The organism is Flavobacterium sp. 140616W15, from assembly GCF_003668995.1.
Classification (GTDB): domain Bacteria; phylum Bacteroidota; class Bacteroidia; order Flavobacteriales; family Flavobacteriaceae; genus Flavobacterium.
In genome coordinates this window covers 4,267,680-4,325,350 of record NZ_CP033068.1, presented here as the reverse complement: position 1 = coordinate 4,325,350, position 57,671 = coordinate 4,267,680, and the positions used below count along the sequence as shown (strand labels likewise).

52 protein-coding genes and 3 pseudogenes (2 of these 55 cut by a window edge) are annotated in these 57,671 nt (G+C 31.4%); 32 read left to right on the top strand and 23 right to left on the bottom strand.

Features of this window, described 5'->3' with window-relative positions; translation table 11 throughout:
* Both EAG11_RS18920 and EAG11_RS18915 read left to right on the top strand, forming a co-directional pair.
* A protein-coding gene (locus tag EAG11_RS18920; RefSeq protein WP_129540545.1) for a BatD family protein crosses the window boundary here: on the top strand, nucleotides 1–180 show its final stretch. Its footprint begins 1,575 nt before the window's first position; the window shows 180 of its 1,755 coding nt (coding positions 1,576–1,755); its start codon lies off the left edge, out of view; the stop codon is at nucleotides 178–180.
* Between the two features lie 91 nt (nucleotides 181–271).
* The gene (locus EAG11_RS18915; protein ID WP_129540544.1) at nucleotides 272–1,021 is read left to right on the top strand and encodes a tetratricopeptide repeat protein; all 750 of its coding nucleotides are present in this window, start codon (nucleotides 272–274) and stop codon (nucleotides 1,019–1,021) included.
* A 349-nt stretch (nucleotides 1,022–1,370) separates the two neighbouring features.
* On the opposite strand, the gene EAG11_RS18910 is transcribed toward EAG11_RS18915, so the two are convergent.
* Both EAG11_RS18910 and EAG11_RS18905 read right to left on the bottom strand, forming a co-directional pair.
* The gene (locus EAG11_RS18910) at nucleotides 1,371–1,940 is read right to left on the bottom strand and encodes a 5-formyltetrahydrofolate cyclo-ligase (protein WP_164998761.1); all 570 of its coding nucleotides are present in this window, start codon (nucleotides 1,938–1,940) and stop codon (nucleotides 1,371–1,373) included.
* On the bottom strand, nucleotides 1,927–2,907 hold the full coding sequence (locus EAG11_RS18905; protein WP_129540543.1) for a succinylglutamate desuccinylase/aspartoacylase family protein: 981 nt from the start codon (nucleotides 2,905–2,907) through the stop codon (nucleotides 1,927–1,929). The genes EAG11_RS18910 and EAG11_RS18905 overlap by 14 nt, the downstream gene beginning before the upstream one ends.
* A gap of 125 nt (nucleotides 2,908–3,032) precedes the next feature.
* On the opposite strand from EAG11_RS18905, the gene uvrC reads away from it, so the two are divergent.
* From uvrC to EAG11_RS18830, 15 genes and pseudogenes are all read left to right on the top strand, one after another.
* A complete protein-coding gene (gene uvrC, locus EAG11_RS18900) occupies nucleotides 3,033–4,835 on the top strand; it encodes an excinuclease ABC subunit UvrC (RefSeq protein ID WP_129540542.1) in 1,803 nt (600 codons plus the stop codon).
* A 4-nt stretch (nucleotides 4,836–4,839) separates the two neighbouring features.
* On the top strand, nucleotides 4,840–5,340 hold the full coding sequence (locus EAG11_RS18895; protein WP_129540541.1) for a hypothetical protein: 501 nt from the start codon (nucleotides 4,840–4,842) through the stop codon (nucleotides 5,338–5,340).
* Nucleotides 5,341–5,413: 73 nt separating this feature from the next.
* Nucleotides 5,414–7,795 carry a patatin-like phospholipase family protein gene (locus tag EAG11_RS18890; protein WP_129540540.1) on the top strand — a complete coding sequence of 794 codons (2,382 nt, stop codon included), beginning with the start codon at nucleotides 5,414–5,416 and terminating at the stop codon, nucleotides 7,793–7,795.
* A 252-nt stretch (nucleotides 7,796–8,047) separates the two neighbouring features.
* A complete protein-coding gene (locus EAG11_RS18885; protein ID WP_129540539.1) occupies nucleotides 8,048–9,205 on the top strand; it encodes a homogentisate 1,2-dioxygenase in 1,158 nt (385 codons plus the stop codon).
* A 137-nt stretch (nucleotides 9,206–9,342) separates the two neighbouring features.
* Nucleotides 9,343–9,714: a four helix bundle protein gene (locus tag EAG11_RS18880; protein WP_129540538.1), complete on the top strand. Its 372-nt coding sequence runs from the start codon at nucleotides 9,343–9,345 to the stop codon at nucleotides 9,712–9,714.
* Between the two features lie 83 nt (nucleotides 9,715–9,797).
* Nucleotides 9,798–10,958: a 4-hydroxyphenylpyruvate dioxygenase gene (gene hppD / locus EAG11_RS18875; RefSeq protein ID WP_129541135.1), complete on the top strand. Its 1,161-nt coding sequence runs from the start codon at nucleotides 9,798–9,800 to the stop codon at nucleotides 10,956–10,958.
* A 293-nt stretch (nucleotides 10,959–11,251) separates the two neighbouring features.
* Nucleotides 11,252–12,019, top strand: a complete 768-nt coding sequence (locus EAG11_RS18870; RefSeq protein ID WP_129540537.1) for a DUF3108 domain-containing protein — start codon at nucleotides 11,252–11,254, stop codon at nucleotides 12,017–12,019.
* Nucleotides 12,019–12,960 (top strand): tryptophan 2,3-dioxygenase family protein, encoded by a 942-nt coding sequence (locus tag EAG11_RS18865; protein ID WP_164998739.1) that lies wholly within the window; start codon nucleotides 12,019–12,021, stop codon nucleotides 12,958–12,960. The genes EAG11_RS18870 and EAG11_RS18865 overlap by 1 nt, the downstream gene beginning before the upstream one ends.
* A gap of 20 nt (nucleotides 12,961–12,980) precedes the next feature.
* The gene (locus EAG11_RS18860) at nucleotides 12,981–14,201 is read left to right on the top strand and encodes a peptidoglycan DD-metalloendopeptidase family protein (RefSeq protein WP_129540536.1); all 1,221 of its coding nucleotides are present in this window, start codon (nucleotides 12,981–12,983) and stop codon (nucleotides 14,199–14,201) included.
* Nucleotides 14,202–14,237: 36 nt separating this feature from the next.
* On the top strand, nucleotides 14,238–14,858 hold the full coding sequence (locus EAG11_RS18855) for a hypothetical protein (protein ID WP_129540535.1): 621 nt from the start codon (nucleotides 14,238–14,240) through the stop codon (nucleotides 14,856–14,858).
* A 45-nt stretch (nucleotides 14,859–14,903) separates the two neighbouring features.
* Nucleotides 14,904–15,236, top strand: a complete 333-nt coding sequence (locus EAG11_RS18850; protein WP_129540534.1) for a hypothetical protein — start codon at nucleotides 14,904–14,906, stop codon at nucleotides 15,234–15,236.
* A gap of 118 nt (nucleotides 15,237–15,354) precedes the next feature.
* Nucleotides 15,355–17,028, top strand: a complete 1,674-nt coding sequence (gene pgi / locus EAG11_RS18845; protein ID WP_129540533.1) for a glucose-6-phosphate isomerase — start codon at nucleotides 15,355–15,357, stop codon at nucleotides 17,026–17,028.
* Between the two features lie 291 nt (nucleotides 17,029–17,319).
* On the top strand, nucleotides 17,320–20,166 hold the full coding sequence (locus tag EAG11_RS18840) for a TonB-dependent receptor (RefSeq protein ID WP_129540532.1): 2,847 nt from the start codon (nucleotides 17,320–17,322) through the stop codon (nucleotides 20,164–20,166).
* Nucleotides 20,167–20,270: 104 nt separating this feature from the next.
* A complete protein-coding gene (locus EAG11_RS18835; RefSeq protein WP_129540531.1) occupies nucleotides 20,271–20,693 on the top strand; it encodes a hypothetical protein in 423 nt (140 codons plus the stop codon).
* A gap of 82 nt (nucleotides 20,694–20,775) precedes the next feature.
* A pseudogene (locus tag EAG11_RS18830) lies at nucleotides 20,776–21,284 on the top strand (septal ring lytic transglycosylase RlpA family protein).
* Here EAG11_RS18830 and EAG11_RS18825 read toward each other — a convergent pair.
* Nucleotides 21,277–21,732: a DinB family protein gene (locus EAG11_RS18825; protein ID WP_129540530.1), complete on the bottom strand. Its 456-nt coding sequence runs from the start codon at nucleotides 21,730–21,732 to the stop codon at nucleotides 21,277–21,279. The pseudogene EAG11_RS18830 and the gene EAG11_RS18825 overlap by 8 nt on opposite strands.
* 73 nt (nucleotides 21,733–21,805) lie before the next feature.
* Here EAG11_RS18825 and EAG11_RS18820 point away from each other — a divergent pair, with 73 nt between their 5' ends.
* From EAG11_RS18820 to nadD, 5 genes are all read left to right on the top strand, one after another.
* Nucleotides 21,806–22,159 (top strand): arsenate reductase family protein, encoded by a 354-nt coding sequence (locus EAG11_RS18820; protein WP_129540529.1) that lies wholly within the window; start codon nucleotides 21,806–21,808, stop codon nucleotides 22,157–22,159.
* Between the two features lie 57 nt (nucleotides 22,160–22,216).
* Nucleotides 22,217–23,077 (top strand): YicC/YloC family endoribonuclease, encoded by an 861-nt coding sequence (locus tag EAG11_RS18815; RefSeq protein WP_129540528.1) that lies wholly within the window; start codon nucleotides 22,217–22,219, stop codon nucleotides 23,075–23,077.
* A 70-nt stretch (nucleotides 23,078–23,147) separates the two neighbouring features.
* Complete coding sequence (gene gmk / locus EAG11_RS18810; RefSeq protein WP_129540527.1) at nucleotides 23,148–23,723, top strand: guanylate kinase; 576 nt, start codon at nucleotides 23,148–23,150, stop codon at nucleotides 23,721–23,723.
* 62 nt (nucleotides 23,724–23,785) lie between these two features.
* Nucleotides 23,786–24,208, top strand: a complete 423-nt coding sequence (locus tag EAG11_RS18805; protein ID WP_129540526.1) for a DoxX family protein — start codon at nucleotides 23,786–23,788, stop codon at nucleotides 24,206–24,208.
* Between the two features lie 116 nt (nucleotides 24,209–24,324).
* Entirely contained in the window at nucleotides 24,325–24,906 is a 582-nt protein-coding gene (gene nadD, locus EAG11_RS18800) for a nicotinate (nicotinamide) nucleotide adenylyltransferase (protein ID WP_129540525.1), read from the top strand.
* A gap of 254 nt (nucleotides 24,907–25,160) precedes the next feature.
* On the opposite strand, the gene EAG11_RS18795 is transcribed toward nadD, so the two are convergent.
* The 7 genes from EAG11_RS18795 to EAG11_RS18765 all read right to left on the bottom strand — a co-directional run bounded on the left by EAG11_RS18795 (nucleotide 25,161) and on the right by EAG11_RS18765 (nucleotide 31,069).
* On the bottom strand, nucleotides 25,161–26,630 hold the full coding sequence (locus EAG11_RS18795) for a nicotinate phosphoribosyltransferase (protein WP_129540524.1): 1,470 nt from the start codon (nucleotides 26,628–26,630) through the stop codon (nucleotides 25,161–25,163).
* A 24-nt stretch (nucleotides 26,631–26,654) separates the two neighbouring features.
* A complete protein-coding gene (locus tag EAG11_RS18790) occupies nucleotides 26,655–27,383 on the bottom strand; it encodes a metallophosphoesterase family protein (RefSeq protein WP_129540523.1) in 729 nt (242 codons plus the stop codon).
* A gap of 2 nt (nucleotides 27,384–27,385) precedes the next feature.
* On the bottom strand, nucleotides 27,386–27,928 hold the full coding sequence (locus tag EAG11_RS18785; protein ID WP_129540522.1) for an RNA 2'-phosphotransferase: 543 nt from the start codon (nucleotides 27,926–27,928) through the stop codon (nucleotides 27,386–27,388).
* A gap of 22 nt (nucleotides 27,929–27,950) precedes the next feature.
* On the bottom strand, nucleotides 27,951–28,487 hold the full coding sequence (locus tag EAG11_RS18780; RefSeq protein WP_129540521.1) for an NADAR family protein: 537 nt from the start codon (nucleotides 28,485–28,487) through the stop codon (nucleotides 27,951–27,953).
* On the bottom strand, nucleotides 28,484–29,317 hold the full coding sequence (gene prs, locus EAG11_RS18775; RefSeq protein ID WP_129540520.1) for a ribose-phosphate diphosphokinase: 834 nt from the start codon (nucleotides 29,315–29,317) through the stop codon (nucleotides 28,484–28,486). Before prs ends, EAG11_RS18780 begins: the two co-directional genes overlap by 4 nt.
* Nucleotides 29,318–29,391: 74 nt before the next feature.
* Nucleotides 29,392–30,084 (bottom strand): NUDIX domain-containing protein, encoded by a 693-nt coding sequence (locus EAG11_RS18770; RefSeq protein ID WP_129540519.1) that lies wholly within the window; start codon nucleotides 30,082–30,084, stop codon nucleotides 29,392–29,394.
* 88 nt (nucleotides 30,085–30,172) lie between these two features.
* Nucleotides 30,173–31,069, bottom strand: coding sequence for a LysR family transcriptional regulator (locus EAG11_RS18765; RefSeq protein WP_129540518.1), 897 nt, complete (start codon nucleotides 31,067–31,069; stop codon nucleotides 30,173–30,175).
* Between the two features lie 87 nt (nucleotides 31,070–31,156).
* On the opposite strand from EAG11_RS18765, the gene EAG11_RS18760 reads away from it, so the two are divergent.
* The 3 genes and pseudogenes from EAG11_RS18760 to EAG11_RS18750 all read left to right on the top strand — a co-directional run bounded on the left by EAG11_RS18760 (nucleotide 31,157) and on the right by EAG11_RS18750 (nucleotide 34,444).
* Nucleotides 31,157–31,924, top strand: coding sequence for a type 1 glutamine amidotransferase domain-containing protein (locus tag EAG11_RS18760; RefSeq protein WP_164998738.1), 768 nt, complete (start codon nucleotides 31,157–31,159; stop codon nucleotides 31,922–31,924).
* A 90-nt stretch (nucleotides 31,925–32,014) separates the two neighbouring features.
* Nucleotides 32,015–33,171, top strand: a pseudogene (locus EAG11_RS18755) (iron-containing alcohol dehydrogenase).
* Between the two features lie 277 nt (nucleotides 33,172–33,448).
* On the top strand, nucleotides 33,449–34,444 hold the full coding sequence (locus EAG11_RS18750) for an NAD(P)H-dependent glycerol-3-phosphate dehydrogenase (protein WP_129540517.1): 996 nt from the start codon (nucleotides 33,449–33,451) through the stop codon (nucleotides 34,442–34,444).
* A gap of 133 nt (nucleotides 34,445–34,577) precedes the next feature.
* On the opposite strand, the gene EAG11_RS18745 is transcribed toward EAG11_RS18750, so the two are convergent.
* The 3 genes and pseudogenes from EAG11_RS18745 to EAG11_RS18735 all read right to left on the bottom strand — a co-directional run bounded on the left by EAG11_RS18745 (nucleotide 34,578) and on the right by EAG11_RS18735 (nucleotide 36,645).
* Entirely contained in the window at nucleotides 34,578–34,985 is a 408-nt protein-coding gene (locus EAG11_RS18745) for a hypothetical protein (RefSeq protein WP_129540516.1), read from the bottom strand.
* A 78-nt stretch (nucleotides 34,986–35,063) separates the two neighbouring features.
* Nucleotides 35,064–36,082: pseudogene (gene pheS / locus EAG11_RS18740) on the bottom strand (phenylalanine--tRNA ligase subunit alpha).
* Nucleotides 36,083–36,288: 206 nt separating this feature from the next.
* The gene (locus tag EAG11_RS18735) at nucleotides 36,289–36,645 is read right to left on the bottom strand and encodes a hypothetical protein (RefSeq protein WP_129540515.1); all 357 of its coding nucleotides are present in this window, start codon (nucleotides 36,643–36,645) and stop codon (nucleotides 36,289–36,291) included.
* Nucleotides 36,646–36,811: 166 nt separating this feature from the next.
* Here EAG11_RS18735 and EAG11_RS18730 point away from each other — a divergent pair, with 166 nt between their 5' ends.
* From EAG11_RS18730 to EAG11_RS18720, 3 genes are all read left to right on the top strand, one after another.
* Nucleotides 36,812–37,345, top strand: coding sequence for a CvpA family protein (locus tag EAG11_RS18730; protein WP_129540514.1), 534 nt, complete (start codon nucleotides 36,812–36,814; stop codon nucleotides 37,343–37,345).
* A gap of 252 nt (nucleotides 37,346–37,597) precedes the next feature.
* Nucleotides 37,598–39,394: a translation elongation factor 4 gene (lepA, locus tag EAG11_RS18725; protein ID WP_129540513.1), complete on the top strand. Its 1,797-nt coding sequence runs from the start codon at nucleotides 37,598–37,600 to the stop codon at nucleotides 39,392–39,394.
* Between the two features lie 149 nt (nucleotides 39,395–39,543).
* Entirely contained in the window at nucleotides 39,544–40,515 is a 972-nt protein-coding gene (locus tag EAG11_RS18720) for a YafY family protein (protein WP_129540512.1), read from the top strand.
* Between the two features lie 36 nt (nucleotides 40,516–40,551).
* Here the strand turns inward: EAG11_RS18720 and EAG11_RS18715 are convergent, their stop codons facing one another.
* Nucleotides 40,552–41,031 (bottom strand): DinB family protein, encoded by a 480-nt coding sequence (locus tag EAG11_RS18715; RefSeq protein WP_129540511.1) that lies wholly within the window; start codon nucleotides 41,029–41,031, stop codon nucleotides 40,552–40,554.
* A gap of 197 nt (nucleotides 41,032–41,228) precedes the next feature.
* On the opposite strand from EAG11_RS18715, the gene thiL reads away from it, so the two are divergent.
* On the top strand, nucleotides 41,229–42,275 hold the full coding sequence (gene thiL, locus EAG11_RS18710) for a thiamine-phosphate kinase (protein ID WP_129540510.1): 1,047 nt from the start codon (nucleotides 41,229–41,231) through the stop codon (nucleotides 42,273–42,275).
* A 66-nt stretch (nucleotides 42,276–42,341) separates the two neighbouring features.
* On the opposite strand, the gene EAG11_RS18705 is transcribed toward thiL, so the two are convergent.
* The 5 genes from EAG11_RS18705 to EAG11_RS18685 all read right to left on the bottom strand — a co-directional run bounded on the left by EAG11_RS18705 (nucleotide 42,342) and on the right by EAG11_RS18685 (nucleotide 48,308).
* Nucleotides 42,342–43,034, bottom strand: coding sequence for a response regulator (locus EAG11_RS18705; RefSeq protein WP_129540509.1), 693 nt, complete (start codon nucleotides 43,032–43,034; stop codon nucleotides 42,342–42,344).
* Entirely contained in the window at nucleotides 43,024–45,081 is a 2,058-nt protein-coding gene (locus tag EAG11_RS18700) for an ATP-binding protein (RefSeq protein ID WP_371414609.1), read from the bottom strand. The genes EAG11_RS18705 and EAG11_RS18700 overlap by 11 nt, the downstream gene beginning before the upstream one ends.
* A gap of 96 nt (nucleotides 45,082–45,177) precedes the next feature.
* On the bottom strand, nucleotides 45,178–45,423 hold the full coding sequence (locus EAG11_RS18695) for a hypothetical protein (protein ID WP_129540507.1): 246 nt from the start codon (nucleotides 45,421–45,423) through the stop codon (nucleotides 45,178–45,180).
* 175 nt (nucleotides 45,424–45,598) lie between these two features.
* Entirely contained in the window at nucleotides 45,599–46,414 is an 816-nt protein-coding gene (locus EAG11_RS18690; protein ID WP_129540506.1) for a LytTR family DNA-binding domain-containing protein, read from the bottom strand.
* Between the two features lie 352 nt (nucleotides 46,415–46,766).
* Complete coding sequence (locus tag EAG11_RS18685; protein WP_129540505.1) at nucleotides 46,767–48,308, bottom strand: glycine--tRNA ligase; 1,542 nt, start codon at nucleotides 48,306–48,308, stop codon at nucleotides 46,767–46,769.
* A 161-nt stretch (nucleotides 48,309–48,469) separates the two neighbouring features.
* Here EAG11_RS18685 and EAG11_RS18680 point away from each other — a divergent pair, with 161 nt between their 5' ends.
* Entirely contained in the window at nucleotides 48,470–49,090 is a 621-nt protein-coding gene (locus tag EAG11_RS18680; RefSeq protein WP_129540504.1) for a ComF family protein, read from the top strand.
* A 117-nt stretch (nucleotides 49,091–49,207) separates the two neighbouring features.
* Here the strand turns inward: EAG11_RS18680 and EAG11_RS18675 are convergent, their stop codons facing one another.
* The 3 genes from EAG11_RS18675 to EAG11_RS21865 form a co-directional block, all read right to left on the bottom strand.
* Nucleotides 49,208–50,368 (bottom strand): hypothetical protein, encoded by a 1,161-nt coding sequence (locus EAG11_RS18675; protein WP_129540503.1) that lies wholly within the window; start codon nucleotides 50,366–50,368, stop codon nucleotides 49,208–49,210.
* Complete coding sequence (gene lanM, locus EAG11_RS18670) at nucleotides 50,358–53,339, bottom strand: type 2 lanthipeptide synthetase LanM (RefSeq protein WP_164998736.1); 2,982 nt, start codon at nucleotides 53,337–53,339, stop codon at nucleotides 50,358–50,360. The genes EAG11_RS18675 and lanM overlap by 11 nt, the downstream gene beginning before the upstream one ends.
* Nucleotides 53,340–53,430: 91 nt before the next feature.
* Nucleotides 53,431–53,607: a hypothetical protein gene (locus tag EAG11_RS21865; protein ID WP_164998735.1), complete on the bottom strand. Its 177-nt coding sequence runs from the start codon at nucleotides 53,605–53,607 to the stop codon at nucleotides 53,431–53,433.
* A gap of 205 nt (nucleotides 53,608–53,812) precedes the next feature.
* On the opposite strand from EAG11_RS21865, the gene EAG11_RS18665 reads away from it, so the two are divergent.
* The gene (locus EAG11_RS18665; RefSeq protein WP_129540501.1) at nucleotides 53,813–54,148 is read left to right on the top strand and encodes a helix-turn-helix domain-containing protein; all 336 of its coding nucleotides are present in this window, start codon (nucleotides 53,813–53,815) and stop codon (nucleotides 54,146–54,148) included.
* 22 nt (nucleotides 54,149–54,170) lie between these two features.
* Here the strand turns inward: EAG11_RS18665 and EAG11_RS18660 are convergent, their stop codons facing one another.
* The gene (locus EAG11_RS18660) at nucleotides 54,171–56,840 is read right to left on the bottom strand and encodes a reprolysin-like metallopeptidase (RefSeq protein WP_129540500.1); all 2,670 of its coding nucleotides are present in this window, start codon (nucleotides 56,838–56,840) and stop codon (nucleotides 54,171–54,173) included.
* A 185-nt stretch (nucleotides 56,841–57,025) separates the two neighbouring features.
* On the opposite strand from EAG11_RS18660, the gene EAG11_RS18655 reads away from it, so the two are divergent.
* Nucleotides 57,026–57,671, top strand: partial view of a bifunctional riboflavin kinase/FAD synthetase gene (locus EAG11_RS18655; RefSeq protein ID WP_129540499.1) — the 5' portion only. Its footprint extends 284 nt past the window's final position; the window shows 646 of its 930 coding nt (coding positions 1–646); it begins with the start codon at nucleotides 57,026–57,028; the stop codon falls past the right edge of the window.

The following is a 57,671-nucleotide window of genomic DNA, read 5'->3' as shown; positions in this document are numbered from 1 at the left end:
GATAATATCAAAGAGCTTTTATTATCTAGAAATGCAAATCCAGCATCAGTTCAAAATTTTATTGACCTAACAGAAAACTGCGAATTTGCACGATATGCACCTGCATCTAGCGCTTCTATTCAGCAAGATTTTGATAAAGCAGTATTGATAATTTCAGAATTAGAAAAACAAATTGTTTAATGATTTTTAACCTACAAGTACGCTAAAAATTACTTTAGCTTACGCTGAATCAATGTTCACTGAGTTAAAATTCTTATTACATATCACTAAAATGAAAAATATTCTTTTATATCTATTCTTATTATTGTCTCAGCTTTTCTTTGCTCAAAATAGCTTTGAAAAAGGAAATGCTTTGTACCAAAAAGGGCAATACGAACAAGCAGTTCAAGAATATGAAAATATCATAAAAACAGAAAAACAACAATCGGCTGAATTATATTATAATTTAGGTAATTGCTATTACAAACTTAATAAAGTAGCCCCTGCAATATACAATTATGAAAAAGCTCTGGCTCTAAATCCTAATCATCCAGAGGCTTTAAACAATTTAAAATTTGCCAAGAAACTAACTATCGACGAAATAAAAGAAGTTCCTAAAGTTGGTTTTGCAAAACTCATTCGAAACTTTACAGGAATATATCATTACAATACCTGGGCATGGATCTCTGTAGCGATGGCTTCAGCATTTTTGCTTTGCTTTATTGGATATTATTTCTCCCAACGTACTCTTGCTAAAAGAGTGTATTTTATTGGTATGTTTTTAATATTACTAGCTTTACTTGTAACCTTAACAGCAGGATTTCTGGAAAAAAGTCATTTTGATAATGAAAGACCTGCTATCGTATTTGCAGAAATTGCCGAAGTACGTAGTGAGCCTCAAAAAGCAGGCTCCCCTATTATCACACTTCATGAAGGAGCAAAAGTCTACGTGAAACAGTCATTACAAAACTGGAAAAAAATAGAATTAACTGATGGAACCGAAGGCTGGATAGAATCCTCAGCTGTTAAAGAAGTAAAATAGTTTTTTAACCTATTAGTTAAATAAAAAATATAAGGCTTTCAAAAATAAGACTCTTCAGGAGTCTTATTTTTTTATTTAACCAGACACAATCCTGCCTTTTTTTGATGTAAAGAAACTCAAATGATATCAAACAGAGAATTTTAAAGCTTTGCGGTAGAAACCCAAACCAAGAAAACTTTGCGAACCTTAATTCAACACAAACAAAATCTAAATTTCTTTGCGGATCTTTGCGGTAAAAAACCCAAACCAAGAATCTTTGCGAATCTTAATTCAGTACAAACCAAATCCTATTTCTTGGCGGATCTTGGCGGTAAAAGTCCCAAACTGAAAAACTTTTCAATAAAGAAACCTAGAACTTATAAATTTTCTTAGGCGTGATACAATAATCCAATTTTACATCCCCTTCAAAAACATCTATAATTTCAGTTTCAGCTTCAAAGAAAGACAATCCTATCTTTATAGTTTCTGGCTTACATTCAGATAGAAATTTATCATAAAATCCTTTTCCATATCCTACTCTATTTCCAAAAACATCAAATGCTAAGAGAGGAACAAAGACAACATCAATTTTACTTGATGGGACTTCTAAACCATCTACAGGTTCAGGGATATTATACTCGTTCTTTTTTATTTTAGTATTATCAGTAAGCAAAAAATGAGTCATCTTTCTAGTTTCAAAGTCACTTTTAGAAATTACAACTTCTTTGTCTTTCCCTGCAAGCAAGTGCAAGATAAACTCAGTATTTACTTCATTATGTTCAACTATTGGCAAAAAAACATGAAAATAGGTTTTCTCCCAGATTGGTAACGAAAGAATACTATTAGCAATCACCAAGCTCAATTCATCAATATCAGTTTCAGAGAGCTGTTTTCTCAAATCTTTTTTCTGTAAGCGCAATTCTTTTTTAGTCATCATCATCATCGAGGTTTGTTTTGGACATATGATAAATAGCATCACCTTCGTACACAATTGGCGAATGGTTTGCATTAATAATATAACCATCATGAGGTGCTTTTACCTTTCGTTCAAACTTACCAAATGGATCGGTAATAATTGCTAAAATAGTCCCTTTTTTAACAAACTTGCCAATTGTATCGTAGTCATGCAGTAATCCAGAACATTTAGCTCGCAACCATACTGATTTTTCAATATAAATAGAAGGTTTTTCCGGAGGATCAACAACATGTCCTACATCTAACATTCCTAAATGAGTCAGTAAGCGCTTAACTCCATCAATTCCTATATTGGCAATATCATGATTGATATCCAATGATTTTCCTCCTTCAAAAAGTAGCATTTTTACTTTTAATTTTTCGCTTATACTTCTAAAAGAACCCGAAATATTTTTAGAATATAAAGTAAAAGGGGCGCTAAACACATCCGCTAAAATTTTCAAATCAGCATTATTTTCAGAAAGCCTAATCTGAGGTGCATTAAAACGACTTGCACCTCCAGCATGAAAATCGACAGCATAATCAACAATTGGCAAAACATCATTAACAATATGGAATGCAAATCGGCTTGCCAAAGATCCTTTTTTACTTCCAGGAAAAACACGGTTTAAGTCACGTCCATCAGGAAATTCACGCGCCTTATTTACAAAGCCGTACATATTTATAACTGGAATACAAATAATGGTTCCTTTTTTAGGACGATTTATTTTCTTGCTAATTATCTGGCGAACAATTTCGACACCATTTATTTCGTCACCATGAATTCCTGCCGAAAAAAGTACCACAGGCCCTTCAACCTTAGAACGTCTTACAATAACAGGAATATTAAGTTTAGTAGTAGTGTGCAATCTGGCAATTTCAACATTGATGGTTTTACTCTCACCTGGCAAAATCGATTCTCCAAAAATCACCAATGGTTTACTATTTCTCATATTCAATAATAAAAGCTAAATATAGAGATTATTATTTTGAATTCGTAAATTTGAAGTTAATTCAACATCATGCCTATGAAAATTATTTCTAAGGCACATTGTTTGAGCTTTAGAAATAAAACAGAATGCAAAAAACACCTCTCGAACTCCAAATTCAAACTTTACCAGACAATCCTGGCGTGTATCAATATTATGATAAAGATGGAAAAATATTATATGTAGGTAAAGCTAAAAATTTAAAGAAAAGAGTTTCTTCCTATTTTAATAAAATTCATGATACTGCCAAGACCAATGTTTTGGTGAAGAAAATTGCCACTATAAAACACATTGTAGTACCTACAGAAACAGATGCACTTTTATTAGAAAACAATCTTATAAAAACCTTACAGCCACGTTACAATGTTTTATTGCGTGATGACAAAAGCTACCCTTGGATTTGTATAAAAAAAGAACCTTTTTCTCGAATATTTTCTACACGCAGAATGGTCAAAGATGGTTCTGAATATTTTGGCCCCTATACCAGCTTTAAAACTGTACATACAATTTTGGACCTTATAAAAGAGCTATATCCTCTTAGAACCTGCAATTACGATTTGAGTCAGTCTAATATCAATAGCGGAAAATTCAAAGTCTGTTTAGAGTTTCATATTGGAAATTGCAAAGGTCCCTGTGAAGGATTAGAAACACTAGAAGATTACCAAAAACAAGTTGATGCAATTCGTGAAATCCTAAAAGGAAACTTCAAAGAAAGCATGAAAGATTTTAAACGTCTTATGACCCAATTGGCACAAGATTTACGTTTTGAAGAAGCGCAAAAAATAAAAGAGAAAATAGAAGTTCTCGAAAATTATCAATCACGATCAACTATTATAAATCCGAAAATCACCAACATTGATGTATTTTCGATAATTTCGGATGAAAGTGCTGCATACGTCAATTTTCTTCAAATTTCGCATGGTTCAATTATTCGTTCCCATACTTTAGAAATCAAAAAGAAACTAGACGAAACTGATGCTGAATTACTTGAACTGGCAATAATCGAACTTCGTGAACGATTTCAATTACTTTCAAAAGAGATAATTGTACCTTTTGAAGTCGATTTAGGAGAAAATATTAAAGTTACAGTTCCACAATTGGGTGATAAAAAACAAATTCTCGATTTATCAATTAGGAATGCCAAATTTTACCGCATAGAACAACTAAAGCAATTACAAATTGTAGATCCAGACCGTCATACCAAACGTATTATGGCACAAATGCAAAAAGATTTACGCCTACCTGTTGAGCCACGTCATATAGAATGTTTTGACAACTCCAACATACAAGGAACAAACCCTGTTGCTGCCTGTGTGGTTTTTAAAGATGGAAAACCAAGCAAAAAAGATTACCGCCACTTTAATGTAAAAACTGTTGAAGGTCCAGATGACTTTGCATCTATGACAGAGATTGTCTATCGTCGCTATAAAAGACTATTGGAAGAGAACGAGCCACTACCGCAATTAATAATTATTGATGGAGGAAAAGGGCAATTATCAGCTGCTTTAAAAAGTATCGACGAGCTTGGTTTACGAGGTAAAATTACAATAATAGGTATTGCTAAACGTCTTGAGGAGCTTTTTTACCCTGGAGATTCTGTACCATTATATCTAGATAAAAGATCTGAGACATTAAAGATAATTCAACAATTACGAAACGAAGCGCACCGATTCGGAATTACATTTCACCGTGACAAACGTAGCAAAGCAGCATTAAATTCATCTATCGAAAGTATTCCTGGAATTGGCGAAAAAACCATGCTGACCTTAATACAACATTTTAAAAGTGTAAAACGATTAAAATTGGTTTCAGAAAAAGAAATATCAGCTGTTGTAGGCCCATCTAAAGCAAAAAAGATAACAACATTTTACAAGAACACAACCCAAGAATAAGATCATGAGAATAGCACTTCTAAGTATTATTATATTGCTTTCATGCCACTGTTACAGTCAAAAGAACCTTGAATTTTACCAAAAAGATAAAACGCTAATAAAAATAAAAGCAATAAATGATTTTGAAAAATTAGAAATCACTAATTCAGAGAATAACAAAATACAAGTTATAGATAGTATCGAAACATCTATAACAGGCAAAGAAATGCATCTGGTGAATGAAGATTACAATTTTGATGGCTACCAAGATTTTGCTTATTATCATCTAGATGATGGAATGGGAGTTTATACAATACATCAACTTTTCATATATAACTCTGTAAACAAACAATTTAACAAATTAAAAATCCCAACAGATTACAATCCTAAATGCGATGAATTTTGCGACATCCAACTAAATAAAAAAGAAAAAACGTTTCAATCGAGTTGTCGAGGTGGTGCACGATGGCATACTGATGTATGGAAATTTGACAAAAACAAAAACCTAATTTTATTAAAGAAATAATAGTATTAAAACAAAAATGACACATAAAGTTCAATAATATTTCCGACTTTTACAAAACAAACCAGCTATTTCTATGAGCCTCACCCAGCTGTCCACTACAAACCGATTAAAAAGCTTTTTTTCTATTACAAAAAAAAGAGCTTCTAGGGTCGCTCTTATTTTGCAAGAAAAAACAGCTTTTATATACTCGCAATTTTCCATTCCTATCTGGAGCTTAAAAAAATTGGCTCTATTGTTATTATTTGGATTTACACAACACACATTTGCTCAAGACAAACTTGTTCAAGATACCCTAAAGAAAACGAAAGATGATCCTTCATATCGTCCAAAAATAGGATTAGTGTTAAGTGGTGGAGGCGCCAAAGGATTTGCACACATTGGTGTTTTAAAAGTACTGGAAGAAGCTGGAGTAAAAATAGATTTTATAGGCGGTACCAGCATGGGGTCAATAATCGGTGGTTTATACGCATCAGGATATAACGCCGCCCAGATTGATTCTATTTTCAAAAGAACCAATTTTGATGATTTAATAAATGATTACATCCCAAGATCATCTAAAAACTTTTACGAAAAAAGAAACGATGAGTTATATGCTGTAATTTTACCATTCAGTAATTTTAAAATTGGTATTCCCGAAGCCCTTTCCAAAGGAATGTACAACTATAATTTACTAAGCAGTCTTACTCGAAACGTAAGGCACATTCGAGATTTCAATAAATTACCTACTCCTTTTTTATGTATTGGAACCAACATTGAAACTGGTGAAGAAATATTGCTAAACAAAGGTAATTTAGCTCAAGCTATGATTGCAAGTGCGGCATTTCCTTCCTTATTTTCACCTGTAGAAATAGATGGAAAACTTATTGTAGACGGAGGAGTTGTAAATAATTATCCAATAAAAGAAGTTCGAAATTTAGGAGCGGATATTATCATAGGAGTCGATGTACAAGATGACTTATTAGACCGACACAAACTAAAAGATGCTACTCGTATTTTGGTACAAATTACCAATCTTCAATCTATCGATAAGATGAAGAGAAAAGTAAAAAACACCGATATTTATATCAAACCAGATATTAAAGAATATGGCGTAATCTCGTTTGATAAAGGAGAGCAAATTATCCGCAGAGGAGAAGATGCTACATTCTCGGTTTATGAAAAAATTAAAGCATTAGTTGAAAAACAAGGCTATTATAAAAAACCTGCATTAAAAGTAGCTTCAGACACACTAAAAATAAAAAACATAAACAACAATCATTTAGACAATTATACTGAAGAATACATAACAAGTAAACTACGTTTTAAAGCTGGTTCAAAAATAACCTATGCAGATCTAATAAAAGGAGTCAACAACATTAATGCTACTCAAAACTTTAGCGCCATCTCCTATTCATTAGATTCTAACGATTCTCGCGACGACTTAAATTTAGTTTTAAAAGAAAATCCAACAAAAACATATTTAAAATTTGGCTTACACTACGATGGCTTGTATAAAAGTGCAATACTAGTAAATCTAACACATAAAAAAACACTCTTTAAAAACGACATTACTTCATTAGATGTAATTTTAGGAGATAATTTTAGATATAATCTAGATTATTATATCGAGAATGGTTTTAATATTAGTTTTGGATTCAAATCAAGATTAACCCAATTTAATCGAAACATATCGAGTGAATTAAGCAATCCACTTAATAAAAACATAGATCCAAACTTAGTTAATGTTGATTTTCTTGATATTACGAATGAGGCTTATTTTCAAAGTATTTTTGTTCAGAAGTTTTTAATAGGAGGAGGAGTCGAATACAAATATTTAAAAATAAATTCTAATACATCTGTCAGTACAGATCCTAATATCGACAAAAGTAGCTACTTTAGTTTATTCGGATATATGAATTACGACAATTTCGACAATAAAGACTTCCCTAAAAGAGGGTGGGGTTTTTCGGGTAATATTCAATCTTATTTATTCTCTTCAAATTACACACAAGCATTTGAACCCTTCTCTACTGCAAAAGCCGAAATTGGCATAGCAAAAACCATATTTAATAGAGCTACAGTTGTGCTTAAAGCCAATGCAGGGCTAACTTTTGGTCAAACAAGTGTACCTTTTTTTAATTATCTATTAGGAGGATATGGCTATCAAAAATTAGATAATTTTAATTATTTCTACGGATATGACTTTTTAAGTGTTTCTGGGAATAGCCTTATAAAAACTGACATAACATTTGATTATGAGATTTTCAAAAAAAATCATATTAATTTCGCTGCAAACTTTGCAAACCTTGGTGACAATATTTTTGAAGGTGTCGAATGGATATCAGTACCCAAATACACCGGTTATGCCGTAGGTTACGGACTAGAAACAATGTTAGGCCCTATAGAAGTAAAATATTCTTGGTCACCAGAAAATACAAAAGGCTACACTTGGTTTAAAATAGGTTTTGTATTCTAATTCAGATTTTAGAAATAATTTGTGTTATAAATAATATAATGTGTAATTTTTATTAATATAAATTACGATATTTGTCATAATGAAAACAAAATGGACAGGTTTATTAGAACATCTTCAATTCCTCATCAAGAGAAATCCTGAGTAATGGTTTCGAATTGGGGTAATTGGTCAATTAGAAAATAAACTAATTATCTGTTCACACAATTCACATTTTCTAATTATCTAATTTACAAGTTATCTAATTGAAAAGCCATGCCATTATATCATAAATTAGGAAGTTTTCCTCAAAAAAGACACACCCAGTTCGAAAAACCAAACGGCGAACTTTATTATGAACAGTTATTTGGAACCGAAGGTTTCCACGGACACTCATCATTATCCTATCATGTTCACAGACCAACACAAGTAAAGGAAATTTTAAACTCTTACTCTGTTGAACCAAAAATTGCAATTGGAAAAAATATAAAGTCATTGCTTTTTAAAGGTTTTGAATTAAAGCCAGAAAATGATTTTCTTGACAGTCGCAAAGCTATGTTAGTTAACAAAGACTGCATTATAGGCTTAGCAGCTCCAAAAGAATCACTTAGAAAATATTACTACAAAAATGCCGATGCCGATGAAATGATTTTCATCCATAAAGGAAAAGGAAAATTAAGAACCATGCTAGGGAATATCCCTTTTGAATATGGAGATTATTTAATCATTCCCCGAGGTATTATTTACCAAATAGAATTCGAGACAGAAGAAAACCGACTATTTTACGTTGAATCATTCGCTCCTTTTTATACTCCAAAACGTTATAAAAATCAATCAGGTCAGCATTTAGAACATTCTCCATTTTGTGAGCGTGATTTTATATTGCCAAATGAATTAGAAACACACGACGAAAAAGGTGATTTTTTAATTAAAATCAAGAAAGAAGGCATGATTCACGAAGTTGTTTATGCCACTCATCCTTTTGATGTTGTGGGCTGGGATGGATATAATTTCCCCTATGGATTCTCGATTCATAATTTTGAACCTATAACTGGGCGTGTACACCAACCGCCACCAGTACATCAAACTTTCGAAACAGCCACTTTTGTTGTTTGTTCGTTCTGCCCAAGACTTTACGATTATCATCCAAAAGCAATTCCTGCTCCATATAATCATAGTAATATCGATTCAGATGAAGTACTATATTATGTAGACGGTGATTTTATGAGTCGCAATAACATAGAACAAGGTCATATTACTTTACATCCAAAAGGAATTCCACACGGCCCAGCGCCAGGAGCAATGGAGCGTAGTATTGGTCATAAAGAAACTCACGAATTAGCTGTAATGGTTGATACTTTCCGACCACTTATGGTAACGGAAGAAGCAATGGGTCTTGATGATGGACAGTATTACAAATCTTGGACAGAATAATTAGTCAATGTGCCAATTTGATAATTAGAAAATCTCTATTGAAATGAAAAAAGTAATCCTTAGATTACAAATTATTATCTTTACTAAATATAATAAATCATCTCGTTAACACATTATCTAATTCTCTAATTAAACAAATGACATTCAACGAAAAATACAAAGACAATACACTTTTAATAAAGACATTCAATTTTGCACTAAAAATAATTGACTACACGAATCAATTACAAGATCAAAAGAAATTTGTTATTGCAAATCAATTATTAAAAAGCGGAACATCTATTGGAGCTAATTCGAAAGAATCTCAAAATGTAGAAAGTAAAGCAGATTTTATTCATAAATTAAAAATTGCGATTAAAGAAGCAGACGAAACTGAATATTGGCTATTCTTATGTAAAGCTCATAAAGATTACCCAAACTGTAATAATTTATTAAATGATTTGTCTGAAATTTTAAAAATTTTAAACAAAATAATATCAACATCAAAAATTAGAAAATTAGAGAATTAGAGAATGTGTCAATTAGAAAATATTTTTTTTTTAATTATATCCATTTCAAGAATTATCTCATTATCTCATTTACAAATTATCTCATTATGAAAAACGTAAAATCAGTAGAATACGGATTAGAAAAAATCTTTGAAGGAGCACAAGACTTTCTTCCTTTATTAGGTACAGATTATGTAGAATTCTACGTAGGAAATGCAAAACAATCAGCACACTATTACAAAACAGCTTTTGGCTACCAATCATTAGCTTATGCAGGGCTAGAAACAGGAGTAAGAGACAAAGCATCATATGTTTTAAAACAAGACAAAATCAGAATTGTTTTAACAACACCCTTAACGCAAGACTCTCCTATTCACGAACATCTTAAAAAACATGGTGATGGTGTAAAAGTTGCTGCTCTTTGGGTTGAAGACGCCAGAAGCGCATATGAAGAAACTATAAAACGTGGCGCACGTTCGTTTATGGAACCTACTGTCGAAAAAGATGAATTTGGAGAAGTAGTACGTTCAGGAATTTACACTTACGGAGAAACAGTTCATATTTTTGTAGAAAGAAAAAATTATAATGGTGTTTTCTTACCAGGTTACAAAGAATGGAAATCAGATTATAATCCAGAACCAACAGGATTAAAATATATCGACCACATGGTAGGAAATGTAGGTTGGAATGAAATGAATACATGGGTAAAATTCTACGAAGACGTTATGGGATTCGTAAATTTCTTATCATTTGATGACAAACAAATCACTACAGAATATTCTGCTTTGATGAGTAAAGTAATGTCTAACGGGAACGGAAGAATCAAATTCCCAATCAATGAACCTGCTGAAGGAAAGAAAAAATCACAAATTGAAGAATATTTAGATTTTTATGGCGGACCAGGAATTCAACATATTGCTATCGCTACAGATGACATTATAAAAACTGTATCACAATTAAAAGCAAGAGGTGTTGAATTTTTATCAGCTCCACCACATACATATTACCAAGCAATTCCAGAACGCTTAGGAGTTCATATGGAAATGATGAAAGAAGACATCAATGAAATTGAAAAACTAGCCATTATGGTCGATGCAGACGAAGATGGATATTTGTTACAGATATTTACTAAGCCAGTTCAAGACCGTCCTACCTTATTTTTCGAGATAATTCAGAGAATGGGAGCTAAAGGATTCGGTGCAGGGAACTTCAAAGCCCTTTTTGAGTCAATTGAAAGAGAACAAGAATTGCGAGGAACGCTGTAAAAACGGTTTTTTTATGCATTATGCAAAAAAATCCTCTTTAAACTGATGCTTTTTTTGCAAATGTTATGTTAAACTGACTTTTTTACTATTATTTTTAAGGAGTTTGTATCTATCTTTGCACTCGCAAAACAGGAGGGGGTGGTTTCCTTCCTAAATTGATATAAATTTCATAATTTATAGTTTTTTGGTTAGTTAATAGCATAAAAACTCAGTCATTCCTTGACTGAGTTTTTTTGTTTTAATACATTTGGAATAGAATTTGCATTTATCTTTATAAATTGTCAAAGAAACTTATGAAAAAACTAATCCTCTCCATATTCGTCATTCTTACACTCAGCTTCGATTCCCAAAAAGAAGACGCATTCGACGTAGGCGAATGGTTCAAGTTTAGAATACATTACGGTATTATAAATGCTGGATATGCCACACTTGAAGTTAAAGAAGCTACAGTAAATAATAAAAAAGTATTCCATGCAATTGGCAAAGGATACACAACTGGTATGTCACGATTTTTCTTTAAAGTAGATGATTTATACGAAAGCTATTTTGATAAAGAAACCGGAGCCCCTTATCAATTTGTACGAAAAATAGACGAAGGCGGATACACCAAGAATCAAGAAGGTTTTTTTGCTCAAGATGGTCGAGTTCTAGTAAAAGATTACAAACACAAAACCGAAAAAACAGTCGCTGTTGGTAAAAATGTACAAGATATTATCTCTGCATTTTATTATCTAAGAAATCACCCTAATATAGACAAACTAAAATCGGGTGATTCAATAACGATTGATATGTTTTTTGACAACGAAACAACAAAATTTAAGTTAAAATTCGTAGGTCGTGAGGATATTACAACTAAATTTGGAACCGTTCCAACTATGATTTTCAAACCATTAGTACAATCGGGACGCGTTTTCAAAGAAAAAGAAAGTGTAACGCTATGGATATCAGACGACAACAATAAATTACCTGTTCGAGTAAAAGCAGAACTTGCTGTTGGCTCAATAAAAGCAGATTTAGATGCATTCAAAGGATTAAAGAATCCACTTAAAGTAAAAAAATAATGAATATCACTGATAATTCAGAATCAATTTTAAAAGAAATTGATAAAAAATACCACGCTATAAACCAAAAAACAGATGTACAATTGGAAGGTCTGCTTTGGTCAAAACCAATTACATATTGGGATTACATTCAAACTGACGCACTTTTAAATCTACAAATACAAAGAACAACACTTCCTGACGAAATGGTATTTATTATGTACCATCAAGTAAATGAATTAATATTCAAAATGATACTTTGGGAAATTGAACAAATTTCGGAGGTAGAAAACATCCAAACCGATTTTTTCAGTGAACGCCTTTCTAGAATCACACGATATTTTGATATGCTAACCAATTCATTTAGCATCATGGAAAACGGAATGGAAGTTGAACAATATATGAAATTCCGAAATACACTAACTCCAGCCAGTGGTTTTCAAAGCGCACAATATCGCCTAATAGAGTTTTCATCAACCGATGTTATCAATTTAACAGATCGCAGATACAAAGAAAGTTTTGATTCAAATACCGATTTAGAAACTAGTTTTGAGCATTTATATTGGCAGGCAGCCGGAAAAGATTACCAAACAGGAAAAAAATCATATTTACTTCAAGAATTTGAGAAAAAATACAAATCTCAATTTCTAACCCAAATGAAAGAATACCAAACCAAAAATATTTGGCAAAAATTCAAACAACTCCCAGAAAAAGATCAAAAAAACCCCACATTAGTCCAAGCAATGCGTCATTATGACCATACAGTAAACATTACTTGGGTAATGCAACATTTAAACACAGCTATAAAATACATCCTTGAGAGTGGAAAAGGAAATGGAGAAGCAACTGGAGGAAGCGATTGGCAAAAATACATGCATCCAAAATATCAACGCAGAATATTTTTTCCAGAATTATGGAGCCCAGAAGAATTAGCCAATTGGGGAAATGAAAAAGAAGTTTAATTAATAAAAAAAGGAACAGTTTGAAACAAGTAGCAGCAATTATAATAGTATTATTTTTAATAATATCATGTAATAAAAAAACGGATAAAATTGAAACTAAAACAACCAAACCAAAACCATCTAAAACTGAATTTGGATTTAATTATGCTGACTATAATGTAGTTAATGACACTATCGAAAAAGGACAAACCTTCGGAACTATAATACAAGGGCAAAACATTGGGAACAAGCAAGTTTACACTATTGTTGAACAAATAAAAGATTCGTTTAATGTTAGAAACATTCGATACCACAAACCATACACACTACTTAGATCAAAGAACAAAACAAATGATTTACAAGTTTTCATATACCAACCTGATGCACTAACTTATTATGTAATTGATTTACGAGATAGCATTGCAAAAGCATACAGAAAAATAAAACCTGTTACTCTTAAACGAAAAATAATAGGTGGTGTTTTAAAAAGCTCTTTATCAGAAACTTTAGGAAATGAGAGTGTCGAAGCTGCACTTGCAAGCCGAATTACTAAAATATTTGCTTGGTCTATTGACTTCTTTAAATTAAAAAAAGGAGATCGCTATGGTTTAATTTTCAAAGAACGCTTCATAAATGACTCTATTTACGATGGTGTAGAAGAGCTAGAAGCTGCCTTCTTTGAATATAAAGGCAAAATCGTTTACGCCTTTCCTTTTGAACAAGATACTACATCTGGAAAAACAGAATATTATGATGATCAGGGAAAGACACTTAAAAACCTATTTCTTAAGACACCTATAAAATTTAGCCGAATCACATCTAGGTTTACTAGCAACAGATTTCACCCCGTGCAACATACTTGGAAAGCACACAAAGGAACCGATTATGCTGCGCCTACAGGAACCCCAATATCTACAACAGCTGCAGGAATTGTAGAAACTACAGGTTACACCGCAGGAAATGGAAATTTTGTTAAAGTAAAACACAACGGAACGTACTCTACTCAATATTTACACATGTCGCGAATATTAGTAAAACGCGGACAGCGTGTTACACAAGGCCAAACTATTGGACTAGTAGGAAGCACAGGTTTAGCAACTGGCCCTCATGTTTGTTACCGATTCTGGAAGAACGGCGTACAAGTAGATGCTTTAAAATTAAACCTACCAACTGGAGAATCTCTAACAGGCAACAACAGAGCACGATTCTTAAAACAAATAGAACCGCTAAAAAGAGAATTAGATAGCATTGGAAATTTGTAGTTTTTATTAAAATCTCGTCTTTTAAAACAGGAAACAATGAAGAATTCTCGTCTTAAATCTATTTATAATGAAACTTTTTCAGGTTTAAAATTATTTTACAGAGATACAGACTTGCCCGACAACTTAATTTCAAACTATAGGATTGGTCAAATAATTCAGGAAAAAGGTTTTACTGATATGAGCTCTTTAAACGGAGGACTTTCTGGAAATTGTAGATATATAATTGCAAGTGCTCACGCAAAAGACTTATCTATATTCAATCCCGATTCAGTAAAAATTGGGCACTTTCTCTTGGACACAATTTCTTATTTTAAAGTATTAGACATTCAGATAATCGAAGACAAAACTCAAGTTTTTCTTTTAAATATTCCTGACAATTCACTAATACTCTTTAAAAATTCATCTTCAAACCTAGAAGAAGAAATTACTGAAAAAGCACGAGAGAAGTTTATTAACAAAAAGAACAGCCCATTAATTCCAGAACTACAAACTAAAGATTGGAAAGAAAGAACAAAAACTCCAATTGGAATGGATAGCAATGGCGAAATGTTTTTTGATGATTCTAAAATTAAAATAGAATCATCAAAAAGAATAGAAATCAATATGACTAAGAAAACAATTGAGGTAAATAAAAAACCTTGGTGGAAAATATGGTAAAACTTCACACCTAAAAAATAACAATTCGCTAAATCATATTAATTGATGAAACAAGTTCTATTAGTAGTTTATTCTATAATTGTATTAGGGTGTTCCAATCATCAAACTTTTATTTTAAATGATACCGAGGCTAACAAATATTTTGTTTCAGAATCAATCTACCATGCTATCAAAGAAAATCAGATTGATAAATCTCCTTTGATTGTAATAAATGGAGTTCCTTTTAAATACAACAAAAAACAAGATACTATATTATTACCTCTTAAGAAATCCGATATACTAAATTTAGAATTCTTAAACCAAAATAGTAGCCGTATAATATATAATGAAAAAGAAAATGCTGGCGCTATCATAATAACTGCAAGAATTAAAGGCTAACAAACATATAAATCGTTTTCGTAACTAATTGCTATATAATTGTGAAGGGTTACTCTATTAAAAACTAATTTCAGTATTTTTGTTGTTTAATAACCAAATTTTCAATTCAAACAAAAAAATGGCTTTAAACACAACAAACCCAACTGGGACTGAAGCGTGGAAAAATCTACAAAACCACTATAACGCAATTCGCGAAACTACGATACAAGAATTATTTCAACAAGATGGTGCTCGTGCTGAAAAATTCAATTTACAATGGAATGACATTCTATTAGATTATTCTAAAAATAACATCAATCAGGAAACCATCTCTCTTTTATTAGAATTAGCGAATTCAACTGGATTAAAAGATGCTATTTCTCAATATTTCAATGGAGAAACCATTAACCAGACTGAAAACAGAGCTGTTTTACATACTGCTTTACGCGCCAAACAATCAGCAGTAATAAAAGCAGATGGCGAAAATGTAATACCTGAAGTTTATAGTGTAAAAAACAAAATAAAAACATTTACTCAAGAAGTTACTTCTGGCACTAGAAAAGGATATACAGGAAAAACTTTTACTGATATTGTAAACATTGGTATCGGCGGATCAGATTTAGGCCCTGTAATGGCTGTTGAAGCTTTACAGTTTTACAAAAATCACTTAACAACCCATTTTGTTTCAAACGTAGATGGAGACCACGTTAATGAAGTTATCAAAAAACTAAACCCTGAGACAACATTATTTGTAATTGTTTCTAAAACGTTTACTACTCAAGAAACACTAACCAATTCTGAAACAATAAAAGAATGGTTCTTAAAATCGGCTAGTCAGGAAGATATTGCTAAGCATTTTGTTGCTGTATCAACTAATATTGAAAAAGTTACCGAATTCGGAATTAATCCTGATAACATTTTCCCAATGTGGGATTGGGTTGGAGGACGTTTTTCTCTATGGAGCGCAGTTGGTTTAAGCATCAGCTTAGCTGTTGGATTTGATAACTACGATGAATTATTAAATGGTGCTTATGAAATGGACGAACATTTCAAATCAGCTGAATTTGACCAAAATATTCCTGTAATATTAGCTTTATTAAGCGTTTGGTACAATAATTTTTTCGGAGCTGAAAGTGAAGCTTTAATTCCTTATACACAATACTTACAGAAACTAGCTCCTTATTTGCAACAAGCAACTATGGAAAGTAACGGAAAAAGTGTTGGTCGTGATGGAAAACCTGTAAACTACCAAACCGGAACTATTATTTGGGGAGAGCCTGGAACAAACTCACAACATGCATTTTTCCAATTAATACACCAAGGAACAAAATTAATCCCAACAGATTTTATCGGATACATAAAACCTTTATATGGTAATGAAGACCACCACGATAAACTAATGTCGAACTTCTTTGCACAAACTGAGGCTTTAATGCACGGGAAAACCAAAGAACAAGTTCAAGCCGAATTTGACAAACAAGGTATACCTGCAGACAAAGCAGCATTTTTATCACCTTTTAAAGTATTCACAGGTAACAAACCTACAAATACAATATTGATCCAAAAATTAACTCCAAAATCTCTAGGCTCATTAATTGCCTTGTATGAACACAAGATATTTACTCAAGGAGTAATATGGAATATATTCAGTTTTGACCAATGGGGGGTAGAATTAGGAAAACAATTAGCTAATTCTATACTTGAAGAAATCAATACAAAAACAGTGAAGAATCACGACAGCTCTACTTCTTTTCTACTAAATCATTTCTTAAAAATAAGTAAGCCTAAAAACTACATACCGCACAATACATAAAAGCTTACTGATTCCCATGGAATCAATAAGCTTTTTCTTATAATACTAGTTTTCAGTATATTCAGTTCATCTAAAATTAACACCACCTCGCTCTTTTCCACCAACATCCATTGCTGTTTTAACAAAAAATCAACTCATAAATTCAAAAAAATGACAATTTTACTACTATAAATCAATAAAACCGCTTTAATATTCAAGAGATTACGTAAAACATAATTTTCTTAACGTTTTGATAACATAATCCGATTAAATTGTTATAATTTTGCCAAAAACAATTAACTAAATAACACAATGAAGACAATGAAAAATTGGTTACTCACAGGACTATTGTTCATGATAGTTTCAACCGTATTTTCTCAAGGAAAAATCACTGGTATTATTACTGATGGTTCAAATTCTTTACCAGGAGCTAACGCTGTTGTTAAAGGGTCAACTGATGCTGGTTCTAGCGATTTTGATGGTAAATTTACTATTACAACTTCAGTAGCATCTGGAGAAGTAGTTATTTCTTACCTAGGTTACGATTCTAAAACAGTTAAATTTTCTCTTTCTAAAGGAGGAACTGTTAATTTAGGAACAATCATTTTAACTTCAAACTCTAACCAATTAGATGAGATTGTTGTAAAAAGCACTATAGTTGATATTGCTAAGGACAGAAAAACTCCTGTTGCTGTTTCTACTATAAAAGCTTCAGAAATTCAAGCAAAATTAGGAACTCAAGAATTTCCTGAGATCTTGAGAAATACACCTTCAGTATACGCTACAAAAGGTAGTGGTGGATACGGAGATTCAAGAATTACCATTCGTGGATTTGACCAAAAGAATATTGCTGTAATGGTAAATGGTATGCCAATTAACGACATGGAAGGTGGAACTGTTTACTGGAGTAACTGGGCTGGACTTGCAGATGTAACTTCAGCAATGCAAGTACAAAGAGGTTTAGGTTCATCTAAACTTGCTGTATCTTCTGTAGGAGGAACAATAAACATTGTAACTAAATCTTCTGACATGAAAGAAGGCGGATCTTTTTCTTCAGGATTTGGTAATGCAAATTACTTAAAACTACAAGGATCTTACAATACTGGAAAATTAGATAATGGTCTTTCTGCTTCTGTTTTATTATCACAAACTCGTGGAGACGGATATATAACAGGTACAGAATTTGAAGGTACTAACTATTATGTAGCTTTAGGATATGCTACAAAAAATAACAAACACGATTTTCAATTTACCGTAACTGGTGCTCCACAATGGCACAACCAGAGATCTTCAAACATTTCAATTGAAACTTACCAAAAATACGGTTCTATTGACAACCCAAATACAAGATATAATGCAGATGCAGGATATTTAGATGGAGAGACGTACAATATTAGAAAAAACTACTACCACAAACCAATTGCTTCTATCAACTGGGATTATAAAATAAACGAAACTACTAAACTTTCGAGTGTACTTTATGCTTCAATGGGTCGTGGTGCTGGAGCAGGTGCTTCAGGTGGTATTAGAGGAAAAGCTTACAGTGATGCAACAGCATTCAGAACAGCTAACGGATTAGTAGATTACGATAAAATTGTAGCTTACAACTCTGGTCAACCAGTTTTCATAAATGGTTTTACTGGATTACAAAGAAGAAAAGATGTTAACGGAGCTTACAGAAACACTTTCTCTTCAGGATCTAGTGCCGACACTCCTGCTGCTGCTTTAACAGGAACTTCTGGAATTTCTCAAACTTCTTCTATCAACTCACATGACTGGTTTGGAGCTGTAATTAATTTAAACAAAAAATTAAGCAATACATTAACTTTAGATTTTGGAGTTGATGCTAGAACTTACAAAGGATACCACTTTACTGTACTAAATGATTTATTAGGTGGAGATGAATTTTACGATACATCAATCAAAAGCTTACAACCAGGTGGTAGAGTACTCACAAATACTTACTCTACAGACGTTGAATGGAATGTTTTCAAAAAAGTAGACTATGAGAAAATTTCATTCAATAGTACTGGAAATGTAAGATGGTACGGGGCTTTTACTCAACTTGAGTATTCTAAAGATAACTTAACTGCATTTGTTCAAGGAGCAATCTCTCAACAAGGATACAAGAGAGAAGATAACTTCTTATACGATCCAGCTGTAAATCCTGAATTAGCTTCAACAGACTACAAAAATATAGTAGGTGGTAACGTAAAAGGAGGAGCAAATTACAACATTAACGAGAAAAACAATGTATATGTAAATGCAGGTTACTACTCAAAACAACCGTTTTTTAACGCTGTTTACCCAAATAACAAATCAACAGTAAACCCTAACCTTACTAACGAAAAAATCATTGGTTTTGAAGCTGGATACGGATTCCGTTCTCGTTTCTTCAATGCTACTGTTAACGTTTATAACACAACTTGGAATGATAGATACTTAAAAGGTAAAGCTCTTCCAACTAGTGCTCAATACCCTTCAAATACTACTTATACAGAATACGTAGGTCTTAATGAAGTTCACTCAGGAATTGAATTTGAAGGAAGTTCAAATTTGACTGAAAAATTAAAAGTTAATGCAATGTTCTCTTACGGAATTTGGGAATACAAAGGAAATGCAACTGTAAATGCTTATTTACAAGCAGACAATACTCCAATTCCAGAGTTCACAGGGACTACAGTTTACATTGACAAAGTAAAAGTTGGTGATGCCGCACAAATAACAGCTTCTTTAGGTGCATCTTACGAAGTACTAACAAGAGTAACATTAGATGCAAACTACAATTTTAATGACAAATTGTACGCAGGATTAAGCCCAGTAGATTTTACTTCTCCAAACAACAAAGGAGCTTTAGAATTACCTTCTTACGGAATATTGGATGCTGGTTTCTCTTATAAAATGCTTTTAGGTAAAGACAAAGACAAATCAATGAACTTTAGATTAAACGTAAACAACGTTTTAGACAAAGTTTACATTGCTGAATCTAGAACTAATTATTTCGCAAGCGATAACTTACCTGTAGCTCCAGGTCAGCCAGAAGGTTCTAAAGGAACTTACGCTTCTAATGGAATGGTTTATGACGGACTTGCAACTACCAACCAAGTATTCTTTGGTTTCGGAAGAACTTGGAACTTTACATTAAGTTATAACTTCTAATATTTAGAATAAAAATAATTATCAAAAACGGCATTGGCTTTTAGCTTAATGCCGTTTTTTTATGCCATAATTTTGTTTATATTTGTTTAAAAAACTCAAGTTCTATGTACGATTTCATACAAAAATTCCACTCTGGATGGGCATATATTGTCTTAATCCTTCTATTAGTTGCAGTTGTAAATGCCATCATCGGTTTTTCTTCAAAAAAAGAGTTCACATCTACAGATCGTAAGATTGGTCTTTTTACTTTAATTGCAACTCATACACAATTATTAATTGGCTTAATTCTTTATTTTATTTCTCCGCTTGGTAAAGCCGCTTTCGGACAAATGTCAAATGCAGAACTTAGACTTACTTCACTAGAGCACCCATTAATCAATATCATTGCAATCATTTTGATAACTATTGGTTGGTCAAAACATAAAAATTTAATCACTAGTGAATCAAAATTTAAAACATTTTCAATCTTTTACGGATTAGGATTAGTACTGATTTTAAGTAGATTGCCATGGAACTTATGGTTCTAAAAATACAGACAAAGCCCTAATTATAGGGCTTTTTTTAATTTCGGCATATTATTTGCGTAAGTTATACCTTAAAAATAAATTTATGAGTAATAAAACATCAATCTTTATCTCTATCCTTATCATTACTTTTTTAAGTTGTGGTTTTTCATATATTACAAGTCAAACCAAACCAGCTGAACCTAAGATAATACAGGATACCTTAAAAAACCAAAAAACAAAACAGTTGCCTCCCCTACTAATAAAGAAAATGACTCTATAACTATAGACAAAAATTCCAAATTAAAATTATACAAAAAATCTGCTCACGCTTCTTATTATGCTGATCGTTTTAATGGTCGAAAAACTGCAAATGGAAGTCGTTTCAATAACAATAAATATACTGCCGCTCACAAAAAACTTCCTTTCGGAACCAAAGTAAAAGTAACAAACGAAGCCAATGGAAAATTTGTAATTGTAGAAATTACAGACAGAGGCCCATTTGTAAAAACACGCGAGATAGATTTATCTAAACGTGCTTTTATGGACATCACCAAAAACAAAGGTGCTGGTGCAATGAAAGTAACTATTGAAACTATAGAAAAAATTAAATAAATTTTCGAATACTCATCATAATTCCAACATGTAACGCTTCATGATAGTTATTAAAAGATAACGCATCCTCAATACCTTTAATAGTAAAGCCAAGACTTGTCGTTAATTCATTGTACGATTTAAATACTTTAGCATTATAATCTACTTCTGTCTGATTTATAGTTTTAAAGAGCAATGATTTAATCTCATCAAGTTCTAATTGCGATATAGTACCATCGGGCTTAGTCCCTTTTCTATATTTATCCACTAACTCATCTGAAACCATCATTGGCAATCCCGACAATTTATATACTAAAAGTTGTTGTGTAACAATAATATGTGCAATATTCCAGATTATATTATTATTAAAACCTTCTGGAATTTTATTTAGTTGTTCTAATGAATAATTTTCTAAAAATTGCGATGTCAATTTTCTGCTTACTCTAATTGTTTCAAATGTTTGATTCATGATTCTGTTTTTTTATAAAAATAGACATTTTGAATCTTAAAAGGGTTTTCTTTGTACTCAAAATTTCGACGCTATGAATAAAATATACTACCTCGCCTCTTGTGATACTTGTCGCAAAATAATAAAAGGACTACCTAAAGATATAGATTTGGTATTTCATGACATCAAGCAAAATCCAATTACTGAAACTGAACTTGAAGAAATGTACCGTCTTGCTGGTAGTTACGAAGCTTTGTTTAGCAAAAAAGCACAATTGTACAAATCAATGGATTTAAAAAACAAATCATTGACTGAAGCTGATTTCAAAAAATACATACTAGAACATTACACTTTCTTGAGCCGTCCTGTCTTTATTATTGATGAAAAAATATACATTGGCAACTCTCAACAAAATATCTTACAGGTAATGAAAGCTTTAGCGAAATAAGCTTCAACTGCATTACAGCAAATATTTCATTATCTTTGCCCCTTTATATCCAATTATATGATACAATCCATGACAGGGTTCGGTAAAGCTTCTTTGCAATTACCAACAAAAAAAATTACTGTAGAAGTAAAATCGCTAAACAGTAAAGGCTTAGACCTCAATGTTAGAATGCCTTCACTTTACAGAGAAATGGAGTTGGGTTTACGCAATCAGATTGCATTGAAACTAGAAAGAGGTAAAGTTGATTTTTCTATTTTTATCGAAAGTACTTCTGAACAAACATCTACGAAAGTAAATGTTCCTATCGTGAGAATTTATATCAACCAATTAAAAGAGGTTTATCCTGAAGCTGACGAAACTGAATTGATGAAAATGGCTATTCGTATGCCAGACACATTAAAAACAGAACGCGAAGAAATTGATGAAAATGATTGGGAGCAAATTCAAACTGTAATTGAAGAAGCACTACAAAACATCTTGAGTTTCAGAAAAGACGAAGGCGAGTCTCTTGAAAAAGAATTTCAATTACGCATAGGCAATATCCGTCAGTATATGACTGATGCTTTGGCATTAGACCCTGAACGTGTACAAGCCATAAAAGACCGTTTACAAACAGCAATTTCTGAGCTTAAAGTAAATGTTGATGAAAACCGTTTTGAACAAGAACTTATCTACTATCTAGAAAAATTAGATATAACTGAAGAAAAAGTACGTTTGACCAATCACCTTGATTATTTCCTAGAAACTATTGATGGCACTGAAGCCAATGGTAGAAAATTAGGTTTTATTACTCAGGAAATGGGCCGTGAAATTAATACCATGGGATCCAAATCTAATCATGCCCAAATGCAAAAATTGGTTGTGATGATGAAAGATGAATTAGAAAAAATCAAAGAACAGGTTTTAAATGTTTTGTAAAAACTAAAACTAGAAAAGATATAATAAATATAAGCTTAAAGCATAGTGCTTCAAGCCAAAAGCATAAGTAATGAAAAAAGGGAAATTAATCGTATTCTCAGCGCCTTCCGGTTCAGGAAAAACAACCATCGTTAGACATTTATTAAGCAAAGAAGATTTAAACCTAGAATTTTCTATTTCGGCAGCTTCCCGCGAACCTCGTGGAGAAGAAGTTCATGGAACGGATTATTATTTTATTTCCTTAGAAGAGTTTAAAAAACACATTAAGGCCGAAGATTTCCTGGAATGGGAAGAAGTATATCGTGATAATTTTTACGGGACTTTAAAAAGCGAAATCGAACGTATTTGGGCTTTAGGCAAAAATGTAATTTTTGATATTGACGTTTCTGGAGGATTGCGTATTAAACATAAATTTCCTGAAGAAACTCTTGCAGTTTTTGTGAAACCACCAAGTATCGATGAACTAAAAATTCGTTTGAAAAAACGCTCGACCGAAAGTGAAGATAAAATCAATATGCGCATTGCTAAAGCATCTGTAGAATTAGCAACTGCACCACAATTTGACAAAATCATCAAAAACTACGATTTGGATACTGCCAAAGAAGAAGCGTATCAACTGGTAAAAGAATTCATTAATAAAGAATAACATTCCTACGCTATAAAAAGCAATATAAAACCCAAATTATTTTAAAAGAAAAAAGTACTATTATGAATAGATTATTTCAAGTAAAAAGAAGCGAAACTAACGTAGATTTTATTATTCTTATAATCCGATTATCGATTGCAACATTGATGATTTTTCATGGTTTACCAAAGTTAAATACACTTTTAGCAGGAGGTGAAATTCAATTTCCTGATCCTCTTGGAGTAGGAAACACGCTTTCTTTAGGCCTTGCTGTTTTTGCCGAAGTTGTATGTTCATTTCTTATCGCAATAGGTTTAGCAACTAGATTAGCTTCAATACCTTTAATAGTAACAATGTTAGTTGCTGTATTTGTTGTTCATGGAGCCGACCCTATCGATGTTAAAGAAATGGCTATTTTATATCTATTATTTTATTTACTCCTTTTTGTAACTGGAAGTGGTAAATTCTCAATAGACAATTTCATTAGTAAAAAGAGTCGTTTTTAAGCTTAATCGCTATTATTTTAGAACAATTTGAAAGTAAAAAAGACAAAACTACCTCATCCAGTTAAATACTGTTGTAGTTAAAGCTATTCAATCTATCAAACAAAATTACCTTTTTTATGAAAATTGGTCTTTATTTCGGAACTTTTAATCCCATACATGTTGGGCATCTCATTATTGCCAATCACATGGCAGAACATGCCGATTTGGACCAGGTTTGGATGGTAGTTACACCGCATAACCCTCTTAAAAAGAAAGATACTTTACTCGATGACTATCATCGCTTGCAAATGGTTCATTTGGCTACAGATAGTTTTGATAAGTTAAAACCTTCGGATATTGAGTTTAAACTCTCTCAGCCTAATTATACTGTAAATACATTAGTTCATTTACAAGAAAGATATCCTAATCATGAGTTTTCATTGATTATGGGCGAAGACAACTTGAAGACTCTTCATAAATGGAAAAACTATGAAATAATTCTTCAAGATTATGACATTTATGTTTATCCTCGAATTTCATCTGAAGTAGAAAATTTAGAATTAAAAAATCACCCTAAAATTCATTTAATAGATGCGCCTATTGTAGAAATATCTTCTACTTTTATTCGTAACAATATTAAAGAAGGAAAAAATATTCAACCACTATTACCAGAAAAAGTCTGGGAATATATCGATCACAATAATTTCTACAAGAAGTAATAACATTAATTTGTTTTATATATAATTCGAAAAATCTTATTTAAAACATAGATTTTATGTGTCGTTAAAAAGAAAGCAAAAAAGAAAAATATTTCTCTCACATAGCTAACTCTGTGCATTCAAAATAAGTGAAACGCCTATTTTTAAGAGTACAAAAACTATGTTTCTATGCGTTAAAAACAATTGTATATAACTCGCCATTATATAAATAAAAAAGCCTAAATGTTAATTCATTTAGACTTTTTCTTTATTGATTAGCTTATAACAGGCTCTTCTTTTTTTACATTATTTCTGATTTCTGATAATGAATGGTCGATTAATAATTTACCATCCCTAAAGACTTCTTTTAACTCTCCTTTACGTTCTTCTTCCCAAGAAACATTATCGGTTAAATGATATACGCCATCTACTAAGTCAATTTTCATTAATCCTTTGGCAGACTTCTTAGTACCATCATCCGTAATTGGATCTTTAAAGATAGCTCTTCCTTCGCCGTTTACTTCACCGTAAGTTGCTTTCATTGCAAATCCAAATGTATCTCTGGTATTGTATTGATATGTAAACGAACCTATTCCAAGAACCACATTTGTAGAAGCAAAACCTTTAGATTTTAATCTTTCACAAATTTGAGTTGCTCTGGCTACAGTAATACTATCCCCATATATTGCTCCAATTTGAGGCACTAATTCTTTATATCCTTTGCTATTTGTAGTTCCTCCAAAAACATCCCAAATTAACTCAATAACACCTTTCTTTTCTTCTTCTGTTTTCCCGTTTGGATTACCACAAATAATATCAACAGGATCTCCACTATCTGGTCTAATTACTACTTTTCCTTCTCTTGAAATAATTTCTTCTTTTAATCGAGGCAAATAATCCGTTAATACCTTCCACAAATCCCAAGTATCTGCAACTATCGAAACGATCCCTTTAGGGTACACTTCGCAAATCAATCTCTTAAATGTATCGTATTCCCCTTCAGTCGTCCCCATACACATTACTGAATGCTCGGTTGCTGCTACTGATCCAGCAACAAGCTCAACATCTGAATTAGCATTGTAATACTCCTCTAGAAAATCAATTGCAGGAATAGTATCAGAACCTGCAAAACTCAATAAATGTCCTGCCGAAGATGTTACAGCCGCTTCTATCCCTCCCATTCCTCTCATAGAGAAATCATGTCCTTGCCAATCTACAAACTCTGGAACTGATGACGTTTCTTGTGCGTATTTATCAAGTACAATTCTATACTGCTTCGCAATTGTTGCAGAATTACAAGGCAACCAAACCACTGCTGAGAGCAATGTTTCGAAATAATTTGTTAACCAAAAAAACTCTGGTATTGTATTGTACATCGTAAACATAGGTACACGAACAGGAACGCTTGCTCCTTCTGGCAATGCTTTAAAAACCATCGGGATGTATCCTAAATCATGTAAATCTTCAATATGTTTCGTTCCAACTAAGTTCTCACCTAAATAGTTATTGATTCTTCTTGCATATTTTTTCACAACCTCTTCTTTTGGCTGTTTAAAAAAGTACAAATCAAAATCTTGAATAATATACTTTTTGATAAAATATTGCAATCCGAAAAACACAACCTCATCGACTCCTTCTATTCTTGATTTTCTTGGCGTCCAATTAGAATATACTAATGTTGTTCCTGTTGGATATTGTCTTCTGTGGTCTACTTTATAACCATCTGTTAGTAATAATGGGTTCATGGTTTATTATTTTAATTTATACGTTTAATTTCTTCCTTTTTCGTTGGGATATAATTCCTGGACTATATCGCTTTGCCAAACTTTTTTTGTTTCAGCATCCATACAGGATAATTTTCCATGAAAAGCGGCTCCTGTATCTATATTCCAAACATTACAACCCTGCATAGGAACTTCGATATTATAATGTAAGGTCGGTGTATGACCTATGTATATTTCTTCGTAAAGCAATAATCTTTTGGGATATAAAAGCGAATCTTTTTTTATTCGCTTGTCCATTGTCAAAGCCATTTCCCACAATGTTCTATCCCAAGAATAATTACTCGAATAATGTTCTTTTTCCGGACCATGCATAGAGGAAAATCCTGCATGAATAAATAAGCGATTTTGGTCATCGATATAATAATCTTTCGTGCTTTCAAAAAAGAATAAATGCTCCGCTATTTTCTCAGAAGTAAAATCTTCATAGCTTTTTATAGTCGCCATTCCTCCGTGTTGCAACCAAATATTATTTGGCTTTCCTGATTGTAACCACTCCTGACACCAAATATCATGATTCCCGTTAATAAATATACAGCTATGTGTTTTATTCAATTCGATAAGAAAATCAATTACTGCTGCCGATTCACTCCAACCATCAACATAATCTCCTAAGAAAATCAATCTATCATTTGCATGGATATTGGTTCGCTCCAAAAGCTGAATTAAAGCTCTTAATCCGCCATGAATATCTCCAATTACCAAAGTCCTTTTCATGATTAAAATTCTATATATTTTACAGGCACTTCATCCGTTAACCAAACATTGTTTTCAGACAAATAAAATTTAAATCCGTCTCTATGCATGGCTCCACTCCTAACGCTTAAAATCTGCGGAGCTCCTCTTCTTCCGCCCACCTTAATAGCTGTTTCTCTATCTTGGCTAAGATGTACGTGTTGACGGCTCATTTTCTGAAGTCCTTCTCTTTTGATACTCTCCATAAACTTCCCAACTGTCCCGTGATACAAAAACTCCGAAGGTTCTGCTTCATTGAGGTTTAGCTCAACCGAAATTGAATGTCCCTGACTTGCTCTTATTTTAGTTTTATCTTCATTAAAAGCAAATCTTTTTTTATCATTATTTTCTACTACATAATCCAGAAGTTCTGAATTTAATGTGTTTCCGTTTTTCGAACATTTTGCAATCAATTCTTCTACATCTGCCCAACCATTTTCATCTAGTTTTAAATTTATGGTTTCTGGCGAATGTCTGAGTACTAAACTCAGGAATTTGCTAATGCTTTTTGCTATTTTTTCATTCATAATTTCTATGAAATAATATTTCTTATTTTAATTCATCCCTAACTTCCATCAAAGCAAATCCTAAAAGGTTTGGCCCTCTCCATTTCTTAGGATTCAAAACATCTTTGTGGTCACTTGCCATTCCTATACCCCAGATTGGATCAACTGGGCTTGCTTCTACTAAAACTCTATCCTTTGTATTAATTAGAAATTCTTTTAGATTCTTATTCTGACTGAATTTGTAAAAATTCCCTTGTCGAACAATCTCGTATCTATTATCTAACCAAACAGCATCATCATAATTTTTAACTTCTCTGCCTAACTTTTTGGCTTCGGCAGGAGAATTGGCTTTAATTATTTTTTCTAAAACTTCTTTATCGTTAAACAATTCTGCTTTCTTTGCCATCATCCAGTGTTCTGCCGTTTTATAAGTCACATTATCAACTTCAAATGAGCTTAACCACCACTGACTGAAACAAGTTTTAGAAATACTTCCATCTTTATTTGGCTGATGTCCCCAAAAAAAGAGATATTTATTATCTTGATTTTCTGCTATGAGTTTTTCTATACTATACTTCATATCAATTCACTTAATTTCACAACTTCAACACTTTCTCCTTCAAAATCTTTGAAAGAATTGGTTGTAAATATTTTATCGAAACAATCTAAAACCTCAAAACCTTTATTGAAAATTCCGTGGCTTACCGCTAGATATAATTTTCCAGCATTTTTCTTTTTTAACTCTTCTGCTAATCCTACGAAGGTTCCCCCTCCATCGCAAATATCATCTACAATAAGACAATCCATTCCCTGCAAATCATCTTCATATACTTTAAAGCCTGATAATCTTCCTGTTTTCACATCGCGGCTTTTACTACATTCTACAACATCAACTCCGCCAAGAAACTCAGAAACTTTATAGATTTTTTTCAACGCTCCACCGTCTGGAGAAATTAATTTTACATTGCTTCCTATTGTTTTTATCACTTTTTGGATAAAAATATGATTCGGAATTACATCACAATTGTTTACCAAAGCTGGGGTAACTTCAGAATGTGCATCAAAAACAGATACTTTGTTCAATTGCATTGCATTTATGATATCTGCATAAACTTTTACTGATAATGGTTCTCCTTTTATCATGACACGATCTTGTCTTGCCGCTGGAAAATAAGGAATAAACAAATCAATAACTTTTACGTCCATCCTTCTTAATGCGTCAACAGCTAAACATAATAATCCAAAATCGTTGAATGAATTTAATCTATGTGTAATTGTTATTTTTTGATTGACATCAAAATCAGGATTAATCTTGATATGTGGTTCTCCTCCTGAAAAAATGAAACTTTTAAAATCTATTTCTTTTTGTCCTGGAAATGGTCTGAAATTTGGGTCTAAATTAAGTATCATAGCTTTTTTAGTTTGCGTTAATTATACGCAAATATACATTTAATATTCTGTTCAACAATTATTTTGTGTAAAAATTACGCAAACTTTATTTCAAAGTGGAATCCTTCTTTCAATAAGTCATTATATTTCTTCTGATTAAACTTAAATAATTTTGCTGGCCTTCCTGTTTTATTAGGAGAAAAATTATCTGTTTCCTGAATAATCCCGTAACTTAAAATCTTTTTTCTGAAATTTCTTCTGTCTATTTCTTTCTCTAAAATCGTGCAATACAAATTCTCTAATTCTGAAAACATAAACTCTACTGGCAATAAATCAAACCCGATTGGTTCATAAGTAAGTTTTGCTTTTAAACGTTCAATTGCTTTTTTTAAAATCAAATTATGGTCAAAAGCCAAAACTGGAATAGTATCCACTTTAAACCATTGTGCATTATCTGCGTCAGAATCAGCCTTAACTTTTAGCTTTGAAGGATCTACTAATGCAAAATATGCTACAGAAATAACCCTGTTTCTCGGATCCCTGAAAACATCATCACCGAAAGTAAATAATTGCTCAAAGTGATTCACCGTAATATTAGTTTCCTCTTTTAACTCCCGTTTTACTGCTTGCTGCAATGATTCATCATTTTTCACTAATCCGCCTGGCAAAGCCCAATACGATTCTGTAGATCCAAATTTTTGCTGAATTAAAAGCACATATAATTGATTGTTTTGGTATCCAAAAACAATCGCATCGACAGCAACTCTAATATTTTGATTTTCTATCATAACTTTAATGCGTAAAATTTACACAAATATAAATACTATTTGTACTGATTAAGATTTAACCTCTATCAAATATAAACATAAGTGATTATCATTTTAAAACCTCCTTTAATTCTGTAGCAATAGTTTCAAAAATAGGACTCAGGTTACTGTTTTTTCCAGACAATAAGAAAACATCTATACTAGGCATTTCTTTACTATTCCATAGTAGCTTTATCTTATTTTCCTGAATTAATTCTTTTGCATTACAATCCCATGTTATTCCAATTCCACTATTCTTAGAAAGTACTCTTAGCATTTCACTTTCATTAGGAATAATATAATTGGGCACCATAGATGGTCTTTTTTTATTAAAAACACTTAACCAAAACAATTTAACATGCGGAATTCGAGCATCATGACTATACCATTTTTGCTCATTAAGCCACTGCTCTATTTCAGATAATTTTTTAGATTTTAATTTTAACTTGAATTCATTTGTCTCAAGTTGTGGGGATGAAACCATTATTAATTTAATTTTTCCAACAATTTCGTATATCGTATCAAACGTATCAAACTGCTTGGTGATAATGGCAAAATCAAGCTTCTTAGTATCAACTAACTCAAAAAGTGTATCATTATCATGAAAACTAAAATCTATAAAATCGAATTTAGAAATCAGAACACTTCCTAAACTAGCAAATAAATTTTTAGAAATCCCTACTGAAATTAATCGATTGGCATCGGAGGCTTTTGCACGAAATCCATTCTCTACATTTTCGAGACGATCCAGGGCATCTATAATTAGATTATTAAGTAACTTAGCATAGTCCGTTGGTTCTACTCCTTTTGATTTTCTGTTAAAGAGCTTATAACCTACGTGTGCTTCCAACATTGATATTTGCTGACTAACTGCTGGTTGACTGATAAAAAGTTCTTTGGCAGCCAAAGAAAAATTACCATTTTTATATACCGATTTAAACGTTCTGTACCATTCTAAATTAACCATGATATAAATATATTTATCACAAACATAATTTATTTTATTTTTACTAATACCTTAATTGCTCTAATTTTGTATCAAATAAAACATCTTATGAAGAAAATTGCTCTATTTGTTATTATCGCATTAACTATAAACAGTACAAAAGTTACTGCCCAAAAAGTAAATAAAAAAGCTATGAAAAAAGTATTATTTGTTGTAACCAGTAATGACAAACTGGGCAATACAGGAGAAAAAACAGGTTTTTGGTCAGAAGAATTTGCTGCACCTTATTATGAGTTATTAGATCAGGGTATTGAAATTACAATTGCTTCACCACTTGGAGGGCAACCACCAATAGATCCAAAAAGTGCAGATCCAGCATCTGCAACAGAAGACACAAAACGATTTGATACTGACAAAGTATTACAAGAAAAATTAGCACACACACACAAACTTTCGACTATCAATCAAGCAAATTACGATGCTGTTTTTTATCCTGGAGGTCATGGACCATTGTGGGATTTAGTAGAAGATAAAAATTCAATTGCTTTAATTGAGTCTTTTTATACTCACAAAAAACCTGTAGCTTTTGTTTGTCACGCTCCTGCTGTGCTTAAAAATGTAAAAGTAAATGGTGAATTTTTAGTAAAAGGAAAAAAAGTAACTGGTTTTACAAATGAAGAAGAAGAGGCCGTTGGCTTAACTAAAGTCGTTCCCTTTTTATTAGAAGATGCTTTAAAACATAATGGAGCAAATTTCTTAAAAGGAGCAAACTGGGAACCATACGCTGTTGAAGATGGATTATTAATTACAGGACAAAATCCTGCATCATCAAAATTGGTTGCTAAAAAGTTATTACAAAAATTGAATTCTAAATAAAGACGCTAAGCTCCTGAGATTCTATTCTACTATGAGAAAAACTTAGAACCTCAACAACTTACTATCTTAGTAACTATAAAATAAAAAACTATGTTAAACTTTGAATTATACAATCCGACAAATCTAGTTTTCGGAAAAGGACAAATTGATAAACTAAAAGACCTTGTTCCTCAAGGAGCAAAATATTATTGGCTTATGGAGGTGGGAGCATCTTTAAAAACGGAATTCACGAACAAGTAATCAATAACCTTAAAGGTTTTGATATTGTAGAATTCGGCGGAATTGAACCAAATCCACACTTCGAAACTTTAATGAAAGCTGTAGCGGTTATCAAAGCTGAAAAAATTGATTTTATTTTAGCTGTTGGTGGTGGTTCTGTAATTGACGGAGTTAAATTTATTTCGGCTACCGTTAATTTTGATGGGAATCCAATTGATATCCTTCATAAACGTTTGTTGATTAAAGAAAATGCTGTACCATTCGGAACCGTTCTAACGTTGCCTGCAACAGGAAGTGAAATGAATTCAGGTGCTGTAGTTACCATTGAAGCTACTCAGGAAAAATTAGCTTTTGGTGGAAGTGCGTTGTTTCCAAAATTCTCTATTTGTGATCCAACTGTAATTACATCTTTACCAAAAAGACAATTACAAAATGGTGTTGTAGATGCTTATACTCACGTTATGGAACAATACTTAACGTATCCTCATGAAGGTTATTTACAAGACCGAATTGCCGAAGGTATTTTACAAACTTTAATAGAGGTCGGACCAAAAGTGGTTGAAAACCCTACTGATTATACTCTGGCTTCAAACTTTATGTGGAGTTGTACTATGGCGTTAAATGGATTAATTCAAAAAGGCGTACCTAGTGATTGGGCAACTCATATGATTGGTCATGAATTAACTGCTTTATACGGCATCGACCATGCTAGAACATTAGCAATTGTTGGTCCTAGTTTATACCATGTAATGTTTGAAACTAAAAAAGGAAAACTAGCACAATACGGAAGACGTATTTTTAACCTAACAGGTTCAGATGATGAAGTTGCTAAAGAAGCTATCAACCAAACAGTGGCCTTTTTTCATACTATGGGAATGGATACCAAACTATCTCAATATACAAATGACTATGACAAAACAGCCGATTTTATAGTAAATCGCTTTGAAGAAAGAGGATGGAAAGGTTTAGGAGAAAATCAATTGGTTACTTTGGATAAAGTAAAATCGATTGTAGAAATGAGTTATTAAACTTCTCAAGATAGAAATAAAATAGAAAAGGCGTTCTTAAACTTATTTTAAGGACGCCTTTTCACAATACTAAAACAAAACTAACTAACTCAATTTGTAAATTCATTTAACTAAAATTCTAATTCATAAACTACTATAACGTAAGAATCAATAACTTATTGTATGCAATGTAAAAAAAATCGTTTTTTATTATTGAAACCAAAATAGCACATTAATTCGGCTCTTTTTTGTGTTATTACTGCATTATTAAGTACTTTTGATGAAAATTAATAATTAAATGAGCGAAAATTTAAAATTTGCAGTAATCGGTGGTGGAAGCTGGGCGACCGCCATTGCAAAAATGCTATGTGTAAATCTTTCTGAAATTTCGTGGTACATGCGTAATGACGCTGCTATCGAACACATTAATAAATACAAACACAACCCGAATTACTTAAGTTCGGTAGAATTTGATACTCAAAAACTAAAACTTACCAATAATATAAATGAAGCCGTTGAATATGCTGATTATATTATTTTTGCTATTCCATCGGCTTTTTTACATGCTGAGTTAGAGAAACTAACTGTATCGTTAGAGAATAAAATTGTTTTCTCTGCTATTAAAGGGATTGTTCCTGAAACGAGTTTGATTGTTGGAGAGCATTTTCATATAAAATACGACATTCCTTTTTACAATATTGGTGTTATTACTGGTCCATGTCATGCCGAAGAAGTTGCGCTTGAAAGATTATCATATTTAACAATTGCATGTGGCGATCCAAGTAAAGCTGGCGTTGTTGCTAAAAACCTATCTGGAAACTACATTAAAGCCAAAATTTCTGATGATATTATTGGTACCGAATATGCTGCAATGCTTAAAAACATTTATGCGATAGCTGCTGGAATTGCACATGGCTTAGGTTATGGCGACAATTTTCAATCGGTTATCATGAGTAATGCCATTCGTGAAATGAAGAAATTCATCAAGAAAGTGCATAAAATGAAACGTAACATTAATGACTCAGCTTACTTAGGCGATTTATTAGTTACAGGATATTCTGTTTTTTCAAGAAACAGAATGTTTGGAAATATGATTGGAAAAGGATACACTGTAAAAAGTGCTATGATGGAGATGAGCATGGTTTCTGAAGGGTATTATGCAACCAAAAGCGCTTACAAACTAAACCAAGGTTACGGTGCAAAAACACCAATTATAGATGCTGTATATAGTATCTTATATGAAGGCAAAGACGCCAAAGTGGTATTTAAAAAATTAACGGATTTATTAGACTAATATTTCGTTTTCTATCTGTTAAAAATAAAGAAGAGTCCCAAATAATTAAATTATTTGGGACTCTTCTTTATTCATCTATTTACTCTTTTTATAGAAATTATATGCTACATTTTTTAAAAATTGCAACAACAAACTATTTCACCATAATTCCTTCAACGAATAGAATTGGCACTTCTTCAGAAAAATCTTCATGAATAGAATGTGCTTTGAAAATAAACTTCTTATCATATAATGTATTACCGATAAAATAAGTAACCATAAATTCGTTGTTTAAAGTCAATAGGCTTTTTTCTACCATTTCGATTTTTACAACTGAAACTGCAGGAACTTCAACAAAAGCATGACGCAAAAGTGACGTTTTTTTCATTTCGCCATCGATTGTTCCAAAAGCTTTTGAAACCACCATTACACTATCAATATTAAAATCACTATCATTTATAAGATAAGCGTACCACACTTTCTCCATAAAATCGTCGCTCCATTCTTGAACAACTGCCAAAAATACATTTTCTACTTCTGGAATAATTATATCCTTTTTCATATTAGTCTAAACTTATAAAATCATAAAGTCGAAAATCCCATACTTTGAAACTTTCGACTTTATAACTTTCAACTTATATTATATATTCGATTTAAATTGCTCTAAGAATCGAACATCATTTTCGTAAAACATACGAATATCTCCAATTTGGTACAACAACATTGCAATACGCTCTACTCCCATTCCAAATGCAAACCCATTGTATTCTTCTGGATTTATATCACAATTTTTCAAAACGTTTGGATCTACCATTCCACAACCACCAATTTCTAACCAACCCGTTCCTTTAGTGATACGATAATCAGTTTCCGTTTTTAGTCCCCAATAAATATCGATCTCAGCACTAGGCTCTGTAAATGGAAAATATGATGGACGCAAACGAATTTTTGACTTTCCGAACATTTCTTTCGTAAAGTAAAGCAAAGTTTGTTTTAAATCGGCAAACGAAACATCTTTATCAATATACAATCCTTCTACCTGATGGAAAATACAGTGTGAACGTGACGAAATTGCTTCATTACGAAAAACACGTCCTGGAGAAATAGTACGAATAGGCGGTTTATGATTTTCCATATAACGCACCTGAACTGATGAAGTATGTGTACGCAACAATACATCAGGATTTGTTTGTATAAAAAATGTATCCTGCATATCACGTGCCGGATGGTATTCCGGAAGATTTAATGCGGTAAAATTATGCCAGTCATCTTCGATTTCTGGACCTTCGGAAACGTTAAAACCAATATTAGCAAAAATATCTATAATCTGATTCTTCACGATTGATATCGGATGACGAGAGCCAATAATTATTGGTTCTGCAGCACGAGTTAAATCTCCATAAACACCTTTAACTTCTTCCTTGCTTTCTAAAGCTTCAACAATAGCCTTTACTTTATCTTCAGCAGCTGTTTTTAAAGCGTTTATAACTTGTCCAAATTCCTTTTTTGATCATTTGGTACAGTCTTAAATTCGGCAAAAAAATCGTTTAAAACACCTTTCTTACCAAGAAATTTAATTCGGAATGCTTCTAATTCTTCTTTGTTTTCTGTTGAAAAAGCTTGAGCTTCCCCAATATATTCTTTTATCTTATCTATCATCGATCTTACTTTGAAACTACAAATTTAAGGATTTTGTTCTAAGTATAATGTCTAAAATTCAAAGTTTCCTTTCAATTTCAAGAAACTATCTTATCAAACTAATTTTTAGTCGCAGTTTACAGTCGCGATATTCATTCTGGGTTTTCAGTACCTATTGAAAGACAAACCGAAACTGTGACTGTAGACTGAGACTGAATACTAAAAAACTAATCAATAAGTTTTCTTTCTAAAAAATAATTCACAATTGCTTCTTTCATCAAAACAGATTGTTCTCCTGCCTTTAATGGAGGTAATTCTTCTTTTACTTTGTAATGCGGCCAACCTTCTTCGTCAAAAAACTCAAATTCATAAAACCCATAAGGTTCTAATAACCTACATATAGCGATATGCATTAGGTTTAATTTTTCATCTTTTTTAAATTCGCGATGTAATTTTCCTAACTCCTGTACCCCTATTAAATAAATTATGGAATCTAAATCTAAGTTTTCTCCTTGTGAAAATTGATCAGAAAGTATATTTACAAGCTGTTCCCAGCGTTCTTTAAGTTGTGTGTCTCTTGACATATTTATATTGTTGATTATGATTTGTACCCTTCGACTCTGCTCAGGATAACATTTTATAGGATTTAAAAAATATAAATCCGTGTACAAAGATAAGAACTTGAAATTTGACAATACGTAGTAGATAATTCTTTTATATTTGCGCATTCATTAAACAAAAATTAAGAATATGAGTTTTTTCGATATGATTTTAGGTGCTTTATTGATTTTCGGTTTGTACCAAGGCATCAAAAATGGTCTTTTTGTAGAGGTTGCCTCTTTTATATCTCTACTATTGGGAATTTATTTAGCCATTAAATTCTCGTCTTTAATGAAAGAAATCATCATGAAACATGTTTCATGGAATCCAAATACGATTCAGATTACAGCATTTATATTGACATTTATTTTAGTGGTCATTGTTGTATATTTATTAGCTAAATTTTTAACCGGAATTGCAGATTTTGCTCAATTAGGATGGCTTAATAAACTTGGTGGTGGTCTTTTTAGAATTCTAAAAACTGTTTTAATATTAAGTGTCGTTTTTACCCTTTTTGAAAAAATAAACTTCAACCATACTTTTGCAAAAAAAGAAACCTTAGATAAATCAATCTTTTATAATCCAATACAAAAAGTAGCTAGTTTTATTTATCCTTCAATAGAAAACTGGTATGATACCTTAAAGAAAAGCAGTGCTGAGAAAGAATCTGAAACAACCAAATAAAAGATCTTTTCTTACATAACAAAGACTGCCTTTTATGCAAATTTAGATTTTAGAATAAACATATAAGAGTGTAAAAAACAGCCGAATTCATCTTTTATTTCTTAAAGCCTCAACAATAATACATCTAGATTCTAGAATCCAAAACTTTGCATTATCTTTGCAGATTATTGAAGAGGTGTTACGGCTTTGCTACACCATAGATTTACAACAAAAAAACACTTAAACTCGCATAGAGAATTGACATAATAAACAATGAAAAAGATACGTAACTTTTGCATTATTGCACACATTGATCACGGTAAAAGTACACTTGCTGACCGTTTGCTTGGCGCTACACAAACCGTAACTGCTCGTGAAGAAAAGGCCCAATTGCTAGACAATATGGACTTGGAGCGCGAACGTGGAATTACCATAAAAAGTCACGCAATACAAATGGAGTACACTTATAAAGGAGAAGAATACATCCTGAATTTAATTGACACTCCAGGACACGTTGACTTTTCATACGAAGTTTCTCGATCAATTGCTGCTTGCGAAGGAGCACTATTAATTGTTGATGCTGCACAAAGTATTCAGGCTCAAACCATATCAAATTTATACTTAGCACTAGAAAATGACTTAGAAATCATTCCTGTTTTGAATAAAGTTGATTTACCAAGTGCAAATCCAGAAGAAGTTAGTGATGATATTATTGATTTATTAGGATGTAAATTAGAAGATATTATTCATGCTTCTGGAAAAACAGGTTTTGGTGTCGAAAATATTTTGGCCGCCATTATTGAAAAAATCCCACCTCCAACAGGAAATATTGATGAGCCATTACAAGCTTTGATTTTCGATTCACATTACAATCCGTTTCGTGGAATTGAAGTTATTTTCCGTGTGAAAAATGGAGAAATCAGAAAAGGGCAAAAAATTAAATTCATGGCCACTGGAAATGAATATTTTGCGGATGAAATTGGAACATTAAAATTAAATCAAGTTCCTAAAAATGTAATTTCTGCAGGTGATGTTGGTTACTTAATTTCTGGAATTAAAGAAGCCAAAGAGGTTAAAGTTGGAGATACTCTAACTGATGCTAAAGTCCCTACAACTAATATGATTACCGGTTTTGAGGATGTAAAACCAATGGTATTTGCTGGAATTTACCCTGTAGATACTGAAGATTATGAAGATTTGCGTTCTTCTATGGAGAAATTACAATTAAATGATGCTTCGTTAGTTTTTACTCCTGAAAGTTCTGCTGCTTTAGGATTTGGTTTCCGTTGTGGATTCTTAGGAATGCTTCACATGGAAATCATTCAGGAACGTTTAGAGCGCGAATTTGATATGACTGTAATTACTACAGTACCTAACGTTTCGTATCTTGCTTATACCAAAAAAGAACCAGAAACGGCTTTTGTAGTAAACAATCCATCAGATTTACCAGAGCCTTCAAAACTAGACAGAGTTGAAGAACCATATATTAAAGCAACAATTATTACAAAAGCTGACTTTGTTGGAAACGTAATGAGTTTGTGTATCGAAAAACGCGGTCAAATTACCAATCAAACCTATTTAACTACAGAACGTGTAGAATTAAATTTTGATATGCCATTAGCCGAAATTGTATTTGATTTTTATGATCGTTTAAAAACGGTTTCTAAAGGTTATGCTTCTTTTGATTACACTCCGATAGGAATGAGAACTTCTAAATTAGTAAAATTGGATGTTCTTTTAAATGCACAAACTGTTGATGCACTTTCTGCATTGATTCACGAAGACAATGCTTATAACATCGGTAAAAAAATGACCGAAAAATTACGTGAATTAATCCCAAGACAACAATTTGACATTCCGATTCAAGCTGCAATTGGAGCTAAAATTATTGCTCGTGAAACTATAAAAGCATTACGTAAAGACGTTACTGCAAAATGTTATGGTGGAGATATTTCGCGTAAGCGTAAACTTCTTGAAAAACAGAAAAAAGGTAAAAAACGTATGCGTCAGGTAGGAAACGTTGAAATTCCTCAAGAAGCTTTTATGGCTGTGCTTAAATTGAATGATTAGTTTTTTATTTTAGAAGAAAAAATAAAGAGAATAGAATATAGATTGAACCCGATGACTAAAGTTGTCGGGTTTTTTGTTTTCTGTCGCTACGAATTTCAAAAACCTTAGTAACTTAGCTTCTCAAAACCTTAGTACCTTAAAAGAAAAAAATGCTCGACGAAACTCCCAAACGATTTGACCGAATTGTGGCTATTCTTATCCAATTGCAATCTAAAAAAATTGTAAAAGCGCAGGAATTGGCCAATCGTTTTGACTGCAGTTTGCGAACTATTTATCGCGATATTCGCACTCTTGAAGCTTCTGGAGTTCCTATCTACAGTGAAGCCGGAGTTGGTTATGCTTTGATGGAAGGATACCGCTTACCTCCTGTAATGTTTACTAAAGAAGAAGCAAGCAGTTTTATCGCTGCCGAAAAATTGATGCAAAAATTCACTGACACTGCATTGGGAAACCATTATGCTTCGGCCATGTATAAATTAAAAGCAGTGCTCAATAGCGACGATAAGGATTGGGTTTCTACAATTGAATCAAACGTTTTAATGCAATCTGCCGAAAAGCTTTTTAATGATAAATCTCCAAATACTTTAGCAGTTCTATTTGAAAGTATTGCCGAGAAAAAACAAATTATCCTTTCCTATAAAGCATTAAATTCAGATGAAATTATTGAGAGAAACATAGAGTCAGTTGGCGTTTTTCATGATAATAACAATTGGTACGTTATAGGATATTGTCATTTACGTAGCGATTACAGACAATTTCGAGCCGATCGCATACATGCGATAAAAAAAACAGATAAACTCTTTACATTAGAACATGATTCTCTAGAGACTTATTTGAACAAGAATGAAACTATCTCGACTACCAAAGTGCGTATTCTTGTCGAAAAAAAAATAGCTCGATATTTATCATATGAGCTAAAATACCATGGTTTTATTTCTGAAAGAGAAGTAGAGCACCAAATTGAAATGACTTTTATGTCACGCGACATTGAAGAAGGTTTCCCTCGTTGGTTTTTAATGTTTGGTGATTATGCTACGATAATTGAACCTGAGCGATTAAAACTTCGGGTTTTAGAATTGTTAGATAAAAACAAAAACAGACTTCTAGAAAAAAACTCCTAAAACAAGTTTCATCTTATTTTAGGAGTTTTAATCATTTTATCTTTCCCAGAAAAATGGAGGTTCAATACCCAAGGCTCTCAAATAAACATAACCTTGTCCACGATGATGTACTTCATTATCTATAAAATACAAGATATTCTGAATAATCGGAAATTCATATTGTCCAAACAAATTAAAAGTTTCATTAAAGTCTTCTATCGTTAATTTTTCCCAATATTGATTAATCTCTTCTGTAGATTCATCCCATTTTTCAAGATATTGTGCCTTAAAAATCAATTTTTCTTCTCCTTCTTTAAAAGGCTGACTCTCTCTTTCTACGATACTTTTTAGAGCTGGTGCCGCAATAGCCAAAAGCTCATCTGCTATTTTTGAAAAAGTACGCATCCCTCCGATAGAAAATTCAAAAAAATCTTTTTCCGGGAACGCTTCTATAACATGACGTGTTAATGCGCGATGTCCTTGCCAATGTTTTAATAAATCTTCTGGAGTAATAACTTGTGCTACTAGTGTTTTCATAATTTTAAAGTTTGATTTTTTATTACTTCAAAAGTAAATTGAGCTGGTGACAACAGTTTGTCAGTAGTAAAATAAAGTTATTAATTATTTTAATTATTACTCAAAAAAAGCTGTCTGGTGTCTTTAGAGTCAGAAACTTATTTATAAAAAAAACCTTTGTACCTTTGCCCCTCAATAAACTTTGGAACTTAGAAAAAATGATTGAAGATAAAAACCCACAACGTACCAGCATAGCACAATTAGGCGAATTTGGACTAATTGAGCACTTAACACGAAACTTTGATGTTACTCAGGAATCTACTTTAAAAAGTATCGGTGATGATGCAGCCGTATTAGATTTTAAAGATAAAAAAGTAGTTGTTTCTACCGATTTATTAATCGAGGGCGTGCATTTTGATTTGGCTTATATGCCTTTAAAGCATTTAGGCTACAAAGCTGTCGTAGTAAACATCTCTGACATTTGCGCTATGAATGCCAAGCCAACACAAATAACTGTTTCTGTAGCAGTTTCTAATCGTTTTCCTTTAGAAGCCCTAGAAGAGTTATTTGCAGGTATTACACATGCTGCCAAAGAATATAATGTAGATGTAATTGGTGGTGATACTACCTCATCTCAAAAAGGGCTGATTATTAGCATTACAGCTATTGGTGAAGCCGATGAGAATGAAATTGTGTATAGAGATGGCGCCAAACAAACCGATTTATTGGTTGTTACTGGCGACATTGGAGCTGCCTATATGGGATTACAAGTTTTAGAAAGAGAGAAACAAGTTTTTCAGGTAAACCCTAATTCTCAACCCGATTTAGATGCTTATACTTATTTAATTGAGCGCCAATTAAAACCTGAAGCTCGTAAAGACATTCGTACTTTATTACACGCTCTTGAGATTAAACCAACTTCTATGATTGACATTTCTGATGGATTATCTTCTGAGATTATTCATTTATGCAAGCAATCTAAAGTAGGTTGTAATTTATACGAAGACAAATTACCTCTAGATCCTCAATTCATTAGTGTTTGTGAAGAGTTTAATATCGATAGCACCACAGTAGCAATAAATGGCGGAGAAGATTATGAATTGCTTTTTACTATTGCTATGGAAGATTTCGAAAAAATAAAAGCAAATCCAAACTTCTCAATTATTGGTCATATGACGCAAGAAAGCGAAGGGATTCACTTAGTAACTCGTGCTAATACAAAAATTGCTTTAAAAGCTCGTGGATGGGACGCTTTAAGCGAATAACCCTCATATTCAAAAACAAAAAAGACATCTATTGATGTCTTTTTTGTTTTTATTAAAATAGTCTTTTTATAAAAGTTCTTTGTTCCTTGCTTCTTTTACCAAATCATCATTTGTTCCTTCATTTACGTTTAGCAGTCCTTTCAAATTTTCTATCCTCTTTACTGTTGCTTTTAAAGAGATCGGAATATAATGCGGAATTTCATCTATCTTGGTTCCTTTTGACAAATGAAAAAGAATCTGCTCATCTAGCTGATCTATTTCTATCGAATCTTTTGGGGATTCTTTTAACATTTCGATAACCGACTGACTATAATAGGTTTTATCTTTCATAACATTATCAAAAGCAAAAAGCAATTCATCAAATGTTAAATCATTTTTTATAATTAACCCTTTAGGTTTTATCGTTCTAATAATGGTTTTTATTTTTAGCAATTCGGTATACATTGTCAGCAATATTATTTTACAATGGGGCATGTGTTCCATAATAAGCTTTGCCAAATCTTCTCCCGAATATATTTCCTTTTCTTCATAAGCTGGCATACTTATGTCTAAAAATGCAATATCAAAATCTGCTATTTTAGAATCTATAATACTATCATATCCTGACTTACAATCTTTGGCCTGAGTGATTAAAAAATCATACTCTTTAGGTTTGTATCTTGTAATTGCATTTTTATACCCTTCAATTATAAAAGGGTGATCATCTACTATTAGTATATTGTTCTTAATTATTTCTTCTGGGGCTTTATCAATTGTCATTATTCTGTAGGTTTATTTTTTGATCAATCGGTATTTTAATTACTATATTGGTTCCTTCTACTTTATTAGATTTAATATCAATAGTTCCATTACATTCTTTGGTACGATAAAAAATATTTTGCAAACCAATTCCTTTTTTAGTTCTCTTGACATTAAACCCTACTCCATCGTCAGCTATTAATAAAGACAAGTAATTAACTTCATTTTTAAGCTCTATTTTTATTGTTTTTGCATGTGCATACTTGTTACAATTTTGCAATGCTTCTTGAATAATTCTGTATAAATTTATTTTAATAGAGTTACTAACCAAATCCCACCTAATACTCGAATCGATATTTGTAATCAATTTTGAGTCAAAAGTACCTTTTTGATTCTCCAATAATTTGTTAACAATAACAGCAAAATTATTAATCAATTCTGATTTCTCTTTGTTCAAATCATGTGAAATTTCACGAATATCTTGTTCGATCTCTCTCAAATCTGATAAATATTTTTTACGCTTTACAGGTGCTGTTGCATCATCTATTTTATCCAAACTATCTAAACTAATTCTGACTCCGAACATTCTACCCAAAATTCCATCATGTAAATCTTGAGCAACCTTTTTCTTTTCTTTTATCCTAATTGTCTCAATTGCATTTTGTTGTGAAATCATTAAATTATAAATATCTTCATTAGCGACCTGCTGCTGTTGTTTAAAAAGCAGTTCTCTATTTTTGGATTTTTGTGTCAAATAAGCATAAAAAAAGACCCCTAGCAAACCACAGATACTAAAAACATACATCAGTGTTCTATTTTGAATATTTAAACTCGTATTTTCATCTTTTATTTCATTTGTTTCATATTCTATTCGGGAAAATTTCTCTCCCATCTTTCTTTCTTCCTTTTGCAATTTTTCATTAATCTGAATATATTCTTTTGAATAAGCCGAAGCTTTTTTAGGATCAACAACAGCGATTTGCTTTAGAGCCTCTAAAATATTCCTAAGTCTATTAGATTTTCTAGACAAGCCAAGCGCTTCTTCAGAATAATGTATTGCTTTTAAAGTGTCTTTTTTATATGAATAATACTCTGACAGATGCATTTTGTTAAGTATTATTCCCGAAGTTAAATTTAAACTATCCCTTATCTTTAAAGCCTTATAAAACTGTTCTGGAAGCCCTTCAGATTCTTTTAATTTAAATCTAGAATAAGCAAAATTATCTAACAACATGGCATACAAGGTCGTTTTTTCTTTAAATAAGTTCTTTTGTTCTAACCCTTTTCTAAAAGATTCTTTTGCTTGTTTATAATTGTATGTGCTTAAATAAACAAAACCAATGTTGTTTAGTGAAGTTGCTTTTAACTGAAGATCTGAAGCAATAGATTTATCGCCAAGAGTACCTAAAGCCTTATTATGAAATTCTAACGCTTTATTAAATTCTTCTTGTTCATTATATATTACTCCTAAAAGATTATACGAATCATATAATAAGTTACTTACATTTTTTTGCTGTTTTAAAATCCGTAAAGCTTTAAAAACTGTTATTTCGCTTTCGAAAAGATCTCCTACGCTAAATTGTAAATTTGCTTTACTTAAAAAGGTTTTCGCCAGATTATATTTATCATCAGTACGAAGATATACTTTCTCCGCCTTAAAATAGTTCATAAAAGCACTATCCGGAACCGCTCTTAGACTATAGTAATCTCCTAAGTAAGTATACGCTTTAGCCATATGAATTGAATCATAGCTATTTTTTGATCGTTCCAAAATTAATTTTGACACCTCTTCATATGAAGGCCAATCACTCATATTATAATACCGATTAGCTACTTTAAATAAATTTACTTTATTAAGCGAGTCATCCTTTTGATTTATAATTATGGTAAATGCTTTTTTATTATAGTCTTGTTTGTCCTTAAATGGCAAATTAACATCGTTCGCCAATGATAAATATACTGGTAGACTATCTATAGAAGAATGCAGGCTATTGTTTTTCCTGTTTTTATTGGTACACCCAAACAAGACAACAAATAATAACAATAATATAGAGTAGTTATTTTTCAATATTTTTTTGAGTTTCATCAAAAATAGTAAAACTATCCATACAAAAAAAGGCTGCCAAAAAATTGACAGCCTTAATACAAAATATGTGTTTTTATTTTAGTCTTGTTTTCTTCCTCCTCCAACTGAAACACCACCGTCTATAGGTTGTCTGTAATTAGCTGTTGACGCTACTTGTGCTGCAAATATATCTTGTTTTCTTCCTCCTCCAACTGAAACACCGCCATCTATTGGATTTTTCAAACTACTTACTGTTTCTGATGAAATAATGTTTTCTGGTGTAGTAAAAGAAGTTGCTACTAATACTAAAGAAAATAATGCGATTGTTGTGAATGACTTTTTCATGATTTGGGATTTTTTATTGTTAGTGTTTTTTTACATTTTTAATGACCGCTTATTGCTAAATCATGATGTAAAATTAGTACTGTTGTTCCCTTTTCAATCCAATAAAAAGCCATATATGGTGGAATGACACCAAATGATAGCGTACGTAGGTCAAATACGTGTAAATACTTAGTTTTTAGACTTCTATATAGTTCCCATTAGCAAATTCGGTAATTATTATCTCTACATTTCTTTTATAAGTCTTCGAAAACGGAAGCTTTTTTGTAGAGTGTTTTATGTAACACACTGAGTTCCCAGTATGTATTCTCGCAATATGGTTTCTGTTAATAATATAACTGTTGTGAATGCGTATAAATGGGTGTAATAAAATTGCTTCAAAATATTTCAAAGTTTTAAAAGCTGTTATCATTTCACCTGTATTTAAATAAATATCCGTCGAATTATTATCTGCTTGGATATAGGTAATATCTTTTGCTTGTATATAACGATAATCTCCATATGATTTAACACATAGTACTAACCCTTGATTATTTTTTTGTAGTCCTATTGCATCTGCCTGGAGAGCTCCTTTATAATTTGGAACGGTTTCATTACTAATCAAATTTACCTCATGATTAGGCAGGTCTAATTTCAACATAGTTTTAAGCAAATCTGCACGTTTTATAGGCTTTAGCAAATAATCCATTACTCCATACTTAATTGCATCAAATGCAAATTCTTTTTTAGTTGTCGTAATTATAATTTTAGGAATAATTTTTAAATAATGATATAATTCATTAATAAATACTAATGATAGATTACTTGTCTTATCATCGGGATCAATTTCAAGAAATATTAGATTCGGATTATGTTCTAAAACTAAATTCAATCCTTGCTTATATGTATTTGCACTAGCAACAAAAATTAGTTCTGAAAAACTATCGGCTACTTCCTTGGTTCTCAAAACACTTTCTTGACTATCATCAATAATAATGTATAAATAATTTTTCAATGTGTTTGTTTGTTAGTGGTATTATTTAATAATAAACGAAATGATGACTCTTAAATTTATTCTCTTATATAAGGCTAAAAAAAGAATCTTATTTTTAGTTTTCATTAAGAGATTAAAATTACATATTTTCCCTTTTTTAAACATTTTATTGTTGATACATTTTAAACAAATGTTAACACATAAGGATAAAGTGCAAATATATCCGATGAAATACATAAAATAAAGTCTCTCTAAATTTATTATTCCTATTTTATATATTAGAAAAACAACCTTTTACAAACAAAAAAAGCTTCTCATATGAGAAGCTTTTTTCTATTTAACTAATTAACACACAAAATATTGTGCATTATTATTACATTTTCATCAACCAGTTTTTCATTGATACTTCGTCTTCTATAATCGATCTCAAATCGGCTATAGCAACACGATCTTGTTTCATCGTATCTCTATGACGAATGGTTACTGTTTGATCTTCGATAGTTTGATGATCTACAGTAATACAGAAAGGAGTTCCCAAAGCATCTTGTCTTCTATAACGTCTTCCTACTGCATCTTTTTCATCATAAGAAACATTGAAATCCCATTTTAAATCTTCAATTATTTTTTTGGAGATTTCAGGCAATCCATCTTTTTTTACCAATGGTAAAACGGCTGCTTTAGTTGGCGCTAGAACTGCTGGTAATTTTAATACTGTTCTTGTTGAACCATCTTCTAATGTTTCTTCTTTTAACGAAGTAGCAAAAACTGCCAAGAACATTCTATCTAGTCCTACTGAAGTTTCTACAACATAAGGAACATAATTTTGATTCAATTCAGCATCAAAATATTGTAATTTTCTACCAGAAAATTGTTCATGTGCTTTCAAATCAAAATCAGTTCGAGAATGAATTCCTTCTAATTCTTTGAATCCAAAAGGAAAATTAAACTCGATATCGGCAGCAGCATTAGCATAATGCGCTAATTTTTCGTGATCGTGAAAACGGTAATTTTCTTTTCCTAATCCTAAAGACAAATGCCAGTTTAAACGTGTTGTTTTCCAGTGTTCGTACCATTGCATTTCTTCTCCTGGACGTACAAAAAATTGCATTTCCATTTGTTCAAACTCACGCATACGGAAAATAAATTGTCTTGCAACGATTTCATTTCTAAACGCTTTCCCTGTTTGTGCAATACCAAAAGGAACTTTCATTCGTCCTGATTTTTGTACATTCAAGAAATTCACAAAAATACCTTGAGCTGTTTCTGGGCGTAAATATAAATCCATTGCAGATTCTGCAGATGCTCCTAATTTAGTACCAAACATTAAATTGAATTGCTTTACATCTGTCCAGTTTCTAGATCCAGTTTCTGGATCTGCAATTTCTAGTTCTTCGATTAAAGCTTTAACATCTTCTAAATCTCCATTACCTAAAGAGCGTCCCAGACGTTCTCTAATTTCTTTTTCTTTTGCTAAATATTCAATTACTCTGGCATTTGTAGTTACAAATTCCTGCTCATTGAATGCATCTCCAAAACGAGCACTCGCTTTTTCAATTTCTTTTTTAGCTTTTAGATTTAGTTTTTCAGCATAATCTTCTACTAGAACATCAGCTCTATATCTTTTTTTAGAATCTTTATTATCGATTAATGGATCATTAAAGGCATCAACGTGGCCTGAAGCTTTCCAAGTTGTTGGATGCATTAATATTGCAGCATCTAAACCTACAATATTTTCGTTCATCTGAACCATTGATTTCCACCAATATTCACGGATATTTTTCTTTAATTCTACTCCGTTTTGCGCATAATCATATACTGCACTTAAACCATCGTATATTTCGCTTGACGGAAAAATAAATCCGTACTCTTTTGCGTGCGAAACTACATTCTTAAATAAATCGTCTTGTTTTGCCATAGTAATGCAAAAATATAAAAAGTACTTGTAAAAAAAAGAAAAATTACAAAGATTGAGACTTGAATTTCTTTATTTTTGTAACTAAATTCTTTCTATTTGTGTTTAATTACATTATTAACCTGTTTTTTCCAAAAGCGTGTGCTGGATGCCACTCTTTTTTAATGGCAAATGAAATTATTATTTGCACGATTTGCAGACATGAAATGCCTTTGACTCAATATTATTTAAATCCAAAAAATGAAGCTTCTAAAAAATTTTATGGAAAAATTGAAGTCGAACATGTTTCTGCTTTTCTTTATTTCAATAAAAAGGGGATTGTACAGGAACTCATTCATAATTTAAAATACAAAGGGCATCAAAATATAGGTACCCTACTTGGACAATGGCATGTTGAAGATTTAAAAGAATTAAAACTAGCTACACCTTTTGATGTAATAATACCTGTTCCGTTACATCGAAAAAAATTCAACGAAAGAGGCTACAATCAAGTAACTACTTTTGGGCTTGCTCTTTCAGAAGGTTTAAACATAGATTATAATGACTCTATTTTAATTAGAACCAGATATTCTAAAACTCAATCTAAAAAAAATCTTTTGGGAAGATCCGAAGGACTTTCAGAAATATTTGACGTTTGCTTTACAGACAACGAACACAACAAACATTTTCTGCTTATTGATGATGTAATTACAACAGGAGCTACTCTAGAAGCTTGTTCTCGCGCATTGCAGAAAATTCCTGGTATAAAAATTAGTATCGTTTGTATGGCAATGGCGCATTCTTAAACTGCATTTACTACTATCCGAAAACAACCTTTTTGCAACTACATATTAATCAATAAATCACTGTCTTTATTAAACGTTAAATAAATTTTCCAATGATAGAAATTAATGGAGTTAATGTTAATAACCAATACGAAAAGTAAAGTTTTTATTCTGGCTTGCTTTTATAAATTTATTTTTCAAGAAAGAGTCTAATTTTTGTTTGTTTAGACCTACTCTATTTTCTAAAAATAATAACAAATCATTATCCTCAACCCCACTGTTAAGAGCCTCTTTAAGCAATTCTATCCCTCCTTTTTCTAAAATACTATCTACAATTAGTGCTCCTACAAAATAATAGGTATCAATTTCCTCAATTTGAGGTAATTCTTCAAAATTAGCCAAATCAATTTTTGGATTTGCATTTATATATTTTTGGATTCTATCAATATAATGTAAAAAAGTTTTTCCTAAATGAGCATGCGTGTCTTTTGTGTACACTGCCAATCCTGATAACAGTAGATAATGTGCATTTATGTATTTCGCATTAATAACATGAATTAATTCATGCGTATCATACTCCCCAACCTTTGAGTTTGAATATACAATACTATTATGGGTATCATAAAACCTACATATACTTGGAGTCCTTCCCATCGAAACAATATATTCATAGCCCTTCATTTTGTGTATTTCATCACAATCTCTAGCTATGTAATAGGTCAGATTTTTTTTAAAATCTAAATCAAATAAATTATTTAATTTATTTAAAAGTTTATCTGCTTTTTGTGCCTCCTCATTATCAAAAATATAGTCGTTATGATAATAATAATTAATCATTCCAACTTGTTTGCTTTTCCATCCATTTGTATAAAAAGGTAAATAATTATATAATTTAAAAATCCCATTTTCTTTTTTAGCAACCACATTTGTTATTGCTAAGGGATTAAAAGTATTGTCCTCATTAATCCAGTAATACATCGAGTGAATCAAATAATCATTGCCGTATTCATTAATGTACAATACCGTATTTAAGGGTTGTAAAGCATAAAGAGAGGGGCTTAAAAAACCTTCTGATTTTAGCAAATCATAACTTTTATATTTCATTTTTTCGAAATTATTCCAATTGGGATTATCATAAATCGAATCTGGATTTGATGACAAATAATTTTTCCATAAATTGAAAACAGTATTAATATCTTCATTTTTCATGTCAATTCCAGCACCAATTGTAGTCTCAATTTTTTGAGAAAAAGACTGTAAACTTAAAAACAATAGTAGTATTCTAATGCTATTTTTCATGCAATTCATAATTTAAAGTATTTGGAGTTTCTAAACATAACACACTTGGGGTATTTTTCCAATCATAAAATCGCAACATTTGATATCCAAAGCCACTATAACCCATAAACAATCCTAACAATTCTATTTGCCCACCATCGCCACAATTAAATTTTTTATTTAGACTAAAATCATCACATAATTTATCTAAATAGTCCCAAATAAAACTGTCATTTTCATGTTTATTACTCAACCCTTTTAAAATTTCAAGATTACCAAAATCACCATGACAAATACATTGATTTCCTAAAAACCCATTTTTAACGAGATTGTTCTTTGCAATATTAATTTCTTTACTAAGGATGTCATCATTATAGAATTGCTTTGTCAATAACCGTCCTAATCCTACACCCCCAGAACCATGACACCAAGCAGTCGAATCAAAAGTTTCACCCAAATCTCTACGATCTAGCCAACCATTAATTTTTTCATCATAAAAACTCCTGTCGAAATTTAATGCCTGATTTGCAATACTTTTTATACTTTCATCTTCTATAAAAAACATTGATTTAAAAAGAACATAAGATATACCTGCAGTTCCATGTGAGAAACCTCCTAGTTTGTTTTTATCCTCTGTTCCAGCATCATAAAAGACCCACGATGCATAATCTGATTTTACATGTGCCTCTTCTGAAATAATAATTAAACAAATCCTAACAATATCATCAATTTTGGTTATTAATTTTTCTATTGTAATTTCTTTCTTCATATTCAATAAAAAATCTACTAATCCTGACAAACCTAGAAGATAGTCACAATTTTTTACTTGTGGTAAGATTAATTTAATTTGATCAAAAATTAAATCTATAGTAGACCAATGAATATATTTCTCTCCTAACACCTCTTTCACATGAATGCTTAAATAAACGAAACTCATAGGGTGTGAATAGGGAGAAATTGAAAAATTATTTAAATAATCTTCAGAGACATTATCATAATATCCACTTTTAATCATAGAAATTGTAGCACCGTCTATTTGATTATATATCTTTAGAGCATTTTCCTTATAAATAGTTTTTTTAGCATACTTATATAAATACAGATAAAACAATCCAACACCAGATTGTCCATCATATAAATCATAATTAAGTGGTAAAACACCATATCTACCATCTGCTGGGTCTCTAACTTTAGAAATCCAATTAATTTTGTTATCTATTTCAAAAAGAGTATTATTTAGGGTGTCTCCAATTTTTATAGCTGAATTTAATAATTTTAATTTTACAGCATCAATTTTATTACTATTGTTTTCATTAAAAAAGATAGCATCTTCTGCATTTAAAAAACTACCTTTACCAGTATATAATCCTTTCATTTCCAATGCAAAATCACAGGATTTCTGAATTATTTGTAATTGAAATTTTAAATTAGAATTATTTAAAATTTCTAATCGATCAATAATAAATTCCATAGGATTAAACTCCCAATCATTAGTAATAATTTCATTATTACCATCATATAAAATTCCATTTGAATCAGTCCAATAATAGGGGATATCAAGATTATATATTTGATTTTTAATAGATTGAATTAATTCCTTATCTTCAACAAAGTAATTATCTGTTTTGGTAATTCCAACAAGAGTCTCAATAACAGAATCAATGACTGTTGAATTTTGTAAATTTTCAGGAATATTTATCTCCCTATACAATAATGAATATATTGAGGTAGGATGAAAAAGAATTCGAAACTTATGATTGGAAAAATTTGAATTTGTTAAAAAAAAATCTTTTAGTAATGCCTTATTTTTAATTGTCAAATTATAAAAACTTGTAAAACCATTTAATACATTTTTAAGTAAGTCTTCATTTAATTCAATGTACTTGTTATTTATTTTTGGCAAATGTTTGTCTTCTTCTCTTGAAAAAGATTCGAAAGAGTCTACATATTCAAAATTTGACTCCTTTTTCTTCCAAGCTTTAGACTTTATTCTTTGATTATTAAGTTCAAAAAACGTAGAAGATAAAACATCCCTTTCAAAATTATTATTCATCATCCAATCAGGCAACATCCCAATTTTCATAACACTTTCCTCAAACATATAGATAACACTTTCTTTTACTAAGTATTTGGGCCTTGCAATTAAACATTCCAAATCAAAGTATCCAGGTTTATTATTAGATATAATTAAATTATCTGGAATAATATCAACAGTTCCTAATAAGTGGAAGATAAAGAGTAACTTTCCCTGATTAATATAAAACTCATCTATCTCTTGGTTTGTCACAAAATTATTTTTGTACTCAAGTTGGCTTACCCAACAATAATCATTTGTTGATAATGATTTTGGAAGTATAAAATCGACTGTATCTAATTGATTGTAAAAATCAACTACTTTTCCAAAAAAAGATTCATTTAAAAAATTTCTTGGTTTAAAAAATAAAGATGCTTTTGTTAAAAAATCAATTCGAAAAACATACTTGTTACCGTTATGTAAATCACCTAAGAATAATTTTACATCCCTTATCTTACCCTTTATTCCAAAATGTAAATCGAAACGAGAATAATCATTAACAATTTTAGTAAAAAAATAATCAAAATAATCAATTGCCTGATTTACAAATTTTTCTATTCTTGATTGAATTATTGGATACTTTTCAAAAAAATATTCTAACCATTCTTGACTTGCGGTTAATAAAATAAAATCTTTAAAAATATCTTCTTCAGTGATTCCAATCAGAACACTTCCTTTTTTAGCTATTTCATATTCATGAACTAAAACAAAAGATAAAAAATTATCTTTAAGGAAAAGAATTGTTTGATTTAGAATACTTGTTTTAAAATCAATTTTACTTTCTATACAAAATTCTAATTTTAATATTCTTTTTGACAGTTCAATATCTATGAATTCATTTATTTGATATATGGCATAAAAATAATCGGCCTCAATAGAACTTATGTCGACACACTCATCTAAATTAAATTTAAACATAATCTCTTTTTGATAAACAATTTTAAAAAACATTAATAAAATTAAAAAGCAGAAGTATAATGATTATAATACCTCTGCTTAAAAAAATAATTTATTCTAATTTCTTCTTCGGTGGTGTTTTACAATTACAAACTGCTGTACTATGGCAACTAGAGCTTGATCCCGTTTTACAAGAACCTCCTCCAAAAATTTTAGAAAGTTTTTTATCCGAAAGTTTCTCATACTTACTTTCAAAATCAGCTAATTTTAATTTTTCTTTTAATGACATCTTTTTACTATTAAATGATTAATAAATCTGTTTTACTCATAAAAACTACAAAACTTCTTAAAATAGACTGCCAACCAGTGCACTTGATTTTATATGTAAATTATTAGAAGTAATATAATTTTTAACAAGTGTAATACAATAAATACTTAATTGTACGTATTTTTCCTTTATTTTTATTAAATTCGTGAGTATAATTATACAAAAAATGAATAAAGTTGGTACTAGAATTAGAAAAATACGAGAGCAAAGAGGGCTTTCTCAAGATAATATAGCTACAGAATTAGGTATAACACAACCTTCATATGCTAGATTAGAAAAAAAAGATGATCGAATTAGTATAACTCGAATAATTAGTATTGCAAATATATTAAAGACTACAGTTTCAGAATTAATAAATGAAAAAGTAGAAAATGCAATAACCCAACAAAATAGCGAAACCCCACAAGCTTATGTTGATAATATCTCTCAAGCTGACAAAGAGCATATTAAAACTTTAAAAGATGAAATTATATTTTTACGTAAATTAGTAGAAATAAAGTGAAGATCCAGATTATTAGTTGTTTCTATTCGAAAACAACCTTTTTTACCATTTTTCTATCCCCTTCATAAACAGCTAGAAAATAAACTCCTGGAGCTACTTGATTTTTCAACTGAATGTTTTGCTTAAAGTTTGCCATACTTTCAAATGTATTCTTATATACTTCTTTTCCTAAACTATTATAAATAAAAACCCTAACTCCTTCATTTGATTCACTTCTAAAAGCAATATCAAAATCTCCTTTATTAGGATTAGGCGAAACTGTAAACTCTTTTATTTCAACAATAACTTCTGTTTGTAAAGTATATTTTTTTGTACAAATTTCAATCGAAGCAGAATCTAGTTTACCATCTCTCTCTACATATGCATCTCTAACTTTTAATGTCCAAGTTCCTTGTGGATCTTGACTATTAAAGCCACTTAATAAATCTGTTGGTGTTATTGCTTGTAAAGTTGTTTTCGAGCAATTTAAAACCTCTCCTATATCATCATATTTTAGCACTAAACTTCCTGCTCCATCTGTACAATTTTTATTAAATAATCGTACTATTGTTCCTTGAGGATTTACTAATTGCATTTCGACATCTGAAAATCTTGCGTGTGTTAATCCTACAGAAACATTTACATCCGAAATAGTTCCTAAATCTCCAGGAACAGTTATTGTTCTTGTTGTATATGATGCTGCATTAGGAATTGCAAATCCAGCATTAACAGGATATGAAACACATGAAGATTCAACTCTATATCCAATTGCAAATGATTTACTATTTACTGCATAATAAATATTATCCGTAGGCTCTATTAAAATTCTGCAATTTGTAGCTGTTATATCTACTGGAACAGTAATCGTTTGAGAGCCATCATTTGGTGTATTTGCTATTAAGACAATCGGAAATGTCAAACCTCCATCTGTAGAGAGTTTTACATTTACATTTGTAGAACCTGCCAAAGTATTGGTTTTAGCCACATCCCAAGTAATTATCTGACTCGTTCCATGTAGCCAAGCGGTATTATCTGTATTTTGAGATGTTACTACAAATGGACCTACGTTACCATTTACATTAACAATCATTTCGTCTGTATTTGTTTGTGCTGTCCCTGAAGCCCCATTATCGCGACCTGTTAATGTAAAATGCAATGTTCTGCCAATTGACGGAACTGACTCCCAAGTACTTCTTAAATTTCCTGAAAGAACGATGTCTAAACTTGGCATATATCGAATAGGCGTACTTACAGGAGAAAAAGACCTGAACAAAGGTCCATCTGATTTATCAGGCTTGGCAACACTAAAACCTCCTGATGATGATGTCGCAGAATCATTTTGTTCCCAACAATAGGTAATTGTACCCCCATTGCTATTTGATCCAGTTCCTTTTAGTACAAAAGCCGTACTAAATGGAATTGTATAATCAGCCCCTGCATCAATCGTAGGTGGGTTGTTTATTAATGGTGTACTTACTGGGCATGATTTTCTAGCTAAGTTATTCTGAATCTGTAAAATACTAGCATAAGCAAAATAGTCATCTGAATGATCTTGAATATTAAACTCTTCTGCTTCTATTACCCCTGCATATCCCATAATTGTAGTACCGCTCCCAGGTTCTACATTTACACCAGTGCGTTCAATATCGTATGAATAGGTATGGTTTGCTCCCAATTGGTGGCCCATTTCGTGTGCCACAAAATCAATATCAAAATTATCTCCTTGTGGTTTTCTATCTGCTGGAGAAGTAAAACCCCTTCCTTTCATCGAATCTACACAAACACAACCTATGCATCCAGCGTCACCTCCACCTCCTGATGCACCAAATAAATGACCTATATCATAAGTGTTTTCGCCAATACTATTCGTTAAATTAGTCTGAAGCTCTTGCTTCCATGCACCTTTAACTCCTACTGAAGCGTCTGAATAAGGATCTGTAGTAGCATTTGTATATATAAGAATGTCATTATTTGCAATTAGAATTAATTTTAGAGACAGATCTTTATTAAAGACTCCATTAACTCTCGTCATTGTAGCATTCATTCCTTCTAATGCACTTTGTTGTGTACCACCATAAAAGGCAGCATATTCACCTGTACAAGACAATGCCAATCGCAATGTTTTAAATACTTTATTATTAGCTGTTATTTTAGCTGTTTTATCTTTTAAATCTTGATTTAGCGCTACCTCTTTTGTATTACATGTTAATGGTAAACTTCCTTTTCCTCTATTTTTGGCAGTAAACAAAATATATTCATCAGTATTTGCATCGACTGACTCAATAAATTCAGATGCATTATCTGCTCTTAAAACCATTGTTTGAATTCCTGCTGGCGAAACACTAAAGTGTATTCTTTCTTTTTTATCTTTACTACTTATTCCTTCATAAGCTCTAATATCTGGGTATTTAGCCTGCAATTGGGCATCAAAATTAGAAGATTCCCAAACGGTATATTTTTCAAAAACTCCATCTATATTAGGAATAGTAATTTCGACTGTATTTTTCTTATCTGCTTTAAGCAATGTACCTGAAAGTTTTTCTTTTAAAAAAGCTTCATTCAACTTATAAATAATCTTTTCTCTATCTTGAGAATTCAAATTCCCCCTCTCTGTAGTTGAACTTTGACTAACTTTTTCCCACATTTCATTACTTTGTGCCTGAATTTGAACTGAACAAAGTGCAATTAACAAAAGAAGTATAGTTTTTTTCATGTTGAGAAATATTAATAGCTCAAAATTAATCCAATTAAAGATAATAAAATTATTTAATCGTCAAGTAATAACATAAAACCGTCAAATAAGAGGCATTTTTACTAAATCAGTACAAAAATTCAATTCCCCTTACTATTAGATTTAAAATAGATAGTATAAATTTGCAACATCTTAAACTATTTGCTTTGAAGCTCTTTCATTCTATAAACGATTTTCGATCTACCAAGAAAACAATATTAACTCTTGGCACCTTTGATGGTGTTCATATCGGCCATAAAAAAATACTTGAAAAGATTACTCAAAATACCCAAGACGGAAAATATGAGAGTTTAGTTCTTACTTTTTTTCCTCATCCAAGAATGGTTTTACAAGAGAAATCAGAAATAAAGTTACTGAATACTATTGCTGAGAAAACAAACTTACTAGAGAAAACAGGAATAGAAAATCTTGTAATTCACCCTTTTAACGAAAGCTTTTCAAGATTAACTGCCGAAGAGTTTGTAAGTTCAATTTTAGTAGATCAATTTCATATCCAGAAAATAATCATCGGTCACGACCATCGTTTTGGAAGAAACAGAACTGCTGACATTAATGATCTAATAGCCTTTGGTGAGCAATATGGCTTTGAAGTAGAGCAAATTTCAGCACAAGAGATAAAAGATGTATCTGTAAGTTCTACAAAAATAAGAAAAGCATTAACCGAAGGCGACATGAATTTGGCTAATGAATATTTAGATTATGAGTATTTCTTGACTGGTACTGTTGTAAAAGGAAAACAATTAGGCAGAACCATTGGCTTTCCAACAGCTAATCTTAAAATTGAAGAGGAAT

What these genes read in the sequence shown, in the direction of transcription:
- EAG11_RS18885 (WP_129540539.1), top strand. Translation starts at nt 8,048, where the DNA reads ATGCCATTATATCATAAATTAGGAAGTTTTCCTCAAAAAAGACACACC.
- EAG11_RS18790 (WP_129540523.1), bottom strand. Translation starts at nt 27,383, where the DNA reads ATGAAAAGGACTTTGGTAATTGGAGATATTCATGGCGGATTAAGAGCT.
- pgi (WP_129540533.1), top strand. Translation starts at nt 15,355, where the DNA reads ATGGCTTTAAACACAACAAACCCAACTGGGACTGAAGCGTGGAAAAAT.
- prs (WP_129540520.1), bottom strand. Translation starts at nt 29,317, where the DNA reads ATGATACTTAATTTAGACCCAAATTTCAGACCATTTCCAGGACAAAAA.
- EAG11_RS18880 (WP_129540538.1), top strand. Translation starts at nt 9,343, where the DNA reads ATGACATTCAACGAAAAATACAAAGACAATACACTTTTAATAAAGACA.
- EAG11_RS18835 (WP_129540531.1), top strand. Translation starts at nt 20,271, where the DNA reads ATGTACGATTTCATACAAAAATTCCACTCTGGATGGGCATATATTGTC.
- EAG11_RS18895 (WP_129540541.1), top strand. Translation starts at nt 4,840, where the DNA reads ATGAGAATAGCACTTCTAAGTATTATTATATTGCTTTCATGCCACTGT.
- lanM (WP_164998736.1), bottom strand. Translation starts at nt 53,339, where the DNA reads ATGTTTAAATTTAATTTAGATGAGTGTGTCGACATAAGTTCTATTGAG.
- EAG11_RS18745 (WP_129540516.1), bottom strand. Translation starts at nt 34,985, where the DNA reads ATGAAAAAGGATATAATTATTCCAGAAGTAGAAAATGTATTTTTGGCA.
- EAG11_RS18660 (WP_129540500.1), bottom strand. Translation starts at nt 56,840, where the DNA reads ATGAAAAAAACTATACTTCTTTTGTTAATTGCACTTTGTTCAGTTCAA.
- EAG11_RS18715 (WP_129540511.1), bottom strand. Translation starts at nt 41,031, where the DNA reads ATGAAAACACTAGTAGCACAAGTTATTACTCCAGAAGATTTATTAAAA.
- EAG11_RS18905 (WP_129540543.1), bottom strand. Translation starts at nt 2,907, where the DNA reads ATGAGAAATAGTAAACCATTGGTGATTTTTGGAGAATCGATTTTGCCA.
- EAG11_RS18840 (WP_129540532.1), top strand. Translation starts at nt 17,320, where the DNA reads ATGAAGACAATGAAAAATTGGTTACTCACAGGACTATTGTTCATGATA.
- EAG11_RS18685 (WP_129540505.1), bottom strand. Translation starts at nt 48,308, where the DNA reads ATGGCAAAACAAGACGATTTATTTAAGAATGTAGTTTCGCACGCAAAA.
- EAG11_RS18760 (WP_164998738.1), top strand. Translation starts at nt 31,157, where the DNA reads ATGAAGAAAATTGCTCTATTTGTTATTATCGCATTAACTATAAACAGT.
- EAG11_RS18750 (WP_129540517.1), top strand. Translation starts at nt 33,449, where the DNA reads ATGAGCGAAAATTTAAAATTTGCAGTAATCGGTGGTGGAAGCTGGGCG.
- EAG11_RS18730 (WP_129540514.1), top strand. Translation starts at nt 36,812, where the DNA reads ATGAGTTTTTTCGATATGATTTTAGGTGCTTTATTGATTTTCGGTTTG.
- lepA (WP_129540513.1), top strand. Translation starts at nt 37,598, where the DNA reads ATGAAAAAGATACGTAACTTTTGCATTATTGCACACATTGATCACGGT.
- EAG11_RS18820 (WP_129540529.1), top strand. Translation starts at nt 21,806, where the DNA reads ATGAATAAAATATACTACCTCGCCTCTTGTGATACTTGTCGCAAAATA.
- gmk (WP_129540527.1), top strand. Translation starts at nt 23,148, where the DNA reads ATGAAAAAAGGGAAATTAATCGTATTCTCAGCGCCTTCCGGTTCAGGA.
- EAG11_RS18795 (WP_129540524.1), bottom strand. Translation starts at nt 26,630, where the DNA reads ATGAACCCATTATTACTAACAGATGGTTATAAAGTAGACCACAGAAGA.
- EAG11_RS18705 (WP_129540509.1), bottom strand. Translation starts at nt 43,034, where the DNA reads ATGACAATTGATAAAGCCCCAGAAGAAATAATTAAGAACAATATACTA.
- EAG11_RS18765 (WP_129540518.1), bottom strand. Translation starts at nt 31,069, where the DNA reads ATGGTTAATTTAGAATGGTACAGAACGTTTAAATCGGTATATAAAAAT.
- EAG11_RS18720 (WP_129540512.1), top strand. Translation starts at nt 39,544, where the DNA reads ATGCTCGACGAAACTCCCAAACGATTTGACCGAATTGTGGCTATTCTT.
- nadD (WP_129540525.1), top strand. Translation starts at nt 24,325, where the DNA reads ATGAAAATTGGTCTTTATTTCGGAACTTTTAATCCCATACATGTTGGG.
- EAG11_RS18805 (WP_129540526.1), top strand. Translation starts at nt 23,786, where the DNA reads ATGAATAGATTATTTCAAGTAAAAAGAAGCGAAACTAACGTAGATTTT.
- EAG11_RS18850 (WP_129540534.1), top strand. Translation starts at nt 14,904, where the DNA reads ATGAAACAAGTTCTATTAGTAGTTTATTCTATAATTGTATTAGGGTGT.
- EAG11_RS18785 (WP_129540522.1), bottom strand. Translation starts at nt 27,928, where the DNA reads ATGAATGAAAAAATAGCAAAAAGCATTAGCAAATTCCTGAGTTTAGTA.
- EAG11_RS18780 (WP_129540521.1), bottom strand. Translation starts at nt 28,487, where the DNA reads ATGAAGTATAGTATAGAAAAACTCATAGCAGAAAATCAAGATAATAAA.
- thiL (WP_129540510.1), top strand. Translation starts at nt 41,229, where the DNA reads ATGATTGAAGATAAAAACCCACAACGTACCAGCATAGCACAATTAGGC.
- EAG11_RS18770 (WP_129540519.1), bottom strand. Translation starts at nt 30,084, where the DNA reads ATGATAGAAAATCAAAATATTAGAGTTGCTGTCGATGCGATTGTTTTT.
- EAG11_RS18855 (WP_129540535.1), top strand. Translation starts at nt 14,238, where the DNA reads ATGAAGAATTCTCGTCTTAAATCTATTTATAATGAAACTTTTTCAGGT.
- EAG11_RS18915 (WP_129540544.1), top strand. Translation starts at nt 272, where the DNA reads ATGAAAAATATTCTTTTATATCTATTCTTATTATTGTCTCAGCTTTTC.
- EAG11_RS18890 (WP_129540540.1), top strand. Translation starts at nt 5,414, where the DNA reads ATGAGCCTCACCCAGCTGTCCACTACAAACCGATTAAAAAGCTTTTTT.
- EAG11_RS18675 (WP_129540503.1), bottom strand. Translation starts at nt 50,368, where the DNA reads ATGAAAAATAGCATTAGAATACTACTATTGTTTTTAAGTTTACAGTCT.
- EAG11_RS18910 (WP_164998761.1), bottom strand. Translation starts at nt 1,940, where the DNA reads ATGATGATGACTAAAAAAGAATTGCGCTTACAGAAAAAAGATTTGAGA.
- EAG11_RS18865 (WP_164998739.1), top strand. Translation starts at nt 12,019, where the DNA reads ATGAATATCACTGATAATTCAGAATCAATTTTAAAAGAAATTGATAAA.
- EAG11_RS18680 (WP_129540504.1), top strand. Translation starts at nt 48,470, where the DNA reads ATGGCAAATGAAATTATTATTTGCACGATTTGCAGACATGAAATGCCT.
- uvrC (WP_129540542.1), top strand. Translation starts at nt 3,033, where the DNA reads ATGCAAAAAACACCTCTCGAACTCCAAATTCAAACTTTACCAGACAAT.
- EAG11_RS21865 (WP_164998735.1), bottom strand. Translation starts at nt 53,607, where the DNA reads ATGTCATTAAAAGAAAAATTAAAATTAGCTGATTTTGAAAGTAAGTAT.
- EAG11_RS18695 (WP_129540507.1), bottom strand. Translation starts at nt 45,423, where the DNA reads ATGAAAAAGTCATTCACAACAATCGCATTATTTTCTTTAGTATTAGTA.
- EAG11_RS18665 (WP_129540501.1), top strand. Translation starts at nt 53,813, where the DNA reads ATGAATAAAGTTGGTACTAGAATTAGAAAAATACGAGAGCAAAGAGGG.
- EAG11_RS18825 (WP_129540530.1), bottom strand. Translation starts at nt 21,732, where the DNA reads ATGAATCAAACATTTGAAACAATTAGAGTAAGCAGAAAATTGACATCG.
- EAG11_RS18870 (WP_129540537.1), top strand. Translation starts at nt 11,252, where the DNA reads ATGAAAAAACTAATCCTCTCCATATTCGTCATTCTTACACTCAGCTTC.
- EAG11_RS18735 (WP_129540515.1), bottom strand. Translation starts at nt 36,645, where the DNA reads ATGTCAAGAGACACACAACTTAAAGAACGCTGGGAACAGCTTGTAAAT.
- EAG11_RS18815 (WP_129540528.1), top strand. Translation starts at nt 22,217, where the DNA reads ATGATACAATCCATGACAGGGTTCGGTAAAGCTTCTTTGCAATTACCA.